The 57,671-nt window shown below is 68.3% G+C and carries 52 protein-coding genes; 28 read left to right on the forward strand and 24 right to left on the reverse strand.

Features of this window, described 5'->3' with window-relative positions:
• Positions 1–157 precede the first annotated feature (157 nt).
• A complete protein-coding gene (gene hisC, locus ACWC24_RS02860) occupies positions 158–1,237 on the reverse strand; it encodes a histidinol-phosphate transaminase (protein WP_450661054.1) in 1,080 nt (359 codons plus the stop codon).
• A gap of 434 nt (positions 1,238–1,671) precedes the next feature.
• On the opposite strand from hisC, the gene ACWC24_RS02865 reads away from it, so the two are divergent.
• The 3 genes from ACWC24_RS02865 to ACWC24_RS02875 all read left to right on the forward strand — a co-directional run bounded on the left by ACWC24_RS02865 (position 1,672) and on the right by ACWC24_RS02875 (position 5,437).
• Positions 1,672–2,784, forward strand: a complete 1,113-nt coding sequence (locus tag ACWC24_RS02865) for a LacI family DNA-binding transcriptional regulator (protein ID WP_450661055.1) — start codon at positions 1,672–1,674, stop codon at positions 2,782–2,784.
• 513 nt (positions 2,785–3,297) lie between these two features.
• A complete protein-coding gene (locus tag ACWC24_RS02870; RefSeq protein ID WP_450661056.1) occupies positions 3,298–4,380 on the forward strand; it encodes a metallophosphoesterase in 1,083 nt (360 codons plus the stop codon).
• 181 nt (positions 4,381–4,561) lie between these two features.
• A complete protein-coding gene (locus ACWC24_RS02875; RefSeq protein WP_450661057.1) occupies positions 4,562–5,437 on the forward strand; it encodes a hypothetical protein in 876 nt (291 codons plus the stop codon).
• Between the two features lie 111 nt (positions 5,438–5,548).
• Here ACWC24_RS02875 and thiC read toward each other — a convergent pair whose 3' ends face one another.
• Positions 5,549–7,351: a phosphomethylpyrimidine synthase ThiC gene (gene thiC / locus ACWC24_RS02880; RefSeq protein ID WP_450661058.1), complete on the reverse strand. Its 1,803-nt coding sequence runs from the start codon at positions 7,349–7,351 to the stop codon at positions 5,549–5,551.
• A 241-nt stretch (positions 7,352–7,592) separates the two neighbouring features.
• Between thiC and ACWC24_RS02885 the strand changes: the two genes are divergently transcribed.
• Complete coding sequence (locus tag ACWC24_RS02885; RefSeq protein ID WP_450661059.1) at positions 7,593–9,140, forward strand: YibE/F family protein; 1,548 nt, start codon at positions 7,593–7,595, stop codon at positions 9,138–9,140.
• A 195-nt stretch (positions 9,141–9,335) separates the two neighbouring features.
• Here ACWC24_RS02885 and ACWC24_RS02890 read toward each other — a convergent pair whose 3' ends face one another.
• The 4 genes from ACWC24_RS02890 to ACWC24_RS02905 all read right to left on the reverse strand — a co-directional run bounded on the left by ACWC24_RS02890 (position 9,336) and on the right by ACWC24_RS02905 (position 11,614).
• Positions 9,336–9,773 carry an SsgA family sporulation/cell division regulator gene (locus tag ACWC24_RS02890; RefSeq protein ID WP_450661060.1) on the reverse strand — a complete coding sequence of 146 codons (438 nt, stop codon included), beginning with the start codon at positions 9,771–9,773 and terminating at the stop codon, positions 9,336–9,338.
• Positions 9,774–9,871: 98 nt separating this feature from the next.
• Entirely contained in the window at positions 9,872–10,669 is a 798-nt protein-coding gene (locus ACWC24_RS02895) for an IclR family transcriptional regulator (protein ID WP_450661061.1), read from the reverse strand.
• Between the two features lie 267 nt (positions 10,670–10,936).
• Entirely contained in the window at positions 10,937–11,149 is a 213-nt protein-coding gene (locus ACWC24_RS02900; protein ID WP_450661062.1) for a DUF5326 family protein, read from the reverse strand.
• A 147-nt stretch (positions 11,150–11,296) separates the two neighbouring features.
• Positions 11,297–11,614: a cupin domain-containing protein gene (locus ACWC24_RS02905; RefSeq protein WP_450661063.1), complete on the reverse strand. Its 318-nt coding sequence runs from the start codon at positions 11,612–11,614 to the stop codon at positions 11,297–11,299.
• A 59-nt stretch (positions 11,615–11,673) separates the two neighbouring features.
• Between ACWC24_RS02905 and ACWC24_RS02910 the strand changes: the two genes are divergently transcribed.
• The 8 genes from ACWC24_RS02910 (at position 11,674) to ACWC24_RS02945 (ending at position 17,494) form a co-directional block, all read left to right on the forward strand.
• Complete coding sequence (locus tag ACWC24_RS02910; protein ID WP_392614034.1) at positions 11,674–12,054, forward strand: phage holin family protein; 381 nt, start codon at positions 11,674–11,676, stop codon at positions 12,052–12,054.
• A 7-nt stretch (positions 12,055–12,061) separates the two neighbouring features.
• Positions 12,062–12,553: a low molecular weight protein-tyrosine-phosphatase gene (locus tag ACWC24_RS02915; RefSeq protein WP_450661064.1), complete on the forward strand. Its 492-nt coding sequence runs from the start codon at positions 12,062–12,064 to the stop codon at positions 12,551–12,553.
• On the forward strand, positions 12,550–13,719 hold the full coding sequence (locus ACWC24_RS02920; RefSeq protein WP_450661065.1) for a cystathionine gamma-lyase: 1,170 nt from the start codon (positions 12,550–12,552) through the stop codon (positions 13,717–13,719). Before ACWC24_RS02915 ends, ACWC24_RS02920 begins: the two co-directional genes overlap by 4 nt.
• A 240-nt stretch (positions 13,720–13,959) precedes the next feature.
• Positions 13,960–14,862, forward strand: a complete 903-nt coding sequence (locus ACWC24_RS02925; RefSeq protein WP_450661066.1) for a LysR family transcriptional regulator — start codon at positions 13,960–13,962, stop codon at positions 14,860–14,862.
• 88 nt (positions 14,863–14,950) lie between these two features.
• A complete protein-coding gene (locus tag ACWC24_RS02930) occupies positions 14,951–15,433 on the forward strand; it encodes an NUDIX domain-containing protein (protein ID WP_450661067.1) in 483 nt (160 codons plus the stop codon).
• 149 nt (positions 15,434–15,582) lie between these two features.
• Complete coding sequence (locus ACWC24_RS02935; protein ID WP_450661068.1) at positions 15,583–16,449, forward strand: GNAT family N-acetyltransferase; 867 nt, start codon at positions 15,583–15,585, stop codon at positions 16,447–16,449.
• A 124-nt stretch (positions 16,450–16,573) separates the two neighbouring features.
• On the forward strand, positions 16,574–17,032 hold the full coding sequence (locus tag ACWC24_RS02940; RefSeq protein WP_450661069.1) for a MarR family winged helix-turn-helix transcriptional regulator: 459 nt from the start codon (positions 16,574–16,576) through the stop codon (positions 17,030–17,032).
• Between the two features lie 9 nt (positions 17,033–17,041).
• Positions 17,042–17,494: an N-acetyltransferase family protein gene (locus ACWC24_RS02945; protein WP_450661070.1), complete on the forward strand. Its 453-nt coding sequence runs from the start codon at positions 17,042–17,044 to the stop codon at positions 17,492–17,494.
• A 65-nt stretch (positions 17,495–17,559) separates the two neighbouring features.
• Here ACWC24_RS02945 and ACWC24_RS02950 read toward each other — a convergent pair whose 3' ends face one another.
• Both ACWC24_RS02950 and dnaB read right to left on the reverse strand, forming a co-directional pair.
• Positions 17,560–18,954 (reverse strand): serine hydrolase domain-containing protein, encoded by a 1,395-nt coding sequence (locus tag ACWC24_RS02950; protein ID WP_450661071.1) that lies wholly within the window; start codon positions 18,952–18,954, stop codon positions 17,560–17,562.
• 62 nt (positions 18,955–19,016) lie between these two features.
• On the reverse strand, positions 19,017–20,495 hold the full coding sequence (gene dnaB, locus ACWC24_RS02955) for a replicative DNA helicase (protein ID WP_450661072.1): 1,479 nt from the start codon (positions 20,493–20,495) through the stop codon (positions 19,017–19,019).
• Between the two features lie 460 nt (positions 20,496–20,955).
• On the opposite strand from dnaB, the gene ACWC24_RS02960 reads away from it, so the two are divergent.
• Positions 20,956–22,293, forward strand: coding sequence for an MATE family efflux transporter (locus ACWC24_RS02960; protein WP_450661073.1), 1,338 nt, complete (start codon positions 20,956–20,958; stop codon positions 22,291–22,293).
• A gap of 180 nt (positions 22,294–22,473) precedes the next feature.
• On the opposite strand, the gene rplI is transcribed toward ACWC24_RS02960, so the two are convergent.
• The 4 genes from rplI to rpsF all read right to left on the reverse strand — a co-directional run bounded on the left by rplI (position 22,474) and on the right by rpsF (position 24,207).
• A complete protein-coding gene (gene rplI / locus ACWC24_RS02965; protein ID WP_062927880.1) occupies positions 22,474–22,920 on the reverse strand; it encodes a 50S ribosomal protein L9 in 447 nt (148 codons plus the stop codon).
• Positions 22,921–22,938: 18 nt separating this feature from the next.
• Positions 22,939–23,175 (reverse strand): 30S ribosomal protein S18, encoded by a 237-nt coding sequence (gene rpsR / locus ACWC24_RS02970; RefSeq protein ID WP_003949403.1) that lies wholly within the window; start codon positions 23,173–23,175, stop codon positions 22,939–22,941.
• An 82-nt stretch (positions 23,176–23,257) separates the two neighbouring features.
• Positions 23,258–23,839: a single-stranded DNA-binding protein gene (locus ACWC24_RS02975; RefSeq protein WP_450661074.1), complete on the reverse strand. Its 582-nt coding sequence runs from the start codon at positions 23,837–23,839 to the stop codon at positions 23,258–23,260.
• A gap of 77 nt (positions 23,840–23,916) precedes the next feature.
• Positions 23,917–24,207, reverse strand: a complete 291-nt coding sequence (rpsF, locus tag ACWC24_RS02980; RefSeq protein ID WP_010353482.1) for a 30S ribosomal protein S6 — start codon at positions 24,205–24,207, stop codon at positions 23,917–23,919.
• Between the two features lie 286 nt (positions 24,208–24,493).
• Here rpsF and ACWC24_RS02985 point away from each other — a divergent pair, with 286 nt between their 5' ends.
• The 3 genes from ACWC24_RS02985 to ACWC24_RS02995 all read left to right on the forward strand — a co-directional run bounded on the left by ACWC24_RS02985 (position 24,494) and on the right by ACWC24_RS02995 (position 27,224).
• Complete coding sequence (locus tag ACWC24_RS02985; RefSeq protein ID WP_450661075.1) at positions 24,494–24,805, forward strand: hypothetical protein; 312 nt, start codon at positions 24,494–24,496, stop codon at positions 24,803–24,805.
• A gap of 200 nt (positions 24,806–25,005) precedes the next feature.
• Positions 25,006–26,127: a peptidoglycan bridge formation glycyltransferase FemX gene (gene femX / locus ACWC24_RS02990; RefSeq protein ID WP_152888332.1), complete on the forward strand. Its 1,122-nt coding sequence runs from the start codon at positions 25,006–25,008 to the stop codon at positions 26,125–26,127.
• A gap of 65 nt (positions 26,128–26,192) precedes the next feature.
• Positions 26,193–27,224 carry an alanine racemase gene (locus tag ACWC24_RS02995; RefSeq protein WP_384727156.1) on the forward strand — a complete coding sequence of 344 codons (1,032 nt, stop codon included), beginning with the start codon at positions 26,193–26,195 and terminating at the stop codon, positions 27,222–27,224.
• Between the two features lie 97 nt (positions 27,225–27,321).
• Here the strand turns inward: ACWC24_RS02995 and ACWC24_RS03000 are convergent, their stop codons facing one another.
• Entirely contained in the window at positions 27,322–28,821 is a 1,500-nt protein-coding gene (locus tag ACWC24_RS03000) for a glycosyltransferase family 87 protein (protein WP_450661076.1), read from the reverse strand.
• A gap of 129 nt (positions 28,822–28,950) precedes the next feature.
• On the reverse strand, positions 28,951–31,659 hold the full coding sequence (locus tag ACWC24_RS03005) for a transglycosylase domain-containing protein (RefSeq protein WP_450661077.1): 2,709 nt from the start codon (positions 31,657–31,659) through the stop codon (positions 28,951–28,953).
• A 374-nt stretch (positions 31,660–32,033) separates the two neighbouring features.
• Between ACWC24_RS03005 and ACWC24_RS03010 the strand changes: the two genes are divergently transcribed.
• From ACWC24_RS03010 to ACWC24_RS03025, 4 genes are all read left to right on the forward strand, one after another.
• A complete protein-coding gene (locus tag ACWC24_RS03010) occupies positions 32,034–32,717 on the forward strand; it encodes a PadR family transcriptional regulator (RefSeq protein ID WP_450661078.1) in 684 nt (227 codons plus the stop codon).
• Positions 32,718–32,760: 43 nt separating this feature from the next.
• Complete coding sequence (locus tag ACWC24_RS03015) at positions 32,761–33,843, forward strand: inositol-3-phosphate synthase (protein ID WP_385538213.1); 1,083 nt, start codon at positions 32,761–32,763, stop codon at positions 33,841–33,843.
• 126 nt (positions 33,844–33,969) lie between these two features.
• Entirely contained in the window at positions 33,970–35,232 is a 1,263-nt protein-coding gene (locus tag ACWC24_RS03020; protein ID WP_450661079.1) for an MFS transporter, read from the forward strand.
• A 119-nt stretch (positions 35,233–35,351) separates the two neighbouring features.
• Entirely contained in the window at positions 35,352–35,834 is a 483-nt protein-coding gene (locus ACWC24_RS03025; protein ID WP_450661080.1) for an LppU/SCO3897 family protein, read from the forward strand.
• Positions 35,835–35,970: 136 nt separating this feature from the next.
• Here ACWC24_RS03025 and ACWC24_RS03030 read toward each other — a convergent pair whose 3' ends face one another.
• Positions 35,971–37,413: a CCA tRNA nucleotidyltransferase gene (locus ACWC24_RS03030; protein WP_450661081.1), complete on the reverse strand. Its 1,443-nt coding sequence runs from the start codon at positions 37,411–37,413 to the stop codon at positions 35,971–35,973.
• A 257-nt stretch (positions 37,414–37,670) separates the two neighbouring features.
• Here ACWC24_RS03030 and ACWC24_RS03035 point away from each other — a divergent pair, with 257 nt between their 5' ends.
• From ACWC24_RS03035 to trxA, 7 genes are all read left to right on the forward strand, one after another.
• Positions 37,671–40,103: a DUF6049 family protein gene (locus tag ACWC24_RS03035; protein WP_450661082.1), complete on the forward strand. Its 2,433-nt coding sequence runs from the start codon at positions 37,671–37,673 to the stop codon at positions 40,101–40,103.
• A gap of 45 nt (positions 40,104–40,148) precedes the next feature.
• A complete protein-coding gene (gene murJ, locus ACWC24_RS03040; protein WP_450661083.1) occupies positions 40,149–42,389 on the forward strand; it encodes a murein biosynthesis integral membrane protein MurJ in 2,241 nt (746 codons plus the stop codon).
• Between the two features lie 118 nt (positions 42,390–42,507).
• Positions 42,508–44,226, forward strand: coding sequence for a protein kinase family protein (locus tag ACWC24_RS03045; RefSeq protein WP_450661084.1), 1,719 nt, complete (start codon positions 42,508–42,510; stop codon positions 44,224–44,226).
• Positions 44,227–44,253: 27 nt separating this feature from the next.
• Positions 44,254–44,979: an RNA polymerase sigma factor SigM gene (gene sigM, locus ACWC24_RS03050; protein WP_450661085.1), complete on the forward strand. Its 726-nt coding sequence runs from the start codon at positions 44,254–44,256 to the stop codon at positions 44,977–44,979.
• Entirely contained in the window at positions 44,976–45,893 is a 918-nt protein-coding gene (locus ACWC24_RS03055) for an anti-sigma factor family protein (protein ID WP_450661086.1), read from the forward strand. The genes sigM and ACWC24_RS03055 overlap by 4 nt, the downstream gene beginning before the upstream one ends.
• 178 nt (positions 45,894–46,071) lie before the next feature.
• Positions 46,072–47,040, forward strand: coding sequence for a thioredoxin-disulfide reductase (gene trxB / locus ACWC24_RS03060; protein WP_450661087.1), 969 nt, complete (start codon positions 46,072–46,074; stop codon positions 47,038–47,040).
• A 39-nt stretch (positions 47,041–47,079) separates the two neighbouring features.
• The gene (gene trxA, locus ACWC24_RS03065; protein WP_450661088.1) at positions 47,080–47,412 is read left to right on the forward strand and encodes a thioredoxin; all 333 of its coding nucleotides are present in this window, start codon (positions 47,080–47,082) and stop codon (positions 47,410–47,412) included.
• 92 nt (positions 47,413–47,504) lie between these two features.
• Here the strand turns inward: trxA and ACWC24_RS03070 are convergent, their stop codons facing one another.
• The 9 genes from ACWC24_RS03070 to rpmH form a co-directional block, all read right to left on the reverse strand.
• Positions 47,505–48,122, reverse strand: a complete 618-nt coding sequence (locus ACWC24_RS03070) for a GNAT family N-acetyltransferase (protein WP_450661089.1) — start codon at positions 48,120–48,122, stop codon at positions 47,505–47,507.
• Between the two features lie 332 nt (positions 48,123–48,454).
• A complete protein-coding gene (locus tag ACWC24_RS03075) occupies positions 48,455–49,555 on the reverse strand; it encodes a ParB/RepB/Spo0J family partition protein (protein ID WP_450661090.1) in 1,101 nt (366 codons plus the stop codon).
• A complete protein-coding gene (locus ACWC24_RS03080; protein ID WP_351609106.1) occupies positions 49,552–50,625 on the reverse strand; it encodes a ParA family protein in 1,074 nt (357 codons plus the stop codon). Before ACWC24_RS03080 ends, ACWC24_RS03075 begins: the two co-directional genes overlap by 4 nt.
• A gap of 332 nt (positions 50,626–50,957) precedes the next feature.
• A complete protein-coding gene (gene rsmG, locus ACWC24_RS03085; protein WP_450661091.1) occupies positions 50,958–51,674 on the reverse strand; it encodes a 16S rRNA (guanine(527)-N(7))-methyltransferase RsmG in 717 nt (238 codons plus the stop codon).
• A 119-nt stretch (positions 51,675–51,793) separates the two neighbouring features.
• Positions 51,794–52,306, reverse strand: a complete 513-nt coding sequence (locus tag ACWC24_RS03090; RefSeq protein ID WP_450661092.1) for a Jag family protein — start codon at positions 52,304–52,306, stop codon at positions 51,794–51,796.
• Between the two features lie 15 nt (positions 52,307–52,321).
• A complete protein-coding gene (gene yidC / locus ACWC24_RS03095; protein WP_450661093.1) occupies positions 52,322–53,617 on the reverse strand; it encodes a membrane protein insertase YidC in 1,296 nt (431 codons plus the stop codon).
• A gap of 3 nt (positions 53,618–53,620) precedes the next feature.
• On the reverse strand, positions 53,621–53,986 hold the full coding sequence (gene yidD, locus ACWC24_RS03100) for a membrane protein insertion efficiency factor YidD (RefSeq protein ID WP_450661094.1): 366 nt from the start codon (positions 53,984–53,986) through the stop codon (positions 53,621–53,623).
• Positions 53,983–54,354 carry a ribonuclease P protein component gene (rnpA, locus tag ACWC24_RS03105; protein WP_450661095.1) on the reverse strand — a complete coding sequence of 124 codons (372 nt, stop codon included), beginning with the start codon at positions 54,352–54,354 and terminating at the stop codon, positions 53,983–53,985. Before rnpA ends, yidD begins: the two co-directional genes overlap by 4 nt.
• Positions 54,355–54,373: 19 nt before the next feature.
• A complete protein-coding gene (rpmH, locus tag ACWC24_RS03110) occupies positions 54,374–54,511 on the reverse strand; it encodes a 50S ribosomal protein L34 (RefSeq protein WP_005482975.1) in 138 nt (45 codons plus the stop codon).
• A 379-nt stretch (positions 54,512–54,890) separates the two neighbouring features.
• Here rpmH and dnaA point away from each other — a divergent pair, with 379 nt between their 5' ends.
• The gene (gene dnaA, locus ACWC24_RS03115) at positions 54,891–56,897 is read left to right on the forward strand and encodes a chromosomal replication initiator protein DnaA (RefSeq protein WP_450661096.1); all 2,007 of its coding nucleotides are present in this window, start codon (positions 54,891–54,893) and stop codon (positions 56,895–56,897) included.
• The last annotated feature ends 774 nt before the right edge of the window (positions 56,898–57,671 follow it).

Consider the following 57,671-nt stretch of genomic DNA (forward strand, 5'->3'; position numbering starts at 1 on the left):
GCCGCACGGCCCGCACGGCCCGGCGGGACCCCGCCGCCCGGCGGGCCTCCCTCGCCTTCTGCCCCGGGCGCGGTCGCTGCACCCTCGGCGGTCGGTGTCTGTTCCACGTGGAACAGACACCCCTCACGTCGGTCTTCGGCCCGTCGGGCCGGGATCCCTAGAGGTCCCTGCGGAATCCTTCCGCCACCTTCAGGAAGATGTCGTTCGCCTCGTTCTCCCCGATCGTCACCCGCACACCCTCACCGACGAACGGCCGCACCACGACGCCCGCCTGCTCGCACACCGCCGCGAAGTCGACCGTGCGCTCGCCCAGCCGCAGCCACACGAAGTTGGCCTGGGTCTCGGGCACCGTCCAGCCCTGGGCGCGCAGCGCGTCGACGACGCGCGTGCGCTCGCACACCAGGGAGCCGACCCGCCCGAGCAGCTCGTCCTCGGCGTTCAACGAGGCGACCGCCGCGTCCTGCGCGAGCTGGCTCACCCCGAACGGGACCGCCGTCTTGCGCAGCGCCGCGGCGACCGGCTCATGGGCGATGGCGAATCCGACGCGCAGGCCGGCGAGACCGTACGCCTTGGAGAACGTGCGCAGCACACAGACGTTCGGGCGGTCGCGGTACAGCTCCACCCCGTCCGGCACCTCGGTGTCGCGGATGAACTCCCGGTACGCCTCGTCGAGCACCACCAGCACATCGCTGGGCACCCGGTCCAGGAAACGTTCCAGCTCGGCCCGGCGCACCACCGTGCCCGTCGGGTTGTTGGGGTTGCAGACGAAGATCAGTCGGGTGCGGTCGGTGATCGCGTCCGCCATCGCGTCCAGGTCGTGCACGTCGCCCGCCGTCAGCGGGACCTGCACCGACGTGGCACCGCTGACCTGCGTGATGATCGGGTACGCCTCGAAGGACCGCCAGGCGTAGATCACCTCGTCGCCCGGCCCGGAGGTCGCCTGGATCAGCTGCTGGGCGACGCCGACCGAACCGGTGCCGGTCGCCAGATGGGAGACCGGGACGCCGAAGCGGTCGGCCAGCTCGTTCATCAGGGCCGTGCACGCCATGTCCGGGTAGCGGTTGAAGGCGGAGGCCGCGGCCGTCACGCTCTCCATCACACCGGGCAGCGGCGGGTACGGGTTCTCGTTGGAGGACAACTTGTACGCCACCGGGCCGTCGGCCGCGGCGGGCCTGCCCGGCTTGTAGGTGGGGATCCCCTCCAGCTCGGCGCGCAGCTTGGGGCTCGTCTCGCTCACCGCAGTCCTCCTTGTGACCACCACCGCTTCCAATACTTCTCACCTTATGAGGATTGGGCGTGGCTGCGCACGGGTGGTGCCCGACCTCTTCGCCGCCGGAGCTGTCGGCCGGGGCGAACTCATGCGTCACGGCAACATCAGAGGCACCACCGGACGGAGACACACACTCCAGGGGGGCGTGTCGTACATATATCTACGCGCCGGTGGCTCACGCCGTGGCGCGCATCCCTCGTGAAGGTGAGTTGAGACCTCTTCGAGACATCGGACACTTGGCAGGTCGGCGCACCCCGGCAAGTCACGTACTGACACTGAATCGATCAACTGACTTGCTTTCTAAGGCAGTTGCCTGTTTATGACCATGCAGAAACGTGCCTGTCAACGCGTGCATATGCGCCCGCCCTACCCCACCGCCTGAGCCCTACTATCGGCTCGCCATGACAGCAGCAGGGAAGCACCAGGTGAGCCGCGCGGAAACCTCACGTCGAGGCAGCCGGCCGGGCCGGGCGGGCATCAGGGATGTGGCCGCCGCCGCCGGAGTCTCCATCACGACCGTCTCCGATGCCCTCAACGGCAAGGGCCGGCTCCCCGACGCCACCCGACGCCATGTCCGCGAAGTCGCCGACCGACTGGGCTACCGCCCTTCGGCCGCGGCCCGAACCCTCCGTACCGGCAAGTCGGGCCTCATCGGCCTGACCGTGACGACGTACGGGGATGAACCTTTCACCTTCACGGAGTTCGCGTACTTCGCGGAGATGGCCAGAGCGGCCACCTCTGCGGCGCTCGCCCGCGGCTACGCCCTCGTCATCCTGCCGGCGACCTCGCGCCACGACGTGTGGTCGAACGTCGCCCTGGACGGCACGGTCGTCATCGATCCCTCGGACCAGGATCCGGTCGTCAGCGAGCTGGTCCGCCAGGGGCTGCCGGTCGTCTCCGACGGCCGCCCGGCCGGCTCGTTGCCGGTCACCGCCTGGGTCGACAACGACCACGAGGCCGCCGTCCTCGGCATCCTCGACCACCTGGCCGACGCCGGCGCCCGGCGGATCGGCCTGCTCACGGGGACGACGACGGACACCTACACCCGTCTGTCCACCACCGCGTACCTGCGCTGGTGCGAGCGCGTCGGCCAGGACCCGGTGTACGAGGCGTATCCCGCGCACGATCCGTGCGCGGGCGCCGTCGCCGCCGACCGGCTGCTCGCCCGCCCCGACCGCCCCGACGCGGTCTACGGCCTGTTCGACCCCAACGGCACCGATCTGCTGGCCGCCGCCCGCCGCTACGGGCTGCGCGTCCCGGACGACCTGCTGCTGGTCTGCTGCAGCGAGTCCACCGTGTACGCCACCACCGAGCCGCCCATCACCACGCTCTCGCTGAAACCCCGGCGCATCGGCACAGCGGTGGTCCAGTTGCTCATCGACGCCATCGAGGGCGTGGAGTCCGACCTGCCGGTCGAACAGGTGATACCCACCGAGCTGATCGTGCGCACCTCCTCCCAGCGGCGCCCGCCACGCACCACGGTCAGTCCGCCGAGGACTCCCGACCGGAGATAGCGAGCGCTCACGGAGCGAGCCGGGGCCCTGGGGACGCCTCGGCCGCGCGACGCCGCCGTGCGGCCCGCACAGGGGACGGGCCGCGCAGAGGGCGGACCGCACAGGGGAGCGGGCCGGGCCCGTGGCCGGCCGCGGCGGCTGTGCCGGCCGTGGTCACCGCCCGGCCGCGGCACGGTGGACGAAGGTACCGGCCCGCTCCCCCCGCGGGACGCGTGAGCGTGGCTCCGCCCCCGACCGGCAGAGCCGCCAACGAGAGTTCCCGATCCTGGGACAGAGCTGTGACATCGGCGCCCGACCGCTCTCGTGGACCGGCGAACGCCTGCGCCGACAGGCGGCGAAGAACGGACTCATCGGGGCAAAACCGGCGGCGGATCGGAGTCCTGTTCTGATTCACCACCCCTGGGTCATCACACGGCACGATCCGCATTCCTATGATGGGCCCACGGCACCGTGGGACGCTGCGACCAGGCAGTCCGAAACGGTGCAGATGCGGCGCGATGGTGGAGGGGTCTGATGACTCAGGGGGCCGGTCAGGGACCCGAGGTGGAGCGGACGGCGACGTTGCGCGACTTCCGGGTGCCCGCGTACGTCCATGAGACCGGTCCGTACGCCCATGACGTCCACGCCGGCGAGACCGTCGCGCCCGCGGAGGATGCGGTGGAGCATCCCGACGGGTACACGCCCACCCAGCGCGACCTGCCGGTGATCAACCGGGGCGACACCCTTCAGGTCGCCGTCGAACCTGCGGCCGTCACGGTCCCGCAGCCCGCCACCGGACCCGGTCCGCTGTACGTCGTCGGCGATGTGCACGGCTATCTCGACGAGTTGGTCGCCGCTCTGCAGGCCAAGGGCCTGATCGACGCGGCCGGCCAGTGGTGCGCGGGCACCACACGGCTGTGGTTCCTCGGCGACTTCACCGACCGCGGCCCGGACGGCATCGGCGTGATCGACCTCGTGATGCGGCTGTCCGCGGAGGCCGCCGCGGCCGGCGGCTACTGCAAGGCGCTCATGGGCAACCACGAGCTGCTGCTGCTCGGCGCCAAGCGGTTCAACGACACCCCCGTCAACTCCGGCGCGGGCACGGCCACCTTCCAGGCGGCCTGGCTGCTCAACGGCGGCCAGAAGACCGACATGGACCGCCTCCAGGACCACCACCTCCAGTGGATGGCCCGCCTCGACGCCATCGAGGAGGTCGACGGCCATCTGCTCGTCCACTCGGACACCACCGCCTACCTCGACTACGGCGACTCGATCGAGGCGGTCAACGACACCATCCGCGAGGCCCTCACCCGCAACGACGCGGACGAGGTCTGGGACCTGTTCCGCAAGTTCACCAAGCGCTTCTCCTTCCGCGACGAGGGGGGCGCGGACGCCGTCCGCTCCCTGCTCGACATGTACGGCGGCACCCGGATCGTCCACGGCCACAGCCCGATCCCCTATCTGCTGGGCGAGGTCGGCTCCGAGGACGACGAGGACGGCAGCCGTCCCGTGGTCGACGGACCGCACGTCTATGCCGAAGGTCTCGCGATCGCGATGGACGGCGGTGTGACCATGGCCGGAAAACTGCTGGTCCAGCAACTTCCTCTGTCGGTCTGAGCGTTCGCGGGGCTCGCCTCCGGCAGACGGAGCCCCTACAGGACGACACCCAATTCTGGAAACCCCCTGTCACCCCGAGCCGTAGCCGCTCTACTATCGGCTTATCCGTAGCAGGCTCCCCTCCGTTTCTGCCCGACGGCTCGTCGCCATGCGAGCCTCAAGCCCTACGGAGCATCGGGGGATGCACATGAACAGCGTTCCGCAGCACCTGCTGAGCGAGGACCGCCAGGAGTACGAGCGGGTCCTCGGTGAGGCGCTGCGCTCCGCACCACACCGCCCGGAACTCGCCGCTGTCGGACAGCGGCTCAACCCCGAACAACTGCGCACCATGGCGCTCAACGCCACCGCGCTCATCACGGCGGCCGCGGCGACCGAATACCAGCACTACGTGAAGGTCCGCGAGGAACTGCGCCAGCCGGCGCCGTCCACCCCTTCGTCACCCCTGCCCGTGTCCGGCTCCGCGGAGCCGGACACGGGCGGCGCGTTGGGGCTCGCCGCCACCATGGGGGAGGTCGCGGAGACCGCCGGCGCAGGCGCCGTCGCCGTCGTCGCGGTCCTCGCCCCCGTCCTCGCCGGAACCGCCGCGGCGATCTTCCTGCTCGTGGGCTACATACTCAAGATGCTCGACCCCGAGCCGACGATCGCCCAGACCATGATCACCGCCGGATGGGTGTTCGGTGCCATGACGGCGGCCGCGATTCTCGTGGCCACCGTCGGACTGCTGCTCACCGCACTGCGCAACCGGCCCTCACTCGAAGCGGAATCGCAGGCCGCGCTCAACGAGGAAGTGACCCGGGCCAGGGAGGCCTGGTGCGAGGCCCTCCTGGAGCGGGGCATCCTGCCGTTCCTGCGAGAGGCACTCGCCCAACCCGGCACGGCGATCGCGGGACACCGCACCGCCCCGTCGGCACCGACCGGCCGCATCCCCCGCCTCGGCTACGACCGTCCGGGCTTCACCAGCCCCGACGACGGCCCCGCCGCGGGTCCGCGCCCGAGCTACACGAGCCCGGACTTCACCAGCCCGGACTTCGGCGGCCCGGAGCACCAGCCGGAATAGCCCCTCGGCTTGCGCCCCCGCAGGGAAGGCGCAGGCCGAGCATCCGGCCGGGTCACCGACGCGGGCACCGGCACCGGAAGCCGGCCGGAGCCCGGCCGACGCGTTCGGACCTCAGTCCGCGATGGGCAGGTACACCCGGTTCCCGCTCGCCGCGAACTCCTTCGATTTCTGGAGCATCCCCTCGGCGATCTCGGCGGACGACGCCCCCTCGGCCGCCGCCCCGCCGAACCGCTCCGTGATGCTCTGGCTGATCTTCATCGAGCAGAACTTCGGCCCGCACATCGAGCAGAAGTGGGCCGTCTTGGCCGGCTCGGCCGGGAGTGTCTCGTCGTGGAACTGCCGTGCCGTGTCCGGGTCTAGAGCGAGGTTGAACTGGTCCTCCCACCGGAACTCGAACCTGGCGTCGGACAACGCGTCGTCCCAGTCCTGGGCACCGGGATGCCCCTTGGCCAGATCGGCCGCATGGGCAGCGATCTTGTAGGTGATGACACCGGTCTTGACGTCGTCACGGTTGGGCAGGCCCAGGTGCTCCTTGGGCGTGACGTAACAGAGCATCGCCGTGCCCCACCAGGCGATCATCGCGGCGCCGATGCCGGAGGTGATGTGGTCGTACGCCGGTGCGACGTCCGTCGTCAGGGGGCCGAGCGTATAGAACGGAGCCTCATCGCAGATCTCCTGCTGAAGGTCGATGTTCTCCTTGATCTTGTGCATCGGGACATGGCCCGGGCCCTCGATCATCGTCTGTACGTGGAAACGCTTCGCGATCCGGTTGAGTTCCCCGAGGGTCCTCAACTCTGCGAACTGCGCCTCGTCGTTGGCGTCGGCGATCGATCCCGGCCGCAGACCGTCGCCCAGCGAGTACGTGACGTCGTAGGCGGCGAGGATCTCGCACAATTCCTCGAAGTTCTCGTAGAGGAACGACTCCTTGTGGTGCGCGAGGCACCAGGCAGCCATGATCGAGCCGCCGCGCGAGACGATGCCCGTCTTGCGGTTCGCCGTCAGCGGCACGTACGGCAGCCGGACACCCGCGTGGACGGTCATGTAGTCCACGCCCTGCTCGGCCTGTTCGACGACGGTGTCCTTGTAGATCTCCCAGGTCAGCTCCTCGGCCCTGCCGTCGACCTTCTCCAGGGCCTGGTAGAGCGGCACCGTGCCGATGGGCACCGGGGAGTTGCGCAGCACCCACTCCCGGGTGGTGTGGATGTTGCGGCCGGTGGACAGGTCCATGACCGTGTCGGCACCCCAACGGGTCGCCCAGGTCATCTTCTCCACCTCCTCCTCGATGGAGGAAGTGACGGCGGAATTGCCGATGTTGGCGTTGACCTTCACCAGGAACCGTTTGCCGATGATCATCGGCTCGATCTCCGGATGGTTGACGTTCGCGGGCAGCACCGCCCGGCCCGCCGCGATCTCCTCGCGGACCACCTCGGGCGCCACGTTCTCCCGGATGGCCACGAACTCCATCTCGGGCGTGATCTCACCGCGGCGCGCGTACGCGAGTTGGGTGACCGCCTTGCCGTCGCGGCTGCGGCGGGGCTGGCGCGGCCGCCCTGGGAAGACCGCGTCGAGGTTGCGCAGCCCACCGCGCGGTGAGGTGTGCTTGATTCCGTCGTCCTCGGGGCGGACGGGGCGACCCGCGTACTCCTCGGTGTCTCCACGTCCGACGATCCAGTTCTCCCGCAGGGGTTGCAGGCCCCTGCGGACGTCGGTCGCGTGGGACGGATCGGTGTACGGGCCCGATGTGTCGTACAGCGTGACCGCCTGCCCGTTGGTGAGGTGCACCTGGCGGACCGGCACCCGCAGGTCGGGGCGTGAGCCCTCGACATACGCCTTGTGCCAGCCGATCGACGTTCCGGCCTCCTGGGGCTGTCCGCCCTGATCGGAGGCAGGCGTGCGCACGTCCTTGTTGGTCATGAGACCTACTCCCTACGCCGGCATTACCCGGTAACAGGTTCAGCGGTCGACGCAGCGGCTTCCGTCAACAGAAGTTTCATGTGAAACATCACTCGTTCCACGTGAAACATCGCAAAAACGGAGGTCAGCGCCCTCTCAGCCCGGTGCTCCGAGCTCCCGCGTGTGCAAAGGTGCCTCCACGCTAGCGGCATGTGTGGCGCGGTGAACAGTGGGCCTCCGCCGTTCTTGCGATGATCGGGCGGTGACCACGACCCAAGAGCCTCCGTACCCCCTCCCCGAACCGCCGCGCAGGCCCGGTGCCGGCCACGGCCACGGGAGCGGTGGCAGCACCGGTCCAGGGCGTGCTCATGACTTCAACGAGGGGCAGCACTACGGGCAGAGCCATGGGCCCGGGCAGAGCCATGGACAGGGACAGGAGCCGGAACCCGGCCACGGCCACGGCCACGGCCACGGCGAGCGGAACACGGAGTCAGGTGGCGGCCACGGCCATACGCACAGCCATGGGCCGGCCGCCCCCGTCTCCAAGCACCTGCGCAAGGTCATCGCGGCGGTCCTCGTGCCGTTCGCGGCCGCGGTGGTGGTCGGGCTGATGGTGCTGTGGCCCGGTGGCGCCCCGGCGCACGAGCGCACCGGGGTCGGGTTCGACCGGCAGACCCAGCAGGCCACGGTCACCGGTGTGGTGAACGTGAGCTGCGCCTCGGTGAACGCCTCGGGCGGCTCCTCCCCCGGTGGCGGTTCCGCCACCGGGGGGTCGTCCGCCCAGCAGAAGTCGAACAGCACCTGCAAGAAGGCGACGATCGAGGTCGGTACCGGTTCGGACAAGGGCCGTACGTTCACCGAGATCATCCAGCCGGACCAGTCACGGCAGTTGCACGAGGGCGAGAAGGTGGTGGTCGCCTACGAGCCCTCCGCGCCGAAGGACCTCCAGTACTCGGTCACCGACGTCGACCGCCGGATCCCGGTCACACTGCTCGCGGGCATCTTCGCCCTCGCCGTGGTGGTCGTGGGACGGCTGCGGGGCGTGATGGCGCTGGTGGCGCTGGCCATCAGCTTCCTGATCCTGAACCTCTTCATCCTGCCCGCCATCCTCCAGGGTTCGAACCCGCTGGTCGTGGCAGTGGTGGGGTCGAGCGCCATCATGCTGATCGCCCTGTACCTGTGCCACGGACTGTCGGCGCGTACCTCCGTGGCGGTGCTCGGCACCCTGATCTCGCTGCTTCTGATCGGCGTGCTCGGCTCGCTGTTCGTCGACTGGGCCTCGCTCACCGGCAACACCGACGACAACACCGGCCTGATCCACGGCCTGTATCCGTCGATCGACCTGAGCGGTCTGCTGCTCGCCGGCATCATCATCGGCTCGCTCGGTGTCCTCGACGATGTGACGGTGACGCAGACCTCGGCGGTCTGGGAACTGCACGAGGCGAATCCGTCGATGGGCTGGCGGGGCCTGTACCGCGCGGCCATCCGCATCGGACGCGATCACATCGCGTCCGTGGTGAACACCCTTGTCCTCGCCTACGCGGGCGCGGCGCTGCCGCTGCTCCTGCTGTTCTCGATAGCGCAGAGCAGCATCGGGGCGGTCGCCAACAGCGAGCTGGTCGCCGAGGAGATCGTGCGCACGCTGGTGGGCTCGATCGGCCTGGTGGCATCGGTGCCGGTCACCACGGCGCTCGCGGCCCTGGTGGTCGCCGCGGACCGGCAGGGCCCGGAGAGCGCCGCGGCAGCGGCTCCGGCCGGTGACCAGCCGACCGTCGCACGCGGCGGGCGGGGGCGTCGGCGCAAGCGGTGACCCCGTCCGGAATCCCGGAGGGGACGGCGGCCAGAGGCCCCACGAGCGCCCCGGCCCGACGGCGGCACCGAACGTACCTTCCCGGGCCCCACGAATCGTTCCTACGGGCCCCCACGCCCCACAGAAGCGTTCCTGCTGGCCCCCCGGGCCCCGCCGAAGCTTCCGGCGTGCCCCCGGTGCCCCGCGTCCCGCGCTTCAGCCCGCGCTCTGTTCCTCCGCCAGGATGCGGTCCAGGGCCTCGTCGAGATGGGCGTCGAAGTCGGCGAGGACCCCTTCCTGTCCCAAGGGCACCAGCTTGTCGGTGCGGTCGAGGAAGGCCACCAGCGGGGCGGTCGACGAACGGAACAACGCCTGGTCGACTCCGACCTGAAGCCGGATCAGGACCTCGCCCAGCGAGTCCGGTTCGACGGGCGCGACCCGGACATCCCCCTCACCGCAGGGCCGGCCGACGCCGTCGATCAGCAACTCCCGCCCGAAGGCCCAGGTCACCGGTGCGTCGCCGGGAAGGTGGAAGGTCAACCGCACGGCGTACGGATCACTGGACTCATAGCGCAGCTCCACCGGAATGCGGAACGAGAGCTCCTCGGACACGAGAAAGCTCATCATGACCTCTGCCTGTACCGACTCGCGCATCGCCTACCCCGTCATATGCCGTCGAATGGCCTGGAATGAACCCCTGCATTTGATGGCATCTTGCTGAACGTGCACGACAGATCACAAGGAGTGATTTTTCAGATGCTGATAGAGAGTCCCAGCGAACCGGTAAGTCGCCCGATCTCGGCCTGCAACTGCTGTACGGCGGGGAGCAGTCGGTCGGACTGACGGGCGGGCAGTGAGATGGCCATCGCCGCGGCGGTGGTACCCAGCGTGATCGGGATGGCCGCGCACACCGCCCCCAGCGCGTACTCCTGGCGCTCGGTCACCGGACCCAGCCGTCGCAGCCGCTCCAGCCGCCGTAGCAGGGTGCGGTTGTCGTGCACCGTGTACGGGGTGAGGGACCGCACGGGGTAGCGGCTCAGGTGGTCACGGCGCGCTTCGTCGTCCAACTGGGCCAGCAGGCACTGGCCGATGGCGTGCGCGTGCCCGGTCTCGCGGAAATCCGCCCACTCCTCGACCGCCGGATTGCCAGGAGTGTCGGAGACGCACAGCATCTCGATCTCACCCCCGCGGTACACGGCGTAGTAGACGGGGGCACCGATGGCATCGCGCCACTGCGCGAGCAGGTCGACGACCGTGCTGCGACGTTTCTGCGTCGCCCCGCTGCCGCCCAGCCGCTCGGCGGCCTCACCCAGGAAGAACAGTCCTTTGTCGCGACGCAGATAGCCCTCGTGCACGAGGGTGCGCAGCAGGTGGTAGGCCGTGGGAAGGGCGAGCCCCGTCTCGCGGGCCAGTTGTTTGGCGGGGGCTCCGTGCTCGTGCGCGGCGACGCACTCCAGCAGACGCATCGCGCGCTGTACCGACCCGATCAGGGTGGTCGTCGCGGAGTGCGGCTGCTCGGGGACCGAGGCGGAGGGCGGGCGCGGCACCACGGGGATGGTGGAACACGACCGGGTAAGGGGTGGACAGGTGTCTGTCGATGCGGTGTCGACCGTGGCCAAGGGGGCACTCCCGTTGCGCGAGGGGGCGGCCCGTGCGGGGGAACACGGGCGGGGATGTACGCCGCTCGCGGGGGTCTTCCCCGCGTCGAGTTCCGGACTTTATCCGCCTGCCACCGCTCACCGACGGGCTGCCCGGAAAACTTCCCTCGCCCGAGGGAACCGGTGATTCCTGTTACCGATCACCGGTTGCCCCTCACCTCACCAGTCGCTGCGCGACGAGGAGCTCGACATGAACTTCCGCACGACGTAGATCAGTCCGCCGACCAGAGCGACGAAGACCAGGACCTTGAACAGCAGGCCGATCACGATGGTGACGACCGTGGCTATGAGGCTGCCGAACACGAACAGGGCGATGACCGGCACCGCGATCCACTTCACCCACCACGGCAGTCCCGCGAAGATCTCCTGCATCGTCCTCGTCCTTTGCTTCTCCGCCCGGCGTTCCGGGAACCGATTGTCGTCCTGCCCAGAATGCTAGGGCCGAAAGGGGGTCGAGCGGGGGCCTCGCACCCCTTGCCGTTCCCTGACCCTTCCCCTAGGGAACCCGGAGACCGCCGCTCAGGCTTCGGGCGGAGAGAAGACCACCAGAACCCTGAGGTCCTCGCTGATGTGATGGAACTTGTGCGCGACTCCGGCCGGCACGTACACCACGCTGCCACGCGCCACCTGCGTCGTCTCCATGCCGACCGTGATGTCGGCGCGGCCGCTCACCACGAAGTACACCTCGTCCTGGTTGTGCGGGCCCTGGCCGTCCCGGTCGCCGGCGTCGAGCGCGTACAGGCCGACCGACATGTTCCGTTCGCGCAGAAACTGCAGGTAGGCACCGTCGTTGGCGGCGCGCTCCGCCTCCAGTTCGTCCAGCCGGAATGCCTTCATCGCTCTTGTCCGCTCCACACCTCTGCTCGAATCCGATCTCTTCTGCCACGATCAGACACATGAAGAATTTCGTAGTCAAGACGATCGCCAACGCGGGAGCCCTGGCGATCGCCGTGCTGCTGCTCGACAAGATCACCCTGACCGGTGACAGCACGGGCAAGAAGGTCGGCACCCTCATCCTGGTCGCCCTGGTCTTCGGCCTGGTGAACTTCCTGGTGAAGCCGATCGTGAAAGTGCTCACCTTCCCGCTGTTCCTCCTGACGCTCGGCCTGATCACCCTGGTCGTCAACGCGCTGATGCTGCTGCTGACCTCATGGGTGTGCGGGAAGCTCGACCTCAGCTTCCACGTCGACGGCTTCTGGACCGCCGTCCTCGGCGGCCTGATCATCTCGATCGTCTCCTGGGCCCTCAACATCGTCCTGCCCGACGGCAAGGACTGAGCACTCGATGACCTACCGCGTCTGCTTCGTGTGCACGGGGAACATCTGCCGCTCGCCGATGGCCGAGTCCGTCTTCCGCGCACACGTGGCGCGGGCCGGACTCGACGACCGGGTCGAGGTCGACAGCGCCGGCACCGGAGGCTGGCACGAGGGCGCGGACGCGGACCCGCGCACCGTCGCCGTCCTCGAGGACGCCGGCTACGACAGCGATCACACGGCCCGACAGTTCCTGGCCGCCTGGTTCTCCCGCCTCGACCTCGTGATCGCTCTCGACCACGGCCATCTCAGGGAGCTGCGCCGGCTCGCACCCACCGAGGAGGACGCGCGGAAGGTGCGGCTGCTGCGCTCGTACGACCCTGCCGCCGGGGACGACCTCGACGTTCCGGACCCCTACTACGGGGCCATGAACGGTTTCGAGGAATGTCTTGAGATGGTGGAGGCGGCGAGCACCGGGCTGCTCGCCGCGGTACGTGAACATCTGGAAGGACGGGCGGCATGAGCGACTCTGCCAGCAACGACGGAAGCGGTACGGCGGTTCCCCCCGGCGCGGGCGACGGAACGCGCGCCGTGCGGGCAGGGCTTCCGGAGCCTGTCAAGCACGAACCGACGCTGCCGGGACCGGTGTTCGCCGCTCACTTCCATCTGCCGGGCGAGCCCACCGGCCCGTACGCCTACGGACGGGACGAGAACCCGACCTGGACCCATCTGGAGCGGGCCATCGGCGAGCTGGAGGCGCCCGGCGGTGAAGGTGTCGAGACACTCGTCTTCGCCTCCGGGATGGCCGCCATCTCGTCGGTGCTCTTCTCCCAGCTGCGTGCGGGCGACGCGGTCGTGCTGCCCAGCGACGGATACCAGGCGCTGCCCCTGGTGCGGGCCCAGCTGGAGGCGTACGGCGTCGAGGTGCGTACCGCCCCCACCGGCGGCGACGCCCAGCTCGACGTCCTCGACGGCGCCAGGCTGCTGTGGATCGAGTCCCCGTCGAACCCGGGGCTCGACGTCTGCGACATCCGACGGCTCGTCGAGGCGGCGCACGTGCGTGGCGCCCTGGTGGCCGTCGACAACACCCTCGCGACGCCGCTCGGGCAGCGCCCCCTCGAACTCGGCGCCGACTTCTCCGTGGCCAGCGGGACCAAGCAGCTCACCGGGCACGGCGATGTCCTGCTGGGCTATGTCGCCGGCCGCGACCCTGAGGCCATGGCCGCCGTACGCCGCTGGCGCAAGATCGTCGGTGCGATCTCCGGACCCATGGAGGCCTGGCTCGCACACCGCTCGATCGCCACGCTCCAGCTGCGCGTCGACCGGCAGAACGCGTCCGCCCTCACCGTCGCCCAGGCGCTGCGGCAGCGCCCCGAGGTGAGCGGGCTGCGCTATCCGGGACTGCCCGACGACCCGGCGCACAAGATCGCATCGGAGCAGATGCAGCGCTTCGGATGCGTGGTGTCCTTCACCCTGCCCACGCGTGAGCGGGCCGACCGCTTCCTCGACGCGCTGCGGCTCGTGGACGACGCGACGAGCTTCGGCGGAGTGCGCTCCACCGCCGAACGGCGCGGACGCTGGGGCGGCGACGCGGTGCCGGAGGGCTTCATCCGTCTTTCGGTCGGCGCGGAGGACCCCGCCGACCTGGTGGCGGATCTGCTGCACGCGCTGGACGAATCGGTGGACTGACCTGCGCGCGGACGCCCCGACGGTGTCCCGCTCCGCACGACGGACGGTCCGAGCCTCCCCCCTCGTGGCTCGGACCGTCCCGGTTCCGCGCGCTGAGAACCGCGCGACCAAGGCTAGTTGACTGTGTGTCAGTGTCCAATCACAGTAGCGACAGGGACCTATCGACATATTTATAGTTGAGCGCGGCAGCAGGTCGGCCGGAAGGATCTGAAGCGGGGCGGCGAGAGGGGAGGGCACTGCGTGGATCTCGCCTTGCTGCGTACCTTCGTGACGGTGCACCGAGCCGGTTCCTTCACTCGAGCCGCGGCTCTCCTCGGACTCTCCCAGCCGGCCGTCACCTCCCAGATCCGCACACTGGAGCGGCAGGTGGGCCGTCCCCTGTTCTTACGGCAGGCCCGCGGGGTGACTCCGACGACCATCGGCGACGAACTCGCCCACAAGGCCGCGCCTCATCTGGACGCCCTGGTGGAGATCGCCGAAACCGGCCTGGACGAGGATTCCTCGTTGCGCACCCTGCATCTGGCGGGACCACCCGAGTTCACCGCCGAACGGGCCCTGCCCGCGCTCACCGAGCTGGCCGGCCACGGCGGCCAGGGGCTCGCTCTGCGCGCCTCCTTCGGCACAGCCGAGGAGGCCCTCGAAGGGCTGGCTGCGGGACACCACGATCTGGCCATCAGCACGGCCCGTCCACGCGGCGCCCTGCTCACCGCGACTCCTCTGTGCGACGAGGAGCATGTCCTGGTGGCCGCTCCGAGCTGGGCCGAACGGATCGAACCCTGGAGACGACGCAAGGGCGCACCCGTCCTGGAGAACCTCCCCGTCGTCGAGGTGCACGAATCGCTGCCGTTCATGTCCCGTTACTGGGCTTCCGTCTTCGACTCCCGGCCCGCCGCTTCAGGTGCCGTCATCGTCCCCGATCTGCGCGCCGTCCTGGCGTGCGCGTGCGCGGGCGCCGGTCTCGCGGTGCTGCCGCGCTATCTGTGCGCCTCCGCCCTGGCCCGCGGTGATGTGGTCGCGCTGCACGAGCCGGCGGTACCACCGCTGCGGACCTACTTCCTCGTGGTGCGCACCGGCACACTGGTGATGCCGCACATCGCGCGGGCCCACGAGTGGCTCCAGCGGGCCGCCACCGACTGGTGCTGAGCCGGTTTCCCCGCAATGTCACGGGAAATTCGCCTGCAATGATGTTTCGCAATGTTTCACGTGGAACGAGCCGGGCCACATTTCTCCCATGACCGTCCGACCCGTGGTCAAGCGCACCGCCCGAGCCGTTCTCCTGGACGGCGACCATCTGATCCTGATCAAGCGCACCAAGCCCGGCGTTGATCCCTACTGGGTGACGCCCGGTGGCGGGGTGGAGCCCGAGGACCCGACTGTCGTCGATGCCCTGCACCGCGAGGTGTACGAGGAGCTCGGCGCCAAGATCACCGACGTCGTGCCCTGCTTCGTCGACACCGTCGAGCACATCGGCGCGGACGGCGGCGCGACCGGGGTGAAGGTGCAGCATTTCTTCGTGTGCCGACTGGAGTCCATGGACCCGTCCCTGCGGCACGGCCCCGAGATCGACGAGCCCGCCGGCGAGTACGAGATCGTCAGGGTGCCGTTCACCCGGGTCGGCATTGCTTCCGTACACCTGGTGCCCCTGTCGCTACGGCACTACCTCGACGGGAACATCGAGGGCGTACGCGCCATGCACGCCCCCGATCTGGGCTGAACAGGACGCCTGCCGTTCGCCGGTGTTTCACGTGAAACACCCTCGTTCTCTGCGCGCCCTACGGCCCCCGTCACAGCATGGCCAAAAGCATGTATGTCTCGTTCGAAACAGGTGGACGCCGAGGCCACCGGTCGGACAGCCTGACCTGCGTGCGCACTCCTTCCCTCGCCGCTCTCCCCGTCCGCTGTCTGACGCTTCGCGATCTCTCCGCCTGCGCCGACCTGTCGGAGGATCGGGGGTGGCCCCGGGAGGAACATAAGTGGAGCTTCCTGCTCACGGCCGGAACGGGATACGGCATCGACGATCCTGACGGCGGCCTCGTCGCCGCCTGCACGGTCACCGAGTACGGTCCGCAGGAGCGTCCCGCTCTGGGTGCCATCGGCATGGTGCTGGTGGCCGAGCGGCATGCTCGTCAGGGGGTCGGTCGCCGGCTGATGCGCCGCATCGTGTCCACGATGGGTCCCACGCCGCTGACACTGCACGCGACACCGAACGGTCTTCCGCTGTACGAGGAACTGGGCTTCAAGGTCACCGCACGGGCCGAGATGGTGTGCGGAAACTTCACCCCCGACGGGAGGCGGCCCGGCATCGTCACCCGCGCGGCCACTGCCGCGGATCTGGCGGAGATCCTTCTGCTCGACGGTGAGGTCTTCGGCCTTGACCGCACCCACATCGTCACGCGCCTGCCCGCCTTCACCGATCGGCTGTGCGTAGCCGTGGAGAACGACCGGATCATCGGCTACGCAGCCATCTGGCCCAATATGGAAACCCATGTGGTGGGCCCGCTGATCGCCCGTGACACGGAGACGGCCAAAGCCCTTGTCACCGCCCTCGCCGCCCACACCGACCGTCCGCTGCGAACCGATGTCGACGTGCGGCACGAAGAACTGCTGACGTGGTTGAAGGAGCGCGGTCTGGTGTCCGTCGCCTTCAACGCGGTCATGACGTACGGCGTCCCGGAACTGCCGGGCGACTGGAGCCGACGGTTCGCTCCTGTGACGGTGGCGGCAGGCTGACCTCGGCGAACAGGCCCAGGATCACCCACAGCCGCAATAATTGCATCCGCTGACTATCTGTAGCCGCACATTATTGCATCTGTGCCCTATCCTGGATTCGGCCGCCCGGGACGGAGGAGACGCCATGACAGCGACAGACCCCGCACTCACCGCCCTCGCTCAGGGCTGGTGCGCCCTGTCCCTGCTCCACGGCCGAATCGAGGCCCACGTCGAGCGCGCGCTCCAGGCCGGACACGATCTGAGCGTGCGCGAGTACTCCCTGCTCGACGTGCTGAGCCGACAGCACGACGGCGACGGCGGGCATCTCCAGATGAAGCAGGTCGCCGACGCCGTCGTACTCAGCCAGAGCGCCACCACCCGCCTGGTCACCCGGCTGGAGGACCGCGGCCTCCTCGAGCGCTATCTGTGCCCCACCGACCGCCGTGGCATCTACACCAACGTGACCGAGGACGGCATCGAACTGCTGGCGCAGGCCCGGCCCACCAACGACGTCGCCCTGCGCGAGGCACTCGACGAGGCGTCGAAGAACGCCGAGCTCGCACCGCTGGTCCGGGTCGTGGAGGCGCTCAACGTGCCCGCATAGGGTGTGGCCATGGCAGATTTCGATATTCGACCCGCCACGACAGACGACATACCGGCGATCGTCGCGATGCTCGCCGACGATCCGCTGGGCGCGCAGCGCGAGTCACCGGATGACCTGAGCCCCTATCGGACAGCCCTGGAGCGTCTGTCCGCCGATCCGAACCAGCATCTGATGGTGGCGGTACGCGAAGGTCGGGTGATCGGCACACTCCAGCTGACGATCGTTCCCGGACTCTCCCACAAGGGCGCCACCCGCTCGATCATCGAAGGCGTACGCGTCCACGCCGACGAGCGTGGCAGCGGCCTGGGAACCCGCTTCATCCAGTGGGCCGTCGACGAGTCCCGGCGTCTGGACTGCCAGTTGGTGCAGCTGACCTCCGACTCGTCCCGTACGGACGCACACCGTTTCTACGAGCGGCTCGGCTTCACCGCCTCGCATGTCGGCTTCAAGCTCCGCCTCTGACACAAAGAGCGGTCTGTTTCACGTGGAACAGACCGCTCTCCCGTCCTCGCCGGATCCCCGACGCCCTACTGGCGCTGCTCGAGACCTCGCCATCCGTCCGGGTCCACGCCACCGGGCACCGAAGCCGCCCTGTCGTAGGGCTGACGCGTGAACACGAACGACCCGAGATCCAGGTGGTCCACGGACCCGTCCGGGCGTCGTACGGCCTTCAGGAGCTCTCCGGCGTAGTAGCCCTCCAGCCCTGTCCAGGTGCCGTCTTCGTTCGCCCGGAACCGTGAGCGTCGACCGGTGCCGGACAGCGGCTCCAGCGAAGCCGCGCCGTCGGCCGTCAGGCGCAGCGCAAAAGCCTGGGTCCCCCAGTACCACTGCCCCGTCAACTCCAGGTCGGCCGGAGCGACTTCGAGCGACGGCCGCCAGGGTGCGGGAATCCGCGGCTCGGCCTCCGCGACGATGCGGACGAGATCGGCGCCCACAGCGCCCAGCAGCGGCCCGGAGGTGCAGTTGGCCAGCACCACCGCGGCGACGTCGTCGTCCACACTGATGGTCAGGTTCGCGAGAAAGCCGGGCAGCGAACCGGAGTGACCGACCAGAAGTCGTCCGTGACGCTGCTGAATCTGCATGCCGAGGCCATAGCTGACGCCGTCCATCACGTCCGACGGCTCGGCCGGGGCAGCCGGCGTCCGCATTTCCCGCACGGTGTCGCCGCTCAGCACGCGGTCGTCCCCCCGGGCCAGGAAGACGGCGAAGCGAGCCAGGTCACCGGACGTGGACCAGAGCTGTCCGGCCGGCGCCATGATCCCCAGATCCTCCAGGGGCTCGGGCAGCAGCGCGTCGGCCCACGGATGCACCGCCCATCCACCCGCGTGGGGCCCCTGAGGCTGGGCACTTGTCCGCTCCAGTCCCAGGGGTTCCAGCACTTCACGCCGAAGGACGTCCTCCCACGGGGCGCCGCGCAGCTTCTCCACCAGCGCTCCCAGCAAGGTGTATCCGGGATTCGAGTAGTGGAACCGACGACCGACGGGGTGCAGAAGGGGCTGTTCACCGAGCACATCGACGAGTTCCGGCCGAAGCGATCCCGGAGTGCGCTCCCACCAGGGAGCAGGAGACTCGGCCGCGATCCCGCCGGTGTGGGCCAGCAGATCGGCGATGGTGACCTCACCCGCGCCGGTCCCCGGCAGATGCTTCTCCAGCGGATCACCCAGGTCCAGCAGGCCCGCGTCACGCAGTCTGAGGACGAGCACGGCGGTGAAGGTCTTGGTGATCGAGCCGATCCGGTACTGCACATGCTCGTCCGGCCCGTGCCCGTCCACCGAGGTCCGGGCACCGTGCCAGACGGCCTGCCCGTCCCGTACGACGGTCGCGACCAGCGACGGCGCCCGCCCCTCCGCCTGGGCCACGGCGATACGGTGGAGCAGCGCACGGCATGTGCTGGGAAGCAGTTGTTCCTGAGAAGACGTCATGGGCCCCAGTCCACCCGGCCCGGCATCCCACGTCGAATTCATATCGCCGGAGCCGCCCTGGATCAGGTCTGTGCCATGTCCACGAATCGCGAGTAGTGGCCCTGGAAAGCCACGGTGATCGTCGCCGTCGGGCCGTTACGGTGCTTGCCCACGATGATGTCGGCCTCGCCCGCGCGCGGCGACTCCTTCTCGTAGGCGTCCTCGCGGTGCAGCAGGATCACCATGTCGGCGTCCTGCTCGATGGAGCCGGACTCACGCAGGTCGGACACCATGGGCTTCTTGTCCGTGCGCTGCTCGGGACCACGGTTGAGCTGGGAGAGCGCGATCACCGGCACCTCCAGCTCCTTGGCGAGGAGCTTGAGGTTACGGGACATGTCCGAGACCTCCTGCTGACGGCTCTCGGAGCGCTTGGACCCGCCGGCCTGCATCAGCTGGAGATAGTCGATGATGACCAGCTTGATGTCGTTGCGCTGCTTGAGCCGACGGCACTTCGCGCGGATCTCCATCATCGACAGGTTCGGGGAGTCGTCGATGAAGAGCGGCGCGGACGACACCTCGGGCATCCGGCGGGCCAGCCGGGTCCAGTCCTCGTCCGTCATGGTGCCGGAGCGCATGTGGTGCAGGGCGACACGGGCTTCGGCGGACAGCAGACGCATCGCGATCTCGTTGCGGCCCATTTCGAGAGAGAAGATGACGCTCGGCAGGTTGTGCTTGATCGACGCGGCTCGGGCGAAGTCCAGTGCGAGGGTCGACTTACCCATGGCGGGTCGGGCGGCGATGACGATCATCTGGCCGGGGTGCAGACCGTTGGTGAGCGAGTCGAGGTCGGTGAAGCCGGTGGGCACACCGGTCATCTCACCGCTGCGCGAGCCGATCGCCTCGATCTCGTCGAGCGCCCCCTCCATGATGTCGCCCAGCGGCAGATAGTCCTCGCTGGTGCGCTGCTCGGTGACCGCGTAGATCTCGGCCTGGGCCCGGTTGACGATCTCGTCCACATCGTCGTCGGCCGCGTAGCCCATCTGGGTGATCCGGGTGCCGGCTTCGACAAGACGGCGGAGTACCGCCCGCTCGTGAACGATCTCCGCGTAGTACTCGGCGTTGGCCGCCGTCGGGACGGTCTGGACGAGCGTGTGCAGATACGACGCGCCGCCGACCTTGTTGATCTCACCGCGCTTAGTGAGCTCCGCGGCGATGGTGATCGGGTCGGCCGGCTCGCCCTTGGCGTAGACGTCGAGGATCGCCTGAAAGATCGTTTCATGGGCGGGCTTGTAGAAGTCGTGGCCTTTGAGGACCTCGACGACATCGGCGATGGCGTCCTTGGACAGCAGCATGCCACCGAGGACGGACTGCTCGGCGTCGAGGTCCTGCGGAGGTACGCGCTCGAAGGCCGTGCCCCCGCCCTCCCACGCACCGTCGTCCCGGCCTCGGTCGTGCTGCTCGCCGCGGCTGCGACCGCCGTCGGCGCGGTGGCGGGACGTGGGCAGACGATCACTGGGACCGCTGTCGGCCCACGGATCGTCCAAGGGCTCGGAAATGCTCACCGAGCCACCTCCTCCCGTCCGCGGAGCGGACCTCGCCGCGCTACTCATTTCTACGGCACGGCACTGACAGATGAGAGGCCCAGACTCCGGTTCCGTCGCGTCTGTTTTGTGACGGTTCTCTGGCCGACGAACGGAGCGGGCGCCGGACCACGGTAGGCCTGCTGGCGGCGTCAGCCAATCTGGTTATCCACAGGCCATGTGGACGACGGCCCCGATGCTGTGGAGAACTTCGCAAAACCTGTGTACGACCCGGTGGACAGGCCTGTGAACAAGCTCCCATCCTCACCGGAACAAGCGCTTTGACCAGGCACTTTCCCATCCACGGGCTGTGCAGAAGAAAAACTTTCCCGGTCGGGCCAAGATCCCTTCGAACGCTGCGCGAAAGTCCACACAGCTCGAAGAGTGGTAAGGGTCACCAATGCTTTGCGTCTCTTACCTGTGGACGGTTAGATTAGTGCTCATGACACAGGCTCCCGCGCCCGCCAGGACCGTCCGGCGACAGCACGACCGCGAGATCGTCGCGCTGGCCGTTCCGGCCTTCGGCGCACTCGTCGCCGAGCCTCTCTTCGTCATGGCCGACAGCGCCATCGTCGGCCATCTCGGCACCTCACAACTCGCCGGACTCGGCATCGCCTCGGCGCTTCTCACCACAGCCGTCAGCGTCTTCGTCTTCCTCGCCTACGCCACCACGGCAGCCGTGGCACGCCGTGTCGGCGCAGGCGACCTCCAGGCGGCCATTCGCCAGGGCATGGACGGCATCTGGCTGGCGCTGCTGCTCGGTGCCGCCGTCATCGTCACCGTGCTTCCCTCGGCTCCAGCCCTCGTGAACCTCTTCGGCGCATCGAACACCGCGACCCCGTACGCGACCACCTATCTGCGCGTCTCCTCGCTCGGCATCCCGGCCATGCTGGTCGTGCTCGCCGCCACCGGAGTACTGCGCGGCCTGCAGAACACCAGAACACCGCTCTACGTCGCCATCGGTGGCTTCATCGCCAACGCGGTCCTGAACATGGGCCTCGTCTATGGCGTCGGACTCGGCATCGCCGGCTCCGCCTGGGGCACCGTCATCGCGCAGTACGGCATGGCCGCCGTCTATCTCGCCGTGGTCGTCCGCGGAGCCCGCGAACACGGAGCCTCACTGCGTCCCGACGCCAAAGGGATCAGGGCTTGTGCACAGGCCGGTGTGCCTCTGCTGGTCCGCACTCTCTCCCTGCGGGCGATTCTGATGATCGCCACGGCTGTCGCGGCCCGTCTCGGCGACGCCGACATCGCGGCACATCAGATCATCCTGTCCTTGTGGAGCCTGCTGGCCTTCGCTCTCGACGCCATCGCGATCGCGGGGCAGGCCATCATCGGACGGTACCTCGGCGCCGACGACGCCCTGGGCGCCCGCGAAGCCTGTCGTCGCATGGTGCAGTGGGGCATCGCCGCCGGCTTCACACTCGGCCTGCTCGTGGTACTCGCGCGCTCTCTGTTTTTGCCTCTGTTCACCAGCGACCTTCTGGTGAAGGAAACCGCCCTGCCGGCACTGCTCATGGTGGCGCTCTCGCAGCCCGTCTGCGGCATCGTCTTCGTTCTGGACGGCGTCCTGATGGGAGCGGGCGACGGTCCGTATCTGGCCTGGGCCATGGTGGCGACCCTGGCGGTCTTCGCTCCGGTGGCGCTCCTGGTACCGCTTCTCGGCGGTGGTCTGACCGCATTGTGGGGAGCCATGTCACTGATGATGGCCGTGCGCATGCTGACGCTGTGGCTGCGCACCCGCTCCGGACGGTGGGTCGTCGTGGGGGCTACGCGCTGACCGTTTCACGTGAAACCGACGTTTCACGTGAAACATGCCCACCACCGCACCGGCCGCGAGGCTGATGGCAGGCCCATCGACTCCCATGCCCCTGGCGGCGCCACTCGTTCCAGTCATGCGGAAGGGGCCGCACCCTGACGGGTACGGCCCCTTCCCGGCTGTTCAAGCCAAGCGCGGTGATCAGGCCGCGACGACCTCGATGTTGACCTTGGCGGCAACCTCGGGGTGCAGACGCACGGACGTCTCGTGGGCGCCCAGCGTCTTGATCGGCGAGCCGAGCTCGATACGGCGCTTGTCGACCTCGGGGCCACCGGAAGCCTTGATCGCCGAGGCGATGTCGGCCGGGGTGACGGAACCGAAGAGACGACCGGCGTCGCCGGAGCGAACGGCCAGGCGGACCTTGACGCCCTCGAGCTGGGCCTTCACGGAGTTGGCCTGCTCGATGGTCTGGATCTCGTGGATCTTGCGAGCACGACGGATCTGCTCGACGTCCTTCTCGCCACCCTTGGTCCAGCGGATAGCGAACTTCCGCGGGATCAGGTAGTTGCGAGCGTAGCCGTCCTTGACGTCCACGACGTCGCCCGCGGCACCGAGGCCGGAGACCTCGTGGGTGAGGATGATCTTCATGAGTCGGTCACCCTTCCCTTATCGCGCGGTGGAGGTGTAGGGCAGCAGCGCCATCTCACGGCTGTTCTTGACGGCCGTGGCGACGTCACGCTGGTGCTGCGTGCAGTTGCCGGTCACGCGGCGGGCACGGATCTTGCCACGGTCGGAAATGAACTTCCGCAGCATGTTCGTGTCCTTGTAGTCCACGTACGTGACCTTGTCCTTGCAGAAAGCGCAGACCTTCTTCTTAGGCTTGCGCACAGGCGGCTTCGCCATGGTGTTTCTCCTGTGTGATCAAGAAGTTGGGTTACGACCCGCCTTCGACCCGGTCGGGCCCGAAGGGGCCCGGCCCGTAGGCCTAGAAGGGGGGCTCGTCCGAGTAGCCGCCACCGCCGCCGGAGTTTCCACCCCAGCCGCCGCCACCCTGGTTGCCGCCGGCGGGAGCGCTGGAGGCCCACGGGTCGTCGGCAGGAGCGCCGCCGCCCTGCTGGCCGCCGCCGGAGCCTCCGCCCCAGCCGCCGCCACCCTGGTTGCCACCGCCGCCGTAACCACCCTGGCCGCCCTGGCCACCGCGGCCGGCGGTCTTGGCGACCTTGGCCGTGGCGTTGCGCAGGCTGGGGCCGACTTCCTCGACGTCCAGTTCGTAGACCGTGCGCTTGACGCCCTCGCGGTCCTCGTAGGACCTCTGCTTCAGTCGGCCCTGCACGATGACGCGCATGCCCTTCTGAAGCGACTCGGCGACGTTCTCCGCCGCCTGACGCCAGACCGAGCAGGTCAGGAACAGGCTCTCGCCGTCCTTCCACTCGTTCGTCTGGCGGTCGAAGGTGCGGGGAGTGGACGCGATGCGGAACTTCGCGACCGCCGCACCGGACGGGGTGAAGCGCAGCTCGGGGTCATCGACAAGATTGCCGACGACCGTGATGACGGTCTCGCCTGCCATGGGGGAACCTCTCGGCGGGTTTGCTGCTGGCTGCTGGTGCTGCTACTCGGATCCCGAGATCAGCTGAGCGGGAGAGCTCAGTGGGTCTCGGGGCGGAGGACCTTGGTCCGGAGGACCGACTCGTTCAGGTTCATCTGGCGGTCGAGCTCCTTGACGATCGCAGGCTCGGCCTGCAGATCGATGACCGAGTAGATGCCCTCGGGCTTCTTCTTGATCTCGTACGAGAGACGACGACGGCCCCAGGTGTCGACCTTCTCGACCTTTCCGTTGCCCTCGCGGACGACGGAGAGGAAGTTCTCGATCAGGGGGGCGACAGCGCGCTCCTCCAGATCGGGGTCGAGGATGACCATCACCTCGTAGTGACGCATGTGTAACCCACCTCCTTTGGACTCAGCGGCCACGGTCGTTCCGTGGCAGGAGGGTTGTGATGCGTACGCAACGGTATCGGCCGCCACTGACAATCGGGGGGCCGTCCGACGACGTCCCCGCGCTGGCCTGGGCGGATCCCTGGCTGAGCCTGGGCAGACACCGGTGCAGACGCTACAGACTACCCGCACACCCGCTCCGGTTGAAATCCGAGGGTGGGGACCGTCAATCTGTACACATCGGGTGTGTACGGCGCTACGATGCGCCGCCTTCCGCAGGAGGTGCCCTATGGCACAGGCATTGCGACCCAACACCGTCGGCGGACTCTTCGCCACGGACGGAAAGCCCCATGTACTCCAGGACACCCTGCTCGTGGTGACCCTGGTGCTGGGCATCACGGCTCTCGTCTCGTCGGCTTTCCACAGCCTGCACCTGCTCAGCTCCTGGGCCGGCCTGGTGGGGATCGTCACCGGCGCCTACGGCCAGTGGATCTCCGAGACGACCCGCGAGCGCTTCGGGCTGATCCTGGGCCTCGGTGCCTCGGCCCTCGGCTTCTATCTGGGCATGGCACACGGCGGACTCTTCGGCGGACTTTTCTGAGTCCGCCGAAGAGTCCGCTGAACCACACGAAGACACCACACAAAGACACCGTGTGGACCGCTGCGGATGCCCCGGCCCGTCTCCGTGCCGGGGCATCCCCCCATCCGCCCATTCGAGCCGCTCGCACAGCGCAGTAGGCTTCGCGCGAGAGCCGGAGCCCCTGTACCCATGGGGACAGCCCAGCCCGAGGAGCCCCCCGAATGAGCCTGACCCTGAGGACCATCAGTCGCGAGCAGCATCTGGCCTACATCCAGAGCCTGCCGGCGGCGAGTCACATGCAGGTTCCGGCCTGGGCAGATGTGAAGGCGGAGTGGCGCTCCGAGAACCTCGGCTGGTTCGACGAGCGCACCGGCGAGATGGTCGGCGCCGGTCTGGTCCTCTACCGCCAACTGCCCAAGATCAAGCGCTATCTGGCCTATCTGCCCGAGGGTCCGGTCATCAACTGGTACGCGCCGAACCTGACCGAGTGGCTCGAGCCGATGCTCGCGCACCTCAAGCAGCAGGGCGCCTTCTCCGTGAAGATGGGCCCCCCGGTGATCATCCGGCGCTGGGAGGCCACCTCCATCAAGGCCGGCATCCAGAACCCGGACGTGAAGCGACTGCGGGACATCGAGGCCGACTTCATCGAGCCGCGCGCGTTCGAGGTGGCCGACAAGCTGCGCCGCATGGGCTGGCAGCAGGGCGAGGACGGCGGTGCGGGCTTCGGCGACGTCCAGCCCCGCTACGTCTACCAGGTGCCGCTGGCCAACCGCTCCCTGGAAGAGGTCCACAAGAACTTCAACCAGCTGTGGCGCCGCAACATCAAGAAGGCCGAGAAGGCCGGTGTCGAGGTCGTCCAGGGCGGTTACCACGACCTGGAGGAGTGGCAGCGCCTGTACGAGATCACGGCCGTGCGCGACCACTTCAGGCCCCGCCCGCTGTCGTACTTCCAGCGCATGTGGACGGCCCTCAACACCGAGGACCCCAACCGCATGCGGCTGTACTTCGCCCGCCACAACGGTGTGAACCTGTCGGCGGCGACGATGCTGATCGTCGGCGGCCACGTCTGGTACTCCTACGGCGCCTCCGACAACATCGGCCGTGAGTTCCGGCCCTCGAACGCGATGCAGTGGCGGATGCTGCGCGACGCCTACGCGCTCGGCGCCACGGTCTACGACCTGCGCGGAATCTCCGACTCCCTGGACGAGACCGACCACCTCTTCGGCCTGATCCAGTTCAAGGTGGGTACGGGCGGACAGGCCGCCGAATACCTCGGCGAGTGGGACTTCCCGCTGAACAAACTGCTCCACAAGGCCCTCGACATCTACATGTCGCGACGCTGACCTCACGTTCAGTGCTTCCATACCTCTGACACACCGCTGCCACCAGAAAGGTTCCAGGTCCGGCCATGGCGCTCACCCTCTACGTCGACACCGCGCGCTGGCGGGCGCACCACAAGCACGTGCAGGAGCAGTTCCCGGGACTCGTCCCGGTCTGCAAGGGCAATGGCTACGGCTTCGGTCACGAGCGGCTGGCGGAGGAGGCCACGCGGCTGGGCACGGATGTCCTGGCCGTCGGCACGACGTACGAGGCCGCGCGCATCAAGGACTGGTTCGGCGGCGATCTGCTGGTGCTGACGCCGTACCGGCGCGGGGAGGAACCCGTGCCGCTGCCGGACCGGGTGATCCGCTCGGTGTCGTCCATCGACGGTGTGTACGGCCTGGTCGGCGCCCGGGTGGTCATCGAGGTGATGTCCTCGATGAAGCGGCACGGCATCAGTGAGCAGGACCTGCCCCAGTTGCACTCCGCCATCGAGAACGTCCGTCTCGAGGGCTTCGCGATCCATCTGCCGCTGGACCGGACCGACGGCTCGGACGCCGTCGAGGAGGTCATCGGCTGGATGGACCGGCTGCGCGCGGCCCGGCTGCCGCTGCACACCATGTTCGTCAGCCACCTCAAGGCGCAGGAGCTCGCCAGGCTGCAGCAGCAGTTCCCGCAGACCCGCTTCCGCGCCCGCATCGGCACGCGGCTGTGGCTGGGGGACCACGAGGCCACCGAGTACCGGGGCGCCGTCCTGGACGTGACGCGCGTGGCCAAGGGCGACCGGTTCGGCTACCGGCAGCAGAAGGCGGCCTCCGAGGGCTATCTGGTGGTCGTGGCGGGCGGTACGTCGCACGGAGTGGGGCTGGAGGCCCCCAAGGCCCTGCACGGCGTCATGCCGCGTGCCAAGGGCGTCGCCCGTGCCGGCCTGGCCACGGTGAACCGGAACCTCTCACCGTTCGTCTGGGACGGCAAGCAGCGCTGGTTCGCCGAACCCCCGCACATGCAGGTCTCCATCCTGTTCGTACCCGCGGACTCCGCGGAGCCGAAGGTCGGCGAGGAGCTGGTGGCCCATCTGCGGCACACCACCACCCAGTTCGACCGCATCGTCGACCGCTGAGCGGTGCGGGTCGGCGCTGAGCCGCACGCATACGCCGAAGGCCGTACACGGAGTCTCCGTGTACGGCCTTCGTGTGTCCCGCCCGCGCTCTGTTCGCTCAGAGCGAACCGTCGGTCGGCTCCTGCTTGCCCCACTCCACCTGCGGGCCGTCGAACGGGACGGCGTGCCGTGGCGGATGGGCCGCCGAGCCGAGCACGAACACGTCCTCCGCGCCGTCGAGCACCCCGCCCGAGGGGTCGTCGTCGCCCGCGCGGCGGACCACGTCCCGCTCCGGCATGAGGATGTCACGCACGACGACGCCACACAGGTACAGCGTCCCCAGCAGGTGCACGCCGATGGCCCAGTGGTAGCCGTCGGTCGGCAGACCCTTGTGGGCGTCCCCGCTGGTCGTGTACGCGAGGTACAGCCAGATCCCCAGGAAGTACGCCACCTCGCAGGCCTGCCAGATCAGGAAGTCCCGCCACTTCGGCCGGGCCAGCACGGCCAGCGGCACCAGCCACAGGACGTACTGCGGGGAGTACACCTTGTTGGTGAGGATGAACGCCGCGACGATCAGAAAGGCCAGCTGTGCGAAGCGCGGCCGGCGCGGAGCGGTGAAGGTCAGGGCCGCGATGCCCACGCAGCAGAGCAGCACCAGGATCGTGGCCACGGTGTTGACCGAGTCGGTGCTGAGCGGATGCGTCGAGTTCTGCGCCATGATCAGCCAGAAGGATCCGAAGTCGACGCCCCGCTCCTGGCTGAACGTGTAGAACTTCGACCAGCCCTCGAAGGCGAAGAGCATCACCGGCAGGTTCACCACGATCCAGGAGACCGCCGCGCCTCCCAAGGCCTTGCCGAAGTCCCGCCACTTGCCCGCACGCCAGCACAGCAGGAACAACGGGCCGAGCAGGAAGACGGGATAGAGCTTGGCGGCCGTGGCGAGCCCCAGGAGGACGCCGAAGGCGAGAGAACGGCCCCGCGACCACATCAGCATCGCGGCGGCGGTCAGAGCGACCGCCAGGAGGTCCCAGTTGATGGTGGCGGTCAGCGCGAAGGCCGGCGCCAGAGCGACCAGCAGACCGTCCCAGGGGCGACGGCCGTGCGTGCGGGAGACACAGACGACGATGACGGCCGCACAGGCCATCAGCATCCCCGCGTTGACCATCCAGTACCACTGCTCCTGGTGCTGGATCGTGCCGCTTCCGGGCGTCAGCCAGGCGGCCACCTCCATGAACACACCCGTCAGCACCGGGTATTCGAGGTACTGCATGTCACCGGGGAGCTTGTCGAAGTACGGCACGAGCCCGTCGGCGAATCCGCGTCCCTGATAGAGGTGCGGGATGTCCGAGTAGCACGCGTGCGTGTACTGGGAGCTGGCGCCGAAGAACCAGCCGCTGTTGTAGCACGGCATCTTCTGGACGAGACCGAGGGCGAACATCCCGATCGCCACAAGCGCGACGACCCGTACCGGTGTCCACCAGGACGTGCCCAGCAGGGCACGCCGGCCGATGGGACCGCCGATCAGCTCACTGGCGGCCGCCGCGACCTCGTCGTCCCTGGTCGGCCGTACCGGATCGGGCTCGTGCACGCTCGTCGATGTCGATTCTGCACTGGGCATGGGGCACATCCTGCCGTACGCACCTAGGAATACGCCGAGGGCCGCCACACCTGAATCGGTGTGACGGCCCTCGTTTCACGTGAAACATTCGGACGTTTCACGTGAAACACCCACGCTGGGGACGCGCGACTATCCGGTCGACCCTCCGAAGATGCCGCCCCCGTTGCCGTTGGCATTGCCCTTGGATGTGTCGGCCGTGTCCGTTGCCGTCGGCGAGGTCGTCACGCCGCCGTCCGTGGTGCCGCCGTCGGTGGTGCCGGCGTCGGTGGAACCGCCGTCGTTACCACCGTTGCCGTTGTTGCAGAACCGGGTGAACCGGCAGGTCTCGCTCGCCGAGGGAGAGGGGCTGGTCAGCGTCTCCGAGGGCGTCGGGCTCGGGCTGGCCTCCTCGCTCTCAGTGGCCGAGGGCGTCGGGCTCGGCGTGGGCTCCGCGTTGACGACCTCACCGATGGGCTCGGGGGTCGGGAACTTCTCGGCCTCCTCGCCCTTCAGCGCCTCCGCCATGTAGTCGTGCCAGATCTGGGCCGGGAACGACGCACCGTGGATCTTCTTCTGGCCGCCCGTTCCGTACATCTCGAGGAACGTGCGGTTCTTCTTGGTCTCGTCGTCGTCGTACCGGAACATCGTGATCGACGTGGACAGCTGAGGGGTGTAGCCGACGAACCAGGCCGACTTGTTGCCGTCGGTGGTACCGGTCTTGCCCGCTACATCACGGCCGGGGAGCTGGGCGTTGGTGCCCGTGCCCTTCTCGACCACGGTCTTCAGGACGTCGGTGACGTTGTCGGCGACCGCCGGGGTGAAGGCCTCTTCGGACTTGACCTTGTGCGTGTAGACCGGACCGTCCTTGCTGGTCACCGACTGGACGGAGTACGGGCTCCGCTGCTTGCCGCTGGCCGCGAAGGTGGCGTACGCGCCCGCCATCCGGATGGCGCTGGGGTCGGAGATGCCGATGGAGAAGGACGGGAAGCTGGTGCCGGTCAGGCTGGACTCCAGCAGACCCGCGTCCATGGCCGACTCCTTCACCTTGTCCAGGCCGACATCCATGCCGAGCTGGACGAAGGCGGAGTTGACCGATTCCCGCATCGCCTCACGAAGATCGATCTGGTACTTGGGCGCGTTGCCGTACGAGGCGTTGCCGTCGTTGGTCTGCAGCCACTCCTCGCCCTTCTCGTTCTTCCAGACGTCCCCGTTGTACTCCTTGATCTTGAGCTTGTTCTGACCGCTGAACAGACTCTTCGGAGAGGGGATGGTGCGCTCGTCCTGCGCCTGCGACGCCAGGCCCTTGGGATCCCGGACTCCCCACTTCATCGCCGCGGCAAGCACGAACGGCTTGAACGTGGAGCCGACCTGGGCACCCGTGGTGTCGGCGTTGTCGGTGAAGTGCTTGGTCGCGTCCTCACCGCCGTAGATGGCCTTGATGGCACCGGTCGCCGGATCCACGGACGCCCCGCCGAACTGGACGTGGGTGTCGGTCTCCGGGCGCTCCTTGGGCTTGATGTTCGCCTTCTGGACCTTGGAGACGGCGGCTTCGAGTTCCTTGACCTTCTTCTTGTCGAAGGTCGTGCGGATCGAGTAGCCGCCCTGCGTGAGCTTCTTCTGGGTGATCCCGGTCTCGTCGCTGTGGGTCACCAGGTAGCTGTTGGCAAGGTCGACGAGATATCCGACCTGGCCGCCGAGCTGGGTGTTCGAGCGCGGGTTCTTCCAGTCGGGCATCTTGGTGTACTTGGCCCGGACACTGGCGTCCAGGTGGCCGTACTCGACCATCTTGTCGAGGGTGTCCTGCATCTGGCGCAGGGCCCGCTTGGCGTTCGCGTCGGGAGTGGCGGTCGTGTCGTAGGTGACACCGCCGGCCGGGTCGTAGTACGTGGCGCCCTTGAGCATCGCCGCCAGGAAGGCGCACTCGCCCTCGTTCAGCTTGATGGCGTCCTTGTTGAAGTACGCACGGGCGGCGGCCTGGATCCCGTAGGCGTTACGCCCGTAATAGGCGGAGTTCAGGTACCCCGCCATGATGTCGTCCTTCTTGACCGTGGCGCCCACCTTTATGGAGATGAAGATCTCCTTGAACTTGCGCGTGACGGTCTGCGACTGGTCGTCGAGGCGCGCGTTCTTCACGTACTGCTGGGTGATGGTGGATCCACCCTGCGTCTGACCGCCGCTCGCCATGTTCAGCACGGCGCGGGCGATGCCCTTGGGGTCGATGCCACTGTCGGTGTAGAAGGTCTTGTTCTCCTGCGAGATCACGGCGTACTGCATCGCCTTGGGAATCTGCGACAGGTTGATGATCTGACGGTTGGTCTCACCGCCCGTGGCGACCATCTGTGAGCCGTCGGACCAGTAGTAGACGTTGTTCTGGGCCGTCGCGGTGTCCGCGACGTTCGGCACGCTCACCATGGCGTACCCGACGCCCGCGACGACCACCAAGCTGCCCACGAAGCCGATGCACAGGCCGGAGACGAGCTTCCAGGACGGCATCCAACGGCGCCATCCGTCCTTGCCGTAGCGCGGGTAGTCGATGAGGCGCTTTCTGCCTGGCGCGGCCGTACGCCCCCTGCCTCGTCCAGGGCCGGCGAGGCCGCCTTGGCGACCTCCGGGGCCGTTGTCGGCCACTCTGCGGCGGCCTCCACCTCTCTGCGTCGCGCGTCGGGCCTCGGCACGGCTGCCGTACGACGACTCATCGCCATCCGGCTCATAGGAATCCGACCCGTACGAATCGGACAGAGACCCGGTGGCGCCTCGCGGTGCCGCACGGCGACCGGAGGACGGACCGGACTGGCCACGTCGGGTCGCGGCGCGTCCGCCTCCCTGCGGCTGCGGCGGTTTGCGACGGTGCTCGCTCATCGAACGATTACTCCTCGGGCAGGCGCACCCTTGCGCGCCTGGAAACGGCGGCTGGTTTCCGGTCCCCCCGAAGTACGGATGTGGTCGGTCTCGCATTCACCCGTACTGCACCGAGGACGAGGACGTCCCCAGGCGTCACTCGGTTCCCGGTGGTGTGCATGGCGCACAGACTACGCACCGCCAAAACCCGCCGAGCTCCGAAGTTCACCCCAAATCAGGCAACTTGCACACAACGAATCTGCGATGTGATCCCGTTCACCCTCCCTCCCCTTGTCCCATGAGGAAGGCCGTTCTATCGTGCTGATGTATCGAGTCGATACATCAGCACGACATAGAAACCGTCACGGCCCGTCCGCGGCAGAGAGGAGGCGACGATGAGCCGGCGTTCCGGGATCCTCGAGTTCGCCGTACTCGGCCTGCTCCGCGAATCCCCGATGCACGGCTATGAGCTGCGCAAACGACTCAATACGTCCCTCGGTGTGTTCCGGGCGTTCAGCTACGGGACGCTGTACCCCTGTCTCAAGACGCTGGTCACCAACGGCTGGTTGATCGAAGAGACGGGCCATGCACCCGAGGACGCCCTCGCCGCTTCCCTCGCGGGACGTCGCGCCAAGATCGTCTACCGGTTGACGGCGGAGGGTAAGGAGCACTTCGAGGAGTTGCTCTCGCAGACCGGCCCCGACGCGTACGAGGACGAACACTTCGCCGCTCGCTTCGCCTTCTTCGGGCAGACGTCACGCGACGTACGCATGCGCGTACTGGAGGGTCGCCGCAGCCGGCTGGAGGAACGCCTCGAGAAGATGCGCGCCTCCCTGGCGCGCACCCGGGAGCGCCTCGACGACTACACGCTTGAGCTCCAGCGCCACGGAATGGAGTCCGTGGAGCGCGAAGTGCGCTGGCTGAACGAGCTCATCGAAAGTGAGCGGGCCGGGCGGGACCTCAAAGGTTCCGCCTCCGGGGGGTCCGCTCAGCAGGACAACACATCTGGAGCGACGGGCGGCCTGCCCCGGCCGGGGGGCGACCCCCGGCCGGATACGCCCGACGACACCGCCACGTGAGTCCCATTCAGGGCCTCACTCGTACACACAGGGAGCAACCGGAATGGGTTCGGTTCGCGTAGCCATCGTCGGCGTGGGCAACTGCGCCGCCTCGCTGGTGCAGGGCGTCGAGTACTACAAGGACGCCGACCCGGCGTCCAAGGTCCCGGGCCTGATGCACGTGCAGTTCGGCGAGTACCACGTCGGTGACGTCGAGTTCGTCGCCGCCTTCGACGTCGACGCCAAGAAGGTCGGCCTCGACCTCTCCGACGCCATCGGCGCCAGCGAGAACAACACCATCAAGATCTGCGACGTCCCGAACAAGGGCGTCACGGTCCAGCGCGGCCACACCCTGGACGGTCTCGGCAAGTACTACCGCCAGACCATCGAGGAGTCCGCCGAGGCGCCGGTCGACGTCGTCCAGATCCTCAAGGACCAGCAGGTCGACGTTCTCGTCTGCTACCTGCCCGTCGGTTCCGAGGACGCGGCGAAGTTCTACGCCCAGTGCGCCATCGACGCCAAGGTCGCCTTCGTCAACGCCCTCCCGGTCTTCATCGCCGGCACCAAGGAGTGGGCGGACAAGTTCACCGAGGCGGGCGTCCCGATCGTCGGCGACGACATCAAGTCGCAGGTCGGCGCGACCATCACGCACCGTGTGATGGCGAAGCTGTTCGAGGACCGCGGTGTCCGTCTTGAGCGCACCATGCAGCTCAACGTCGGCGGCAACATGGACTTCAAGAACATGCTGGAGCGCGACCGCCTCGAGTCGAAGAAGATCTCGAAGACGCAGGCCGTCACCTCGCAGATCCCCGACCGCGACCTGGGCGAGAAGAACGTCCACATCGGTCCGTCGGACTACGTGGCCTGGCTGGACGACCGCAAGTGGGCGTACGTCCGCCTCGAGGGCCGTGCCTTCGGCGACGTTCCGCTGAACCTGGAGTACAAGCTCGAGGTCTGGGACTCCCCGAACTCGGCCGGTGTCATCATCGACGCCCTGCGCGCTGCGAAGATCGCCAAGGACCGCGGCATCGGTGGCCCGATCCTGTCGGCCTCCTCGTACTTCATGAAGTCCCCGCCGGTCCAGTACTTCGACGACGAGGCCTTCGCCAACGTCGAGAAGTTCATCAAGGGCGAGGTCGAGCGCTAGGGAGACCGCGCGCCGAGCGTCGGCCGGGCATCACGCCACGACGCCGACACTGCTCCTGCCAGGGCGGTTGAGGGTCCCCGGGTTCCACGACCCGGGGACCCTCCGCCATATGTGAGGCTGTGCCCCATGTCCGTCGTCCGCGATCTGCGCGTCCTGCTGCGCTTCGGGAACTTCCGGCGCCTGCTGGGCGTGAGGTTGCTCTCCCAGGGAGCCGACGGAGTATTCCAGGTGGGCCTCGCCACCTACGTCGTCTTCTCACCGGAGAAGCAGACTTCGGCGTCCGCCGTCGCCTCCGCGATGGCGGTGCTCCTGCTGCCGTACTCCCTGGTGGGCCCGTTCGCCGGCGTCCTGCTGGACCGCTGGCGCCGACGCCAGGTCCTCCTGTACGGCAATCTGCTGCGCACCCTGCTGGCCACGGTGACAGCGGTCCTGATGGTCGGCCATGTCCCGGACTGGCTCTTCTACGTCTCCGCCCTGTGCGTCACCGCCGTCAATCGCTTCGTCCTCGCGGGACTGTCCGCCGCGCTGCCCCGTGTGGTCGACACCGAACGTCTGGTGATGGCCAACTCGCTCTCCCCGACCGCCGGAACGCTGGCCGCGACCGCCGGCGGCGGCCTCGCCTTCACCGTCCGGCTGGTGGTCTCGGACTCCGATGCCGCCGTGGTGCTGCTGGGCGCCACGCTGTATCTGTGCGCGGCCCTCGCGTCGCTGCGGATGGCACCCGATCTGCTGGGCCCCGAGCGCGCGTTGGCGCACCCCAGGCTGACGGCCGCGCTGAGCGGTACCGCCCATGGGCTCGCGGCCGGCGTACGGCATCTCGCCGAGCCGCCCAGGAGAGAGGCCGCCTGGGCGCTGGCCTCGATGACGCTGATGCGGTTCTGCTACGGCGCCCTGACCGTCATGGTCCTGATGCTCTGCCGGTACGCCTGGTCGTCCGGCTCGGACGAGGGACTGGCTCTGCTGGGCCTCGCGGTGGGCATCTCCGGAGCGGGTTTCTTCGCGGCGGCCGTGGTGACACCGGCGGCGGTGGGCCGGCTCGGGCCGGGCCGTTGGATCGTCGCCTGCGCGGCGGCCGCTGCCGTTCTGGAGCTCGCCCTGTTCCTGCCCTTCACCGAAATCGCCCTGTTCGTCGGCGCGTTCGTCCTGGGGCTCGTCACCCAGGGAGCCAAGATCGCCACGGACACGATCGTGCAGTCCTCGGTCGACGACGGCTTCCGCGGCCGGGTCTTCTCCTTGTACGACGTCCTCTTCAACGTCGCCTTCGTCGGCGCCGCCGCGGTGGCCGCCGTGATGCTTCCCGCGGACGGCCGCTCGGTGGCACTGGTGGTGTTCGTGGCTGCGGTCCACGGCGTGGTTGCGCTGACTATGGCCCGCTTTGAGCACCGATAAGTGTCACATCAAAGCCACAGAGTCCTCTCGGGAAAGCAAAGTCGCCAGTGGGGCCCGGTAACTTACCTGGGTCTTACTTCTTCTGATCAGCGCACCCATGTTCTAGGGGGACTTCCGCCGTGACAACTCCGCCGCCGCAGGGCCAGAACCCGTACGCCCAGACGCCTCCCCCGCCCGCGGGGCAGCAGCCCGTCCCGCCGCAGGGGGCTCCCTACGCTCCGTTCCCCAACCAGGGTGGCGCTCCGGTTCCGCCTCCGGCCGCTCCGGCCAGGAACGCCGGCAAGAAGGTCATGCGCATAGTCGGCGGAATCGTCGTCGTCATCATCATCGGTCTCATCAAGTTCGGCATCGGCTTCTGGGCCAGCGAGACCGACGCGGAGACCACCTCGGTGGGCGCCTGCATGCACAACGACGGCTCGGACAACAACGCGGACCTCAACGAGGTCGACTGCTCCTCCAGCGACGCCCAGTACAAGGTCGTCAAGAAGTTCGATGGCACCAGTGACCAGGCGAAGTGCGAGGCCGTCACGGAAGCGACGATCTCCTACATCCAGTCCGGCGGCGGCCACGACGTCGTTCTCTGCCTGAGCGAAGTCAAGTAAGACACTCGGGGGGCAGGAGCAGGGGCGGTGTTTCACGTGAAACACCGCCCCTGCCTCATAGGAAACGGGGGCATGTTTCACGTGAAACATGCCCCCGTTTCGCGCACCGCCAGCTCCGCTGATGCTCCGCGCACGGTCAGCCCTGTTCGGCCCACCACTCCTTGAGCGCTGCCACCGCCGCATCGAACTCCATCGGCCCGTGCTCCAGTCGAAGCTCCAGGAGATGCTTGTACGCCTGCCCGACAGCCGGGCCGGGACCCACGCCCAGGATTTCCATGATCTGGTTACCGTCGAGGTCGGGCCGGATGGAGTCCAGTTCCTCCTGCTCCTTCAGCTGCGTGATGCGCTCCTCCAGGCCGTCGTAGGCCCGCGACAGCGCGGCGGCACGGCGCTTGTTCCGCGTGGTGCAGTCCGAGCGGGTCAGCTTGTGCAGGCGCTCGAGAAGAGGGCCGGCGTCCCGGACATAGCGACGGACGGCCGAGTCCGTCCACTCTCCGGTGCCGTAGCCGTGGAAGCGCAGATGCAGCTCAACCAGTCGTGAGACGTCCTTCACCAGTTCGTTGGAGTACTTGAGCGCGGTCATGCGCTTCTTGGTCATCTTCGCCCCGACCACTTCGTGGTGGTGGAACGAGACCCGGCCGTCCGTCTCGAAGCGCCGTGTACGGGGCTTGCCGATGTCGTGCAGCAGCGCGGCCAGCCGGAGGGTGAGGTCGGGACCGTCCGCCTCCAGCGCGATCGCCTGCTCCAGGACGATCAGGGTGTGCTCGTAGACGTCCTTGTGCCGGTGGTGCTCGTCACTCTCCAGACGCAGCGCCGGAAGCTCGGGAAGCACATGATCGGCCAGGCCCGTGTCGACGAGCAGGCTCAGCCCCTTGCGCGGGTGCGCGGACAGGATGAGCTTGTTCAGCTCGTCCCGTACCCGCTCCGCCGAGACGATCTCGATCCGGCCGGCCATCTCCTTCATCGCGGCGACGACCTCGGGGGCGACCTCGAAGTCGAGCTGGGCCGCGAAGCGCGCGGCCCGCATCATCCGCAGCGGGTCGTCGGAGAAGGAGTCCTGCGGGGTGCCCGGGGTGCGCAGTACACGGGCCGCAAGGTCCGCGCGGCCGCCGTGCGGATCGATGAACTCCTTCGCCGGCAGCGCCACGGCCATCGCGTTCACCGTGAAGTCGCGGCGGACGAGATCCTCCTCGATGGAGTCCCCGTAGGAGACCTCGGGCTTGCGCGAGGTCCGGTCGTACGCCTCGGAGCGGTAGGTGGTCACCTCGATCTGGTATCCGTCCTTCTGCGCCCCGACCGTGCCGAACGCGATCCCGACCTCCCACAGGGCGTCCGCCCAGGGCCGGACGATCTTCAGTACCTCCTCGGGGCGGGCGTCGGTCGTGAAGTCCAGATCATTGCCGAGCCGGCCGAGCAGCGCGTCCCGGACCGACCCGCCGACCAGGGCGAGGGAGAACCCGGCCTCCTGGAAACGGTGGGCGAGCTCGTCGGCGACAGGAGCGACCCGCAGCAGTTCGCTGACCGCGTGGCGCTGCCCCTGGCTGAGGGCACTGGAGGTGTCTTCGTTGGCGTTCGGCACAACAGAAGAGGGTACGTGGCCGGGGCGACCGGAGGCGTCCGCATTAATCACGTACAGACATCCCGGCCGATACGCTCGCAGAGTGCGCCTTTGTGAGCCTAGATCGAAGGTTCTCTTCATATCGGCCGATAGGGGTCCGGTACTCCGACGGCCCCCGATCTTGTAGTGCAGTCCGCGGCACTTCCCCTCAGCGCACATCGTTACCATGCGTGGACGCACATTCCAACGACCACTGACGACGAGGGACGGGCGAGCGCGTGGCCGAGGCGGCAGACTTCCAGGGGACGAGTCCCTCACCTGCCCGCCGGTTGCTGCGGTGCACCGGAGCACTGCTCGCCGGCGCACCGTTGCTGGCCGGTCTGCTCCAGCTGCCCGCTGCCCCCTCCGCGCAGGCCGCGGGCCAGGACTCCGCCCGGGTGGCCTCCGGCTCCCGCACCGTGTCCGTCTCCGTCGACACGCTCACCCCGTCCGTGCCGACCGACGGGGACACCGTGACCGTCTCCGGCACGGTGACGAACAACGGCAAGCAGGCGGTCAGCGACGCCCATGTGGGCCTGCGCGTGGGTTCCGTGCTGACCACCCGCTCGGCGATCGACAGCACCGCCGACCGGACCGGTTACTCGGGCGAGGACGGCTCGGAGGTCGGCGGCTCGTACGTGCAGGAGTTCCCCGAGCTCGCTCCGGGCGTCGCGCAGCACTTCAGCATCTCCGTACCGGTCGACAAGCTGGACCTCGGCAAGGACGGCATCTACCCGCTCGGCGTCTCCCTCTCCGGGCAGACGGCCGCGCAGCCGTGGGAGCAGGTGCTGGGCATCCAGCGGACGTTCCTGCCGTGGCAGCCGGACGAGGCGGACACGAAGACGAGGACGACGGTCCTGTGGCCGCTGATCTCGACCGTCCACATGACGGCGGAGACCGGCTCGAACGAGCAGCAGACGCCGGTGTTCCTCAACGACGACCTGGCCCAGGAGATCTCCCCGGGCGGCCGTCTCGACCAGCTTCTGTCCCTGGGCAAGAGCCTGGACGTCACCTGGGTGATCGACCCGGACCTGCTCGCCTCCGTCGACGCCATGACCCGCAGCTACAAGGTGCGGGGCCCCGAGAACACCACCACGGCGGGCACCCACCAGGCGATCGCCAAGGCCTGGCTGGCCGAACTGCAGAAGGCGGTGGTGGACAAGGACGTCGTAGCCCTGCCCTTCGCCGACCCCGACCTCGCGGCCCTCGCCCACAACGGCACGAGTGTCACCGGCCCGCTCAGCCACCTCAAGGCGGCCTCCGACGTGGTCACCAACACGGTGGAGCCGATTCTCCATGTGACACCGAACACAGACTTCGCCTGGCCCGTCGACGGCGCCGTCGACCCGTCGATCGTCAAGGTCGCCACCTCCGCGGGCGCCGACAAGGTGATCGCGCGCAGCGACAGCCTGGTGGAGACCGGCGACCTGTCCTACACCCCCTCGGCCGCCCGTCCCCTCGGCGGCGGCACCACGGCGGTGGTGGCGGACTCACGGCTGTCCAAGGCGTTCCAGGGCGATCTGACGAAGGCCTCGGACTCCACGCTCGCCGTGCAGCGATTCCTGGCCCAGAGCCTCGCGCTCAACCTCCAGACCGACAAACAGCGCAGCATCGTCGTGGCACCGCAGCGCATGCCGTCCGGCAGCCAGGCGCAGGTGATGGCCGCGGCCCTGACCGCCCTCCAGAGCGGCAACTGGTCCCAGTCGCAGGAGCTCACGGCGACCGCCAAGGCCAAGCCGGACCCGGGCGCCACGACCAAGATCCCCTCGGCGTCGAAGTACCCCGCCGCACTGCGCGGGAAGGAACTGCCGCGGTCGGCCTTCGCGCAGATCGCCGGCACCCAGGACACGCTCGACAACTTCCAGGTGATCCTCTCCGACGAGTCCCGCGTCGTGACCCCGTTCGGCCGGGCGCTGAACCGTGAGATGTCCACGTCGTGGCGGGGCCGGCCGGTCGAGGCGAGCACGTTCCGCCAGGACGTCGAGACCTACCTCGACACGCTCACCGCCCAGGTCAAGCTGATCGACAAGTCCGACACCAAACTCTCCGGGCGCAGCGCCACGATCCCCGTGACCGTGCAGAACAACCTGGTGCAGGGTGTCGACCATCTGGTGCTGCGGCTCACCTCGACCAACTCGACCCGGCTCAAGATCGGCGGCAAGCCGTACTCCGAGCAGCCCATCGCGGTCTCCGGCGGGCACAGCCAGACGGTGAAGTTCCCCACGTCCGCCAACGTCAACGGCCAGACCACGGTGATCGCCCAGCTGTACACGCAGGACGGCCAGGAGTACGGCGCACCGGTGACCTTCGACGTGAAGGTCACCGAGATCACGGCCACGGTGATGCTGGTCATCGGCGGTGGCGTCCTGCTTCTGGTTCTCGCCGGGTTCCGCATGTACACCCAGCGCAAGCGCGCGGCGGCCCGGGAGGGCCAGGAGGACGGCCCCGACGAGGGCGGTGAGGCCGACGAACCGACCGGAGGCCCGTCGGACTCCGAAGGCCCGTCGGACCTCGAAGGCCCGTTGAACCCTGAGGGGCCCCGCGGCCGTCTCAGGGAAGAGTCCGCCGGCCGGTCCGGGGCAGACGATCCGGAGCAGCCGAGTGACCCGACACCGGACACCGCAGCGGAAAGCGCAGACCCGTCCGGCACGGGTGAGAGAGTGGACCGTTGAGGATGTCGTGGCCGGTGGGCCCGGGACGATGAGGTGGGGCAATCCATGAACGCGCCGTACGACGGTGACCGCGGCCAGGCCGCGGGCGGCTCGGGCCACCCCGAGGGCCCGCCGCCCGAGCATGGCCAGGTGCCGCCGCAGCACCCGGCGGACATGTACCTCCAGGACGCCTACGACCAGGACCCCTACCGGGCGCAGGACCTCTCCGCCCAGGACCCGGTCGCCGAGGCGCTCTACGACCGTGCCGCGCACCCTCCGCCGCCGCCGGGCACGTACGAGCCGCAGCAGCCGCTGTACGGCCGACCGCAGCAGTCGCCGTACGCTCCCGACCCGCGGGTCTGGGCACAGACCCCCGCGCCGGAGCCGGCCGGTCCGACCCAGTACCTGCCGTTCGGCGAGGACCCCCGCACCACCCAGTTCGTGGGCGTCGACGACCTGGTGACCCAGGCCGGTGAGGAGCGTCACGGGACGGACGCCTTCGCCCACCTCTTCCAGGACCAGCAACAGGGCTCCGTACGCCCGCCGGTGGACGCCATGGCCGCGCCCGGACCTGCCGACCCGCCGGTGGCGGTTCAGGGGCCCGTGGGGCACCACCAGGCGCCGTCGGCGCCTCCCGTGGCCGAGACTCCCGCGCCTGCTCCCGCCGCGAAGAAGGGCGGGCGGGCCTCGGGCCTGCTGAAGTCGAGCGCCGTCATGGCCGCGGGCACGATGGTCTCCCGCCTCACCGGCTTCGTCCGCTCCGCGCTGATCGTCTCCGCCCTCGGTCTCGGCCTCCTCGGCGACTCCTTCCAGGTCGCCTATCAGCTGCCGACGATGATCTACATCCTGACCGTCGGCGGTGGCCTCAACTCGGTCTTCGTCCCGCAGCTCGTACGGGCGATGAAGGAGGACGAGGACGGCGGCGAGGCCTTCGCCAACCGGCTGCTGACCCTGGTGATGGTGGCACTCGGCGCGCTCACCGCGCTGGCGATGTTCGCCGCGCCGCTCCTGGTCCGCATGCTCTCGATCCCGGTCGCCAACGACCCTGCGGCCGACGCCGTCGCCGTCACCTTCACCCGTTACTTCCTGCCCTCGATCTTCTTCATGGGCGTGCACGTGGTGATGGGGCAGATCCTCAACGCGCGCGGCCGGTTCGGCGCGATGATGTGGACCCCGGTCCTGAACAACATCGTCATCATCGTGACCCTCGGCATGTTCATCTGGGTCTACGGCACCGCCGGCAGCTCCGGGATGACGGCGGGCAACATCCCGCCGGAGGGCCAGCGACTGCTCGGCATCGGTGTCCTGCTCGGCCTCGTCGTGCAGGCCCTGGCGATGATCCCCTACCTGCGGGAGACCGGCTTCCGGCTGCGGCTGCGCTTCGACTGGAGGGGCCACGGCCTCGGCAAGGCCGCGATGCTCGCCAAGTGGACGGTGCTGTTCGTCCTCGCCAACCAGGCGGGCGCCATGGTCGTCACCCAGCTGTCCACCGCCGCGGGCAAGGACTCGAACGTCGCGGGCACCGGCTTCGCCGCCTACGCCAACGCCCAGCTGATCTGGGGCCTGCCGCAGGCCATCATCACCGTCTCCCTGATGGCCGCGCTGCTGCCGCGGATCTCCCGCTCCGCGGCCGAGGGCGACGGCGGCGCCGTCCGCGACGACATCTCCCAGGGTCTGCGCACCACGGCCGTCGCGATCGTGCCCATCGCCTTCGGCTTCCTCGCCCTCGGCATCCCGATGTGCACGCTGATCTTCGGCTCCTCGGGCACCAGCGAAGCCACCAACATGGGCTTCATGCTGATGGCCTTCGGTCTCGGCCTGATCCCCTACTCCGTGCAGTACGTGGTCCTGCGCGCCTTCTACGCCTACGAAGACACCAGGACCCCCTTCTACAACACGGTCATCGTGGCCGCGGTCAACGCGGGTGCCTCGCTGCTGTGCTACTTCCTGGTCCCGGCGCGCTGGGCCGTGGTCGGCATGGCCGCCGCGTACGGCCTCGCCTACGCCATCGGCGTCGGTATCGCCTGGCACCGGCTGCGCAAGCGTCTGGGCGGCGACCTGGACGGCACGCGCGTGCTGCGCACCTACGCGCGGCTGTGCATCGCCTCGGTACCGGCCGCTCTGCTGGCCGGAGCGGCCTGTTACGGCATCGCGCAGACGCTGGGTCAGGGAGCCGGGGGTTCCTTCGCCGCTCTGCTGGTCGGCGGTGTCGTTCTGCTCGGCGTCTTCTACCTGGCGGCCCGCCGCATGCGTATCGAGGAGCTCAACTCCCTCGTCGGCATGGTGCGCGGGCGCCTGGGGCGCTGAGGTGGGGGCAGGCGCACAACCATCGTGCGCCATCGTGTGTCGTGCATAGCAGCGGACTGTGGGCACAATTGGATTCGACGTCGTAAGGCGCGCAATGGATGGGGAGGCAGGGACGACGGTGGCAGAACGGAGTACGGCTGCCGTCGACGTGGCAGACAACGGCGGCGACAAGCCGCTGGCCGCGCAGGCGGACCAGTCCACGGCCGACGGGGAGGCCCAGAACCGGGAGCGGGACACGGACATCGACGGGGTACAGGGGAGTGGCGGGACCGAAAGTCCCGAAAAAGCCTCACCGCCCGAACTGCACAGCGGCCACAAACTCGCCAGGCGCTACCGCCTCGAAGAGTGCATCACCCGTCTGGACGGATTCAGCAGTTGGCGCGCGGTCGACGAGAAACTCCGTCGCGCCGTCGGCGTCCACATCCTGCCGGCGGACCATACGCGGGCCCGGTCGGCACTGGCCGCCGCCCGTTCCTCCGCGCTGCTGGGTGATCCCCGGTTCGTGCAGGTGCTGGACGCCGTCGAGGAGAACGACCTCGTCTACGTCGTCCACGAGTGGCTGCCCGACGCGACCGAGCTGACCGCGCTGCTGTCCGCCGGCCCGCTGGAGCCGCACGACGCCTACCAGATGGTCAGCCAGATCGCCGGAGCCATGGCCGCGGCCCACCGTGAGGGTCTCGCGCATCTGCGCCTGAACCCCAACGCCGTGCTGCGCACATCCAGCGGCCAGTGGCGCATCCGTGGCCTCGCCGTGAACGCCGCGCTGCGCGGCATCAGTTCCGACACCCCGCAGCGCACCGACACCGAGGCGATCGGCGCCCTGCTGTACGCGGCCCTCACCCAGCGCTGGCCGTACGAGAACGACGCCTACGGCCTGTCCGGCCTGCCCAAGGACGTCGGCCTCATCGCCCCCGACCAGGTGCGCGCCAACATCCACCGCGGGCTGTCCGAGCTGGCCATGCGCGCGCTCGCCAACGACGGTGCCACCGCATCGCGTCACGAGGCCGCTTGCACGACACCCGAAGAGCTGGTGAAGGCGATCGGCGAGATGCCCCGCATCCGTCCGCCGGAGCCCGCGTTCGCCGGACCGCCCGAGTACCAGCGCACGACGTACCAGCAGGGCACCTACGGGCGCCCTGCGGCGCATCCTGGGGTCACCCAGCAGCTGCCGCCGACTCCGCCGCCACCGCTGCAGAGCCGTACCGGCAAGGCCCTGAAGTGGGCCGTCTCGGCACTTCTGATCGCCGCTCTCGGCCTGGGCAGCTGGCAGTTGGCGGACGCCCTGATGGACCAGGGCAACTCGCCCGACGACACCAGTCAGACGACGGACGACGGCGACAAGGCCACGGAGTCGGCCAAGCCTGCCCCCAAGCCGATCACCATCCGGGGTGCGTTGGAGTACTTCCCGGACGGCAAGCCCCAGCACGCCGACGAAGTGAAGCTCACCTATGACGGCGACCCTTCCACCTACTGGCGTTCGTACCGGTTCTCCGACGGGCCCGAGCTCGCTCCCTACAAGGAGGGCGTGGGCATCGTCTACGACCTCGGCTCCGCCCAGGACGTGTCGGCAGCCTCGATAGGGCTGGACTACGGCGGCGACCACACGACGGTGTCCCTGTATGCCACCGATTCGCTGTCGTCGTCGGCACCTCTCAGCTCCATGACGCAGTTCGCCGAAGCCAGCACCTCGGGCACCGAACTGAAGATCACTGCCAAGAAGGCGGCTAAGACGCGGTACGTGCTCGTCTGGATGACTGCCATGCCCTATTCGGGCCAGAAGGGGTACAGCGGCCCCGGCTACAAGCAGGCCATCACCGATGTGAAGTTCACGGGCTGACGTCTCACCGAGGGGGGAGGGGGTCCGATGGCAGATGGCACCGCGTACGGCGACACCAGCGATCAGGACCTCCTCACCCGTCATACGGCGGGGGATCCTGACGCCTTCGGTGAGCTCGTACGGCGCCATCGCGACCGCCTCTGGGCGGTCGCGCTGCGTACCCTGGGCGACCGCGAGGAGGCCGCCGACGCCGTTCAGGACGCCCTCGTCTCCGCCTACCGGGCCGCCCACACCTTCCGCGGCCAGTCGGCTGTCACGACGTGGCTGCACCGCATCACGGTGAACGCCTGTCTCGACCGCGCCCGCAAGGCGGCCTCCCGCAAGACCTCGCCGGTCGACGACACCGAGCGCCTGGAACAGCTACTGGAGCCGCACGAGTCGGCCTCGGCCCCCGCCGAGCGCAACGATCTGCACCGCGAACTCCTGGAGGCGCTGGGGACACTCCCGCCCGATCAGCGGGCCGCTCTCGTCCTCGTCGACATGCAGGGCTACCCCGTCGCCGAAGCCGCCCGTGTGCTCGACGTACCGACCGGGACGGTGAAAAGTCGCTGCGCCCGGGGCAGAGCCAGACTCCTTCCGCTGCTCACTCACCTGCGGCCGGAAAAGACCGGTGCCGACGACGGCGTGAGCCAGGGGCGGAACCGGACGGAGGGGACATCCGTCCCACCGGCAGCGGGACCGCACGACGAGGATTCCCGTGATCCGGGATCAAGCGACTCAGCTGCTGTGAAGGGCGGAGGTGGGCGAGCGTGACATCCACGACGGACATGGCCGGGCACCCGGACGTCGCGGAGATCTCCGACCTCACCGAAGGTCTGCTGCCACCGTCCCGCATCACGCAGGTACGCCGGCACCTGAACCGGTGCGAGCTCTGCGCGGATGTCCACGCTTCCTTGGAAGAAATCCGGGAGCTACTCGGCACGGTCCCCGGACCGCCCCGCATGTCCGCCGACGTCGCGGGGCGTATCGACGCCGCTCTCGCCGCCGAGGCGCTGCTCAACGCCACGGCACCCACCACCGACGGCTCCCCGGCTCCGACGGCCTCTCCTCGGCCTGCTTCCCCCGTGGACGACAGCCCGCATGTTTCACGTGAAACATCGGCCACCACGGACCGCCCTTCAGGCCATGCGCGCACCGCCTCCACCGGACCGGGACGCAGGAACGGCCGAGTGCGCGGGCGCCGCAGGGTGGTTGTCCTGGGGGTGGCCTGCACCGCCGCCGTCCTGGCCGTGGGCTCCGTACTGCTGTCCTCCCTCTGGAACAACACCCCGTCCGGAAACACGGCCCGCGGGCACCGGTCCACGGCCGCGGACACCTTCTCCGAAGGAAAGCTCGAAGGCCAGGTCACCACTCTCCTCGCCCAGAGCACAGGCAGCACGCAGGCTCCGGACAACCTCGGCGCGGAGACCGCTCCCGGCACGGTGAAACCGAAGATCTTCCGCCAACCCACGATCCCGCCCTGCATCCAGAAGGGCATCGGTCGCAACGACGCGGCGCTCGCGACCGAGCAGGGCATCTACCAGGGGACGGACGCACTTCTCGTGGTACTCCCCAACCCGTCCGACAGCAACCGGGTCACCGTCTACATCGTGGATACGAACTGTGTGAGCCACCCGTCGGCCGCCCCGGCCAAGGTGCTGCTCACCCACTCCTACACGCGCTCCTGAGCCCGCACACCGCGTCCCAGGCTTCTCTCCTTCCTCTGTGGTGTCCCGTTCGGTGACGCGTATGCGTGTGCGCGGACACAGCGGGAATGCGCGCCCCTTAGGATCCGTTGGTGGGGTGAGAGTCCCGAGAGGGTCTCCACCGGCCGTACGACGCAGTCCAGAGACGAGGAATCAAGTCGTGAGCGACGTCCGTAACGTGATCATCATCGGTTCGGGGCCCGCCGGGTACACGGCGGCGCTGTACACCGCACGCGCGTCGCTGAAGCCGCTGGTGTTCGAGGGCGCCGTCACCGCGGGTGGCGCGCTGATGAACACCACCGAGGTGGAGAACTTCCCCGGTTTCCGGGACGGGATCATGGGCCCTGAGCTCATGGACAACATGCGCGCCCAGGCCGAGCGTTTCGGCGCGGAGCTGATCCCGGACGATGTCGTCTCCGTCGACCTGACCGGTGGCATCAAGACCGTCACGGACACCTCGGGCACGGTCCACAAGGCCAAGGCCGTCATCGTCACCACCGGCTCGCAGCACCGCAAGCTCGGTCTGCCCAACGAGGACGCTCTCTCCGGCCGCGGCGTCTCGTGGTGCGCCACCTGTGACGGGTTCTTCTTCAAGGACCAGGACATCGCCGTGATCGGCGGCGGTGACACCGCGATGGAGGAGGCTACCTTCCTCTCCCGGTTCGCCAAGTCCGTGACGATCGTGCACCGCCGCGACACCCTGCGCGCCTCCAAGGCGATGCAGGAGCGCGCCTTCGCCGACCCGAAGATCAAGTTCGTCTGGGACAGCGAGGTCGCCGAGATCCACGGTGACCCGAAGCTGGCCGGCCTGAAGCTGCGCAACCTCAAGACCGGCGAGCTGTCCGACCTTGCGGTCACCGGCCTGTTCATCGCGATCGGCCACGACCCGCGTACCGAGCTGTTCAAGAGCCAGCTCGACCTCGACGACGAGGGCTACCTCAAGGTCGCCGCACCGTCCACGCGTACCAACCTGACGGGTGTCTTCGCCGCCGGTGACGTGGTCGACCACACCTACCGCCAGGCGATCACCGCTGCCGGCACCGGCTGCTCCGCCGCCCTCGACGCCGAGCGCTTCCTCGCCGCTCTGGCGGACGAAGAGCAGGCCGAGCCCGAGACGACCTCTGTCTGACCCCCTCCCTCCCCACGCACAACCAGTAAGGAGCCCGCTGTGGCCGGCACTCTGAAGAACGTGACTGACGCTTCCTTCGACGAGGACGTCCTCAAGAGCGACAAGCCCGTCCTGGTGGACTTCTGGGCCGCTTGGTGCGGTCCGTGCCGCCAGATCGCACCCTCGCTCGAGGCGATCGCCGCCGAGTACGGCGAGAAGATCGAGATCGTCAAGCTCAACATCGACGAGAACCCGGACACGGCGGCCAAGTACGGCGTCATGTCGATCCCGACCCTGAACGTCTACCAGAACGGCGAGGTCGCCAAGACCATCGTCGGCGCGAAGCCGAAGGCCGCTATCCTCCGCGACCTTGAGGACTTCATCGCCGAGTAACGTTCGGAGCTGTCTAGCCGACGGCGCATGTTTCACGTGAAACACGAATGGGCCAACCCGGATGGGTTGGCCCATTCGTATATCAGCCATAGCTACAGCGGCCGCAGCGCCGGCTCCTTCTGCACTGCCCCCAGCAAGCGGTCCAGCGCCATCTCGACGTCTTCCTTCCAGGAGAGTGTCGTCCGCAGCTCCAGACGCAGTCGTGGAGACGTGGGATGCGGGCGGACCGTCTTGAAGCCCACGGCGAGCAAATGGTCGGCAGGCAGCACACAAGCCGGCTCTTTCCAGCGGGCATCACCGAAGGCTTCGATCGCCTTGAAGCCACGACGCAACAGATCCTTGGCCACTGTCTGCACCATCACCCGGCCCAGTCCCTGCCCCTGGTAGCCCGGCATGATGAAGGCGGTCATCAGCTGCACAGCGTCCGGCGAGACGGGGCTTGTGGGAAAGGCAGTGGAGCGGGGCACGTAAGCAGGCGGCGCGTAGAGCACAAAGCCCACCGGCACATCGTCGACGTAGACGACCCGACCGCACGATCCCCAGTCCAGGAGGACCCCGGAGATCCAGGCTTCCTTCTCCGGGGCAGATGTACCGGCCTTCAGCGCGGCTTCACCACTGACAGGGTCCAGCTCCCAGAAGACACACGAGCGACAGCGCTGGGGAAGGTCCTGAACGTTGTCCAGCGTGAGCGGTACGAGCCGACGCCCCATGAAGGCTGTTCCTCGCTTCCTTCGCCCGCTGCCTCGCGGGCGGCTGCCAGAGCGTTCCGTTCCCTGAGCAGGCTGCCGACGAACCCGCCTACCGCGCCCAGTCCAAGCGTCACGCTCATCAGTCCGGTCCGGCCCATCGTTCGCATGGCCCCGGCCTCCCCATCAGAGGTGCTGCCAAAGGTGAATGCGCCTTACCCCCTCGCATCGTATCCACGATGCGATTACGTCGATACCGCCTGAAAGCAAAGAGCAGGCCGTGTTCCGGCATACACCGGACACGGCCTGCTCTGGCTGGCCGGGCAGGCTCAACCGCGCTGCCGGCCCAGACGGACTCAGTCCTCCGACTCGGCGGACTCGCTCTCCTGGAGGTCCTGCTGAAGGACCGGGCCCTCGCCCGGAGCAAGCGATCCCAGGATCCGCTCCAGATCCTCCATGGAGGCGAACTCCACGGTGATCTTGCCCTTCTTCTGCCCCAGGTCTACCTTCACCCGGGTCTCGAAACGGTCCGAGAGACGAGTCGCGAGATCGGACAGTGCGGGAGACACCCGTGCTCCCGCCCGCGGGCTCTTGGACCGCTGGGCCGTCTGCGGCCGCGACCCCATGAGGGTCACGATCTCCTCGACAGCACGCACCGAGAGCCCCTCGGCCACGATCCGGTGGGCCAGACGGTCCTGCTCCTCCGAGTCATCGACCGAGAGCAGAGCCCGAGCATGTCCGGCGGAGAGCACTCCGGCGGCCACACGACGCTGGACGGACGGCGAAAGCTTCAGCAGACGCAGGGTGTTGGAGACCTGAGGGCGGGACCGGCCGATGCGGTCAGCCAACTGGTCGTGGGTGCAGTTGAAGTCCTTCAGCAACTGGTCATAGGCCGCCGCCTCTTCCAGCGGATTCAGCTGCGCCCGGTGCAGGTTCTCCAGGAGCGCGTCCAGGAGGAGCTTTTCGTCGTCCGTGGCTCGCACGATCGCCGGGATCGCCTCAAGCCCCGCCTCGCGGCAGGCCCTCCAGCGCCGCTCGCCCATGATGAGCTCGTAGCGCGCGGGACCCAGCTGACGTACGACGACCGGCTGAAGGAGACCGACCTCCTTGATGGAGGTGATCAGCTCCTGAAGGGCGTCCTCGTCGAACACCTCACGCGGCTGCCGGGGGTTCGGTGTGATGAAGTCGAGCGGCAGCTCGGCGAAGTGCGCACCCAGCGGAGGTGCGGGCGTCTCCACGACACCGCTCAGCGCCAGATCTTCGGTTTCACGTGAAACAGACGGCAACGTGGCCACCTTGGCCGCAGCCACACCACGGTCCGCGGTCAGTACCGGAACCGGTCCAGGAGCCGCAGAAGCGGCTCCCCCTATGGCGGGCGGAGTCGGCGTCGTCTCCGTCGGCGCAGCAGGGATCAGCGCGCCGAGCCCACGGCCCAGCCCCCTCCGTCGCTCACTCACTGGATCCCCTCCACCATGCTCGGGTCGCTCTGAGCGCCGATGTGGGCGTGTGTCGCGTCATAGCGGACGCCCACACCCCTCAGCGCAATTTCTCGTGCCGCCTCAAGGTAGGAGAGGGCACCGCTCGATCCTGGATCGTAGGTCAGCACCGTCTGCCCATAACTCGGCGCCTCGGAGATACGGACCGAGCGAGGAATGCTCGTCCGCAGCACCTCCTCACCGAAGTGGGTGCGCACCTCTTCCGCGACCTGGGACGCCAGGCGCGTCCGGCCGTCGTACATGGTGAGCAGGATGGTCGACACGTGCAGGACGGGGTTGAGGTGCCCCCGTACCAGGTCGACGTTGCGCAGCAGCTGCCCCAGGCCTTCCAGCGCGTAGTACTCGCACTGGATCGGGATGAGGACCTCTTGGCCCGCGACCATCGCGTTGACCGTCAGCAGACCGAGTGAGGGCGGGCAGTCGATGAGGATGTAGTCCAGCGGCTGCTCATACGCCTGGATCGCCCGCTGAAGGCGGCTCTCGCGTGCCACCAGGGACACCAGCTCGATCTCGGCACCGGCGAGATCGATCGTGGCGGGGGCACAGAAGAGACCCTCGACATCCGGGACGGGCTGGACGACCTCGGCCAGAGGCTTGCTGTCGACCAGAACGTCATAGATGGACGGGACCTCTGCGTGATGGTCGATCCCCAGGGCGGTGGATGCGTTGCCCTGCGGGTCGAGGTCGATCACGAGGACGCGGCCACCGTGCAGGGCCAGGGAAGCGGCAAGGTTGACGGTGGTCGTCGTCTTGCCCACGCCACCCTTCTGGTTGGCCACGACCATGACACGGGTCTGGTGAGGCCGTGGCAGACCCTCACCGGCACGACCGAGAGCCTCCACCGCCAATTGGGCAGCACGACCGATCGGTGTGTCGTCCATGGGGGGCGGTGTTTCACGTGAAACATCCTCCCCCATCGACTCGGTACGGGGACCGGGGACCGGATCGGTCATCGGTCCCGCGATGTTGGCGTCGGACCGCAAGGATTCACTCTCCTCGACTTCAAGCTCGCAATGAACAGAGCCTCCCATGTCTTCGGGGTCGTGAACCAGTGAGCCCTGGGGTTCTGTGGAGAAATCCACCTCTGTGGACAACTCCGTGCCCCCTACGAGGGACATCTCAGCCCCGGAGGCAGGGGCCTGGCCGCGGGATCCAAGAGGCTTACGGTCGCGAGGTTGGGCCGCGGCGTGGCCTCGGCTGATGATTCCGTACAGCAGGGAGCGACGTTTCACGTGAAACAAGATGCACAGCGGTTGTGGCTGGGCCTTCGCGACACTCCGAGCTGCGTAGACGGGGAAGCTTGTGTGGAGTAGGTCTCACCCTCACGAAGGATCAGAGACACTCATCACAGTGGACTTCAGTACTAGCGACGCCGCCGCGTTCGACTGGTCCGGGCAGCCTTCGCACGCTTCGCCGCGAACCGTACGCCGCCGGGGCTTTCCCCGACCTCGACCCGGACCACCGTGGACAGCGGGTCCACGACGCCCTCACCCACATGCAGGATGGACGTCTCCACGGCGCCGAGCTTGCTCAGCGCCGTCGCGGCGCTCTTGAGCTCCTCCTCCGCGGTGTCGCCCTTGAGCGCCAGCATCTCCCCGTACGGCCGCAGCAGCGGGACGCCCCAGGTGGCCAGCCGGTCCAGCGGAGCCACAGCTCGGGCCGTCACGACATGGACCGGCTGGACCTTGCCCATGACTTCCTCCGCGCGGCCACGGACCACCGTCACATGGTCGAGCCCCAGGAGTTCGACCACCTCGGTCAGAAAGTTCGTACGCCGCAGCAAGGGCTCCAGAAGGGTGATCTTCAGGTCCTCCCGCACCAGCGCCAGCGGGATACCGGGCAGACCCGCGCCCGAGCCGACGTCGCACACCGTCACGCCCTCGGGCACGACCTCGGAAAGCACCGCACAGTTCAGCAGGTGCCTCTCCCACAGGCGGGGCACCTCGCGTGGGCCGATCAGCCCGCGCTGGACTCCTGCCTCAGCCAGGAGCTCGGCGTACCGGACCGCATCATCGAAACGATCGCCGAATACCTCACGCGCCTGCTCGGGCGCAGGGGGGAGCTCCGCTGCCTCCGTCACGGGGGACCGTCCTTCCGTACCGCATCGGCGCTCCGAGCGCCGACCACCAGAACCATCAGGCTGACAAAGATCGGCCCCGTCTGCGCAACAGACGGGGCCGGAGAGATGTACGTACCGAATCAGTTGGGCAGTACGACGACGAACCGCTGCGGTTCCTCGCCCTCGGACTCGCTGCGCAACCCCGCCGCCTTGACCGCGTCGTGCACGACCTTGCGCTCGAAGGGGGTCATCGGCTTCAGCTTCACCGGCTCACCGGTGTTCTTCGCCTCGGCCGCGGACTTGGCACCGAGCTCGGAGAGCTCGGCACGCTTCTGCGCGCGGTAGCCGGCGATGTCCAGCATCAGTCGGCTACGGTCCCCGGTCTCCCGGTGCACGGCCAGGCGGGTCAGTTCCTGGAGAGCCTCGAGCACCTCGCCGTCGCGGCCGACCAGCTTCTGCAGATCCCGGCCGCCGGCTTCGCTGATGATCGAGACCGAGGCGCGGTCGGCCTCGACGTCCATGTCGATGTCGCCGTCGAGATCAGCGATGTCCAGCAGACCCTCGAGGTAGTCCGCGGCAATCTCACCCTCCTGCTCCAGGCGGGACAGGGTGTCTGCACCCTCGACAGCGGCGGAGGTGGTGCCTTCCGTCACGGGATGGGCTCCTTCTTACTTCTTGGACGGGGACTTGGGGCGCTGCGGGCCCTTGCGCTGACCGGACTGGGCCCTGCTGCGGCTGCTGCCGGTACCGGGCTTCGCGGCCGGGTTCTTCGCGGCGGCAGCGGGCTTGGCGTCCTGCGGCTCGTCCTGCGGCTCGTCCTCGGACTTGCTCAGCGACGTCGTGGACTGCTCGGTCTCACCGGCCGGCTTCGTGGCACCGGTCTGACGCTGCGCCTTGGTCTGACGCTTGGGCTGCTGCCGCTTGGCCGCGGGCGCGGTCGACACGCCGTCCTCGGTCTGGAGAGCGACCTGGCTCTCGGCCTTGGCCACGTTGCCGTCGGCCTGCGCCGCGAGACCGGCCTTGCTCAGACCGTTGATGAACTTCCGCTCGAACTCGTTGCGGTCGCGGCCCTTGGACACGATGGCCTTGACGATGGCCTTCTCACGGCGGTTACGGGTCTTGCCGTGGTTCGTGACGTGCTTGTGCAGGCGCTCCAGGTACGCGGCCTGGGCCTTGGAACCCGGGGTCGGGTTGTTGTGGATGACGTACATCTGCTGGCCCATGGTCCACACGTTGGTGGTCAGCCAGTAGACGAGGACACCGACCGGGAAGTTGATGCCGAAGACGGCGAACATGACCGGGAAGACGTACATCAGCATCTTCTGCTGCTGCATGAACGGCGTCTTGACCGTCGTATCGACGTTCTTGGTCATCAGCTGGCGCTGCGTGTAGAACTGCGAGGCCGACATCAGAACGATCATGATCGCGGTGACGACCCGGACGTTGGTGATGTCAGCGCCGAGCTGGGAGACCGCGGCCGCGCTGTCGGTGAACTTCGCGGCGAGCGGGGCGCCGAAGATGTGGGCCTTACGAGCGCTGGCGAGCAGCTGCTCGTCGATCACACCGATCGTCGTACCGGTCGCGATGCCGTTGAGCACGTGGTACAGCGCGAAGAAGAACGGAGACTGCGCCAGGATGGGAAGGCACGAGGAGAGCGGGTTGGTACCCGTCTCCTTGTACAGCTTCATCATCTCTTCGGACTGGCGCTGCTTGTCGTTCTTGTAGCGCTCCTGGATCTTCTTCATCTCGGGCTGCAGCGTCTGCATGGCCCGGGTCGCCTTGATCTGCTTCACGAAGAGCGGGATCAGGCAGATGCGGATCAGGATCACCAGGGACACGATGGACAGGCCCCAGGCCCAGCCCGTGTCGGGGCCGAAGACCTTCCCGTACACCGAGTGGAACTGGACGATGACCCAGGAAACGGGTGTCGTGATGAAGCTGAAGAGGCTGGCAATCGTGTCCACTAATCATGCTCCTTGGACATGGGACGGGGTCTCTGCGGCCGGGCTCGAGGGGCGGTCGGACATCCCCTGTCCCTCGGTGGCCGGTTCGGCGGCGGAGGTCCCGCCCTTGCGTGCGCGCCATGCGTTGCGCAGCAGTTCGTGCCACCGCGGACGCTTGCGCGGCGGAACATGGTCCACGCCACCGAGCGACCACGGGTTGCACCGCAGAATGCGCCAGGCGGTGAGTGCCGTTCCCTTGATCGCGCCGTGCCGGTCGATGGCCGTATAGCCGTAGTGGGAGCACGACGGGTAGTACTTGCAGACCGGCCCCAGCAAGGGACTGATCGTCCACTGGTACAGCTTGATCAGAGCCAGCAGCGGGTACTTCATCGCGCGCCCCCTCCCAGCAGCCGCTGAACTGCGGCGTCCAGGTCTCGGGCCAGCTGTGCATGGTCGGCGTCGCCCGCTCCGGGCAGCGCTCGTACGACTACCAGGCTACCGGGGGGGAACAGGGCGACTCGGTCGCGCATCAGATGGCGCAGTCTGCGCTTCACCGCGTTGCGCACGACCGCGCCACCCACGGCCTTGCTCACGACGAAACCCGCACGTGTCCGGGGAGCGCTCTCCCCAGGCGCGTGCGGGTCCGTGGCACCGCTACGAAGGTGTACGACGAGGAGCGGGCGTCCTGCCCGACGACCTCGTCGTACCGCGGCCGCGAAATCCTCGCGCCGCCTCAGCCGATGCTCGGTAGGCAGCACGACGTCACGACCTGTGAAATCAGGCGGACAGGCTGGCGCGACCCTTGCTGCGGCGGTTCGCCAGGATCGCGCGACCGGCACGGGTGCGCATCCGCAGGCGGAAGCCGTGGGTCTTGGCGCGACGACGGTTGTTCGGCTGGAAGGTGCGCTTGCTCACTCGGGGGCTCCAGAAATCAATCGGTAGTTGCGGGGTGCCGTCCTGGCTGTCACCGTGCGCCCACGAGTAGCTCGCGTTACGCCCGAGTGCACCGCTTCCCGATCACCGAAACGCGATCTGTGCCCATCGGAGGCAGGCGGCAGCAGCCATCGACAACTCGACCTGGTTACGGTACGCGGGGCTGAGCCATGCGGTCAAACCGGTGCTCCCTGAGGGACACTATCCACAGGCTGGGGACAACAACTTGAACCACACCCGCTGCCCTGACTACCGTGGTTGAACTCCGATTCGTTCCCCTTGACCCCTGCCCCACCCGATTTGAAATCCCGATCCGTCCCGCAGACACACCCGCGTGGGACCCCGTGAGAGAGCGTGCCCCGTGGCTGACGTACCTGCCGATCTTGCCGCAGTGTGGCCACGCGTACTCGATCAACTTCTGGGCGAGGGTCGCGGACAGGGCGTCGAGGTCAAGGACGAGCACTGGATCCGGCGCTGCCAGCCGCTCGCGCTGGTGGCGGACACGGCCCTGCTCGCCGTACCGAACGAGTTCGCCAAGAACGTACTCGAGGGACGCCTCGCCCCCATTGTCAGCGAGAGCCTGAGCCGCGAGTGCGGCCGTCCCATCCGGATCGCGATCACCGTCGACGACTCCGCCGGCGAGCCCCCGGCCCCGCCGGCGCCCCCCGCTCCGTCGCCCTCGCGCTACGAGGACACCGAGTCCTCCTCCGGCCAGTACGAGGGATACGGCCGCCACCGCGCCGAGCCGTCCGCCCCCGCGCAGGGCGACCAGCGTTCCCACCAGCGCGGTGAGCAGATGCCCACCGCCCGTCCGGCCTACCCGGCCGAGTACCAGCGCCCCGAGCCCGGCGCCTGGCCGCGCCCGGCGCAGGACGAGTACAGCTGGCACCAGCAGCGCCTCGGCTTCCCGGAGCGCGACCCGTACGCCTCGCCGTCACGTGACTCCTACGGCTCCCCGCAGGACGCGTACGGCTCCACGGGGCCGGATTCCTACGGTTCGGCCTCCCAGGACTCCTACGGTTCGGCCTCCCAGGACTCCTACGGCTCCAAAGGTCCGGACTCCTACGGTTCCAAGGGTCCGGACTCCTACGGCCCGCCGTCGGAATACCGCCCGCAGCCCATGGACCGGCCGCCCTACGACCAGCAGCGTTCCGACTACGAGTCGTCACGCCCGGACTACGACCAGCGCGACCCCGCCCGCCGCGACCTGTCCGAACCGCCCGCCGGCTCCGGGCAGGCGCACCGCGGCGGCCCGGCCGGCGTCGGCCAGTCCGCCGCCGGCGCGCCCGGCCCGCTGGCGGCGAAGCCCGCACCGGCTGCCGGACCCGGTGAGCCCACCGCGCGGCTGAACCCGAAGTACCTCTTCGACACCTTCGTCATCGGCGCCTCGAACCGGTTCGCCCACGCGGCCGCCGTCGCCGTCGCCGAGGCGCCCGCGAAGGCCTACAACCCCCTGTTCATCTACGGGGAGTCGGGCCTCGGCAAGACACACCTGCTGCACGCGATCGGGCACTACGCGCGCAGCCTGTATCCCGGCACCCGCGTGCGGTACGTGAGCTCCGAGGAGTTCACCAACGAGTTCATCAACTCCATCCGCGACGGCAAGGGCGACAGCTTCCGCAAGCGCTACCGCGAGATGGACATCCTGCTCGTCGACGACATCCAGTTCCTCGCGGACAAGGAGTCGACGCAGGAGGAGTTCTTCCACACCTTCAACACGCTCCACAACGCCAACAAGCAGATCGTGCTCTCCAGCGACCGGCCGCCCAAGCAGCTGGTGACCCTGGAGGACCGGCTGCGGAACCGTTTCGAGTGGGGTCTGATCACCGACGTCCAGCCGCCCGAGCTGGAGACGCGGATCGCGATCCTGCGCAAGAAGGCGGTCCAGGAGCAGCTCAACGCCCCGCCGGAGGTGCTGGAGTTCATCGCCTCGCGGATCTCGCGCAACATCCGTGAGCTGGAGGGCGCGCTGATCCGGGTGACGGCGTTCGCCTCGCTCAACCGGCAGCCGGTGGACCTGGGCCTGACGGAGATCGTCCTCAAGGACCTCATCCCCGGCGGCGAGGACTCGGCTCCCGAGATCACCTCGACGGCCATCATGGGCGCCACCGCCGACTACTTCGGGCTGACGGTGGAGGACCTGTGCGGCACGTCGCGCGGCCGCGCGCTGGTGACGGCCCGGCAGATCGCCATGTACCTGTGCCGCGAGCTGACGGATCTCTCCCTGCCGAAGATCGGGGCGCTGTTCGGCGGCCGTGACCACACGACGGTGATGCACGCCGATCGCAAGATCCGCAATCTGATGGCCGAGCGTCGCTCCATCTACAACCAGGTGACGGAGCTGACCAACCGCATCAAGAACGGCTGAGTGCGTAGCTGACAGGACGGACCGTGAGGGCCGCCGCCGACGCGCCGAGGGCGCCCCCGGGAGCAGATCCCGGGGGCGCCCTCCGCCGTTCCCCGCCGTGCGAGCGGCCCCCTCCGCCGTTCCCGGGCGTCTGCTCAACGGGCCCACCGAACCGGGTCCGTGAGCCCGTTGCGCCGGGTCCGTGAGCCCGCCGACCCGGCCGTACGACCCTCGCTCCGGGGAGCGGGCCGGTCCTCCGCGAGCCATCGACTGTTCGATTACCTGCGGGGTTACGGCCACTCTCCACAGATTGGGCGACTTTTTCCCGTCCACATCCTGGGGACCGGGAAGTTGTCCAGACTGTTTCCACAGGCGGCCCGGTTGAAGGAGCATCAGGCCAGGTCAGGTGGTTGTGGATTCGTGGACGAAGGATCTCCACAGACTGTGGACAACCTGCCGGTCCACAAGCTGTGCACGAGGTTGTCCACCGACAACCCACAGGTGGGGACCGCTTGTCCCCAGTGATCCCCGGCTTCTCCACAAGGCTGTCCACTGTTCGGCAACCTCCAGCCCCTGCTCACTGTCTCGAGTGAAAGGCGTCACACGAAGGTGCCGGGTTGGGCTGTGGGAAAGGCGGGTAAAGCTGGGGACGACGCTGGGGAGAAGTGGCCCCCGGCTGTGCACGGTGTGTGCAGAACTTTCTGTTCTCCACAGAAACCCCGAGTTGTCCACGGCCGTCACCCACAGGACCGGTGGATAAAAAATCGCCTCTGAGCTGCGAAAACGGGGTTATCC

This window comes from Streptomyces sp. NPDC001443 (genome assembly GCF_053597355.1).

Excerpts from the sequence above, each read along its gene's own strand:
- ACWC24_RS02865 (WP_450661055.1), top strand. The coding sequence starts at position 1,672 with ATGACAGCAGCAGGGAAGCACCAGGTGAGCCGCGCGGAAACCTCACGT.
- ACWC24_RS02870 (WP_450661056.1), top strand. The coding sequence starts at position 3,298 with ATGACTCAGGGGGCCGGTCAGGGACCCGAGGTGGAGCGGACGGCGACG.
- ACWC24_RS02875 (WP_450661057.1), top strand. The coding sequence starts at position 4,562 with ATGCACATGAACAGCGTTCCGCAGCACCTGCTGAGCGAGGACCGCCAG.
- thiC (WP_450661058.1), bottom strand. The coding sequence starts at position 7,351 with ATGACCAACAAGGACGTGCGCACGCCTGCCTCCGATCAGGGCGGACAG.
- ACWC24_RS02890 (WP_450661060.1), bottom strand. The coding sequence starts at position 9,773 with ATGCGCGAGTCGGTACAGGCAGAGGTCATGATGAGCTTTCTCGTGTCC.
- ACWC24_RS02900 (WP_450661062.1), bottom strand. The coding sequence starts at position 11,149 with ATGCAGGAGATCTTCGCGGGACTGCCGTGGTGGGTGAAGTGGATCGCG.
- ACWC24_RS02905 (WP_450661063.1), bottom strand. The coding sequence starts at position 11,614 with ATGAAGGCATTCCGGCTGGACGAACTGGAGGCGGAGCGCGCCGCCAAC.
- ACWC24_RS02910 (WP_392614034.1), top strand. The coding sequence starts at position 11,674 with ATGAAGAATTTCGTAGTCAAGACGATCGCCAACGCGGGAGCCCTGGCG.
- ACWC24_RS02915 (WP_450661064.1), top strand. The coding sequence starts at position 12,062 with ATGACCTACCGCGTCTGCTTCGTGTGCACGGGGAACATCTGCCGCTCG.
- ACWC24_RS02920 (WP_450661065.1), top strand. The coding sequence starts at position 12,550 with ATGAGCGACTCTGCCAGCAACGACGGAAGCGGTACGGCGGTTCCCCCC.
- ACWC24_RS02930 (WP_450661067.1), top strand. The coding sequence starts at position 14,951 with ATGACCGTCCGACCCGTGGTCAAGCGCACCGCCCGAGCCGTTCTCCTG.
- ACWC24_RS02940 (WP_450661069.1), top strand. The coding sequence starts at position 16,574 with ATGACAGCGACAGACCCCGCACTCACCGCCCTCGCTCAGGGCTGGTGC.
- ACWC24_RS02945 (WP_450661070.1), top strand. The coding sequence starts at position 17,042 with ATGGCAGATTTCGATATTCGACCCGCCACGACAGACGACATACCGGCG.
- ACWC24_RS02950 (WP_450661071.1), bottom strand. The coding sequence starts at position 18,954 with ATGACGTCTTCTCAGGAACAACTGCTTCCCAGCACATGCCGTGCGCTG.
- ACWC24_RS02960 (WP_450661073.1), top strand. The coding sequence starts at position 20,956 with ATGACACAGGCTCCCGCGCCCGCCAGGACCGTCCGGCGACAGCACGAC.
- rplI (WP_062927880.1), bottom strand. The coding sequence starts at position 22,920 with ATGAAGATCATCCTCACCCACGAGGTCTCCGGCCTCGGTGCCGCGGGC.
- rpsR (WP_003949403.1), bottom strand. The coding sequence starts at position 23,175 with ATGGCGAAGCCGCCTGTGCGCAAGCCTAAGAAGAAGGTCTGCGCTTTC.
- ACWC24_RS02975 (WP_450661074.1), bottom strand. The coding sequence starts at position 23,839 with ATGGCAGGCGAGACCGTCATCACGGTCGTCGGCAATCTTGTCGATGAC.
- rpsF (WP_010353482.1), bottom strand. The coding sequence starts at position 24,207 with ATGCGTCACTACGAGGTGATGGTCATCCTCGACCCCGATCTGGAGGAG.
- ACWC24_RS02985 (WP_450661075.1), top strand. The coding sequence starts at position 24,494 with ATGGCACAGGCATTGCGACCCAACACCGTCGGCGGACTCTTCGCCACG.
- femX (WP_152888332.1), top strand. The coding sequence starts at position 25,006 with ATGAGCCTGACCCTGAGGACCATCAGTCGCGAGCAGCATCTGGCCTAC.
- ACWC24_RS02995 (WP_384727156.1), top strand. The coding sequence starts at position 26,193 with ATGGCGCTCACCCTCTACGTCGACACCGCGCGCTGGCGGGCGCACCAC.
- ACWC24_RS03000 (WP_450661076.1), bottom strand. The coding sequence starts at position 28,821 with ATGCCCAGTGCAGAATCGACATCGACGAGCGTGCACGAGCCCGATCCG.
- ACWC24_RS03005 (WP_450661077.1), bottom strand. The coding sequence starts at position 31,659 with ATGAGCGAGCACCGTCGCAAACCGCCGCAGCCGCAGGGAGGCGGACGC.
- ACWC24_RS03010 (WP_450661078.1), top strand. The coding sequence starts at position 32,034 with ATGAGCCGGCGTTCCGGGATCCTCGAGTTCGCCGTACTCGGCCTGCTC.
- ACWC24_RS03015 (WP_385538213.1), top strand. The coding sequence starts at position 32,761 with ATGGGTTCGGTTCGCGTAGCCATCGTCGGCGTGGGCAACTGCGCCGCC.
- ACWC24_RS03020 (WP_450661079.1), top strand. The coding sequence starts at position 33,970 with ATGTCCGTCGTCCGCGATCTGCGCGTCCTGCTGCGCTTCGGGAACTTC.
- murJ (WP_450661083.1), top strand. The coding sequence starts at position 40,149 with ATGAACGCGCCGTACGACGGTGACCGCGGCCAGGCCGCGGGCGGCTCG.
- sigM (WP_450661085.1), top strand. The coding sequence starts at position 44,254 with ATGGCAGATGGCACCGCGTACGGCGACACCAGCGATCAGGACCTCCTC.
- ACWC24_RS03070 (WP_450661089.1), bottom strand. The coding sequence starts at position 48,122 with ATGGGGCGTCGGCTCGTACCGCTCACGCTGGACAACGTTCAGGACCTT.
- ACWC24_RS03080 (WP_351609106.1), bottom strand. The coding sequence starts at position 50,625 with ATGGGAGGCTCTGTTCATTGCGAGCTTGAAGTCGAGGAGAGTGAATCC.
- yidD (WP_450661094.1), bottom strand. The coding sequence starts at position 53,986 with ATGAAGTACCCGCTGCTGGCTCTGATCAAGCTGTACCAGTGGACGATC.